General features: G+C 52.0%; 43 protein-coding genes and 1 pseudogene. 35 read left to right on the top strand and 9 right to left on the bottom strand.

Going from position 1 to position 57,671, the window contains the following annotated elements; translation table 11 throughout:
• Positions 1-25: 25 nt before the first annotated feature.
• From NST44_RS00920 to NST44_RS00860, 13 genes are all read left to right on the top strand, one after another.
• The gene (locus NST44_RS00920) at positions 26-1,258 is read left to right on the top strand and encodes a lanthionine synthetase C family protein (protein ID WP_340897383.1); all 1,233 of its coding nucleotides are present in this window, start codon (positions 26-28) and stop codon (positions 1,256-1,258) included.
• 39 nt (positions 1,259-1,297) lie between these two features.
• Entirely contained in the window at positions 1,298-1,981 is a 684-nt protein-coding gene (locus tag NST44_RS00915; protein ID WP_340897381.1) for a winged helix-turn-helix domain-containing protein, read from the top strand.
• Positions 1,956-5,183, top strand: coding sequence for a lantibiotic dehydratase (locus NST44_RS00910; RefSeq protein WP_340897379.1), 3,228 nt, complete (start codon positions 1,956-1,958; stop codon positions 5,181-5,183). Before NST44_RS00915 ends, NST44_RS00910 begins: the two co-directional genes overlap by 26 nt.
• Positions 5,170-7,068 carry an ABC transporter ATP-binding protein gene (locus NST44_RS00905; protein WP_340897377.1) on the top strand — a complete coding sequence of 633 codons (1,899 nt, stop codon included), beginning with the start codon at positions 5,170-5,172 and terminating at the stop codon, positions 7,066-7,068. The genes NST44_RS00910 and NST44_RS00905 overlap by 14 nt, the downstream gene beginning before the upstream one ends.
• 173 nt (positions 7,069-7,241) lie before the next feature.
• Positions 7,242-7,961 (top strand): response regulator transcription factor, encoded by a 720-nt coding sequence (locus NST44_RS00900; protein WP_340897375.1) that lies wholly within the window; start codon positions 7,242-7,244, stop codon positions 7,959-7,961.
• Positions 7,962-9,161 carry a sensor histidine kinase gene (locus NST44_RS00895; protein ID WP_340897373.1) on the top strand — a complete coding sequence of 400 codons (1,200 nt, stop codon included), beginning with the start codon at positions 7,962-7,964 and terminating at the stop codon, positions 9,159-9,161.
• A 91-nt stretch (positions 9,162-9,252) separates the two neighbouring features.
• On the top strand, positions 9,253-10,173 hold the full coding sequence (locus NST44_RS00890; RefSeq protein WP_340897371.1) for an ABC transporter ATP-binding protein: 921 nt from the start codon (positions 9,253-9,255) through the stop codon (positions 10,171-10,173).
• Positions 10,170-10,877 carry an ABC transporter permease gene (locus NST44_RS00885; RefSeq protein WP_340897370.1) on the top strand — a complete coding sequence of 236 codons (708 nt, stop codon included), beginning with the start codon at positions 10,170-10,172 and terminating at the stop codon, positions 10,875-10,877. Before NST44_RS00890 ends, NST44_RS00885 begins: the two co-directional genes overlap by 4 nt.
• Positions 10,878-10,891: 14 nt before the next feature.
• A complete protein-coding gene (locus NST44_RS00880) occupies positions 10,892-11,626 on the top strand; it encodes an ABC transporter permease (RefSeq protein WP_144869545.1) in 735 nt (244 codons plus the stop codon).
• Between the two features lie 628 nt (positions 11,627-12,254).
• Positions 12,255-13,565 carry a sugar ABC transporter substrate-binding protein gene (locus NST44_RS00875; protein ID WP_213617275.1) on the top strand — a complete coding sequence of 437 codons (1,311 nt, stop codon included), beginning with the start codon at positions 12,255-12,257 and terminating at the stop codon, positions 13,563-13,565.
• Positions 13,566-13,665: 100 nt separating this feature from the next.
• Positions 13,666-14,979 (top strand): sugar ABC transporter permease, encoded by a 1,314-nt coding sequence (locus NST44_RS00870; RefSeq protein WP_007132716.1) that lies wholly within the window; start codon positions 13,666-13,668, stop codon positions 14,977-14,979.
• A complete protein-coding gene (locus NST44_RS00865) occupies positions 14,979-15,821 on the top strand; it encodes a sugar ABC transporter permease (protein ID WP_007132715.1) in 843 nt (280 codons plus the stop codon). Before NST44_RS00870 ends, NST44_RS00865 begins: the two co-directional genes overlap by 1 nt.
• A 285-nt stretch (positions 15,822-16,106) precedes the next feature.
• The gene (locus NST44_RS00860; protein ID WP_340897363.1) at positions 16,107-18,143 is read left to right on the top strand and encodes a methyl-accepting chemotaxis protein; all 2,037 of its coding nucleotides are present in this window, start codon (positions 16,107-16,109) and stop codon (positions 18,141-18,143) included.
• Positions 18,144-18,865: 722 nt separating this feature from the next.
• On the opposite strand, the gene NST44_RS00855 is transcribed toward NST44_RS00860, so the two are convergent.
• Entirely contained in the window at positions 18,866-21,007 is a 2,142-nt protein-coding gene (locus tag NST44_RS00855; RefSeq protein WP_007132713.1) for an alpha-amylase family glycosyl hydrolase, read from the bottom strand.
• 436 nt (positions 21,008-21,443) lie between these two features.
• Between NST44_RS00855 and NST44_RS00850 the strand changes: the two genes are divergently transcribed.
• The 3 genes from NST44_RS00850 (at position 21,444) to NST44_RS00840 (ending at position 24,469) form a co-directional block, all read left to right on the top strand.
• Positions 21,444-22,610, top strand: coding sequence for a serine hydrolase domain-containing protein (locus tag NST44_RS00850; RefSeq protein WP_340897361.1), 1,167 nt, complete (start codon positions 21,444-21,446; stop codon positions 22,608-22,610).
• 159 nt (positions 22,611-22,769) lie between these two features.
• Positions 22,770-23,729, top strand: a complete 960-nt coding sequence (locus tag NST44_RS00845) for a GNAT family N-acetyltransferase (RefSeq protein ID WP_340897359.1) — start codon at positions 22,770-22,772, stop codon at positions 23,727-23,729.
• Positions 23,730-23,758: 29 nt separating this feature from the next.
• The gene (locus NST44_RS00840) at positions 23,759-24,469 is read left to right on the top strand and encodes a PIG-L deacetylase family protein (RefSeq protein ID WP_340897357.1); all 711 of its coding nucleotides are present in this window, start codon (positions 23,759-23,761) and stop codon (positions 24,467-24,469) included.
• 384 nt (positions 24,470-24,853) lie between these two features.
• Here NST44_RS00840 and NST44_RS00835 read toward each other — a convergent pair whose 3' ends face one another.
• Positions 24,854-25,768, bottom strand: a complete 915-nt coding sequence (locus NST44_RS00835; RefSeq protein ID WP_340897355.1) for an arginase family protein — start codon at positions 25,766-25,768, stop codon at positions 24,854-24,856.
• A 105-nt stretch (positions 25,769-25,873) separates the two neighbouring features.
• Here NST44_RS00835 and NST44_RS00830 point away from each other — a divergent pair, with 105 nt between their 5' ends.
• The 11 genes from NST44_RS00830 to ilvA all read left to right on the top strand — a co-directional run bounded on the left by NST44_RS00830 (position 25,874) and on the right by ilvA (position 41,139).
• The gene (locus NST44_RS00830; RefSeq protein ID WP_007132708.1) at positions 25,874-26,215 is read left to right on the top strand and encodes a winged helix-turn-helix transcriptional regulator; all 342 of its coding nucleotides are present in this window, start codon (positions 25,874-25,876) and stop codon (positions 26,213-26,215) included.
• A gap of 214 nt (positions 26,216-26,429) precedes the next feature.
• Positions 26,430-27,044 carry an alpha/beta hydrolase gene (locus tag NST44_RS00825; protein ID WP_340897354.1) on the top strand — a complete coding sequence of 205 codons (615 nt, stop codon included), beginning with the start codon at positions 26,430-26,432 and terminating at the stop codon, positions 27,042-27,044.
• 106 nt (positions 27,045-27,150) lie between these two features.
• Positions 27,151-28,122, top strand: coding sequence for a carbohydrate ABC transporter permease (locus NST44_RS00820; RefSeq protein WP_007132706.1), 972 nt, complete (start codon positions 27,151-27,153; stop codon positions 28,120-28,122).
• 16 nt (positions 28,123-28,138) lie between these two features.
• Complete coding sequence (locus NST44_RS00815) at positions 28,139-28,978, top strand: carbohydrate ABC transporter permease (protein WP_007132705.1); 840 nt, start codon at positions 28,139-28,141, stop codon at positions 28,976-28,978.
• Between the two features lie 86 nt (positions 28,979-29,064).
• The gene (locus NST44_RS00810) at positions 29,065-30,435 is read left to right on the top strand and encodes an ABC transporter substrate-binding protein (RefSeq protein ID WP_340897347.1); all 1,371 of its coding nucleotides are present in this window, start codon (positions 29,065-29,067) and stop codon (positions 30,433-30,435) included.
• Between the two features lie 90 nt (positions 30,436-30,525).
• Entirely contained in the window at positions 30,526-32,538 is a 2,013-nt protein-coding gene (locus NST44_RS00805) for a sensor histidine kinase (protein WP_340901398.1), read from the top strand.
• Positions 32,531-34,159 carry a response regulator transcription factor gene (locus tag NST44_RS00800; protein ID WP_340897345.1) on the top strand — a complete coding sequence of 543 codons (1,629 nt, stop codon included), beginning with the start codon at positions 32,531-32,533 and terminating at the stop codon, positions 34,157-34,159. The genes NST44_RS00805 and NST44_RS00800 overlap by 8 nt, the downstream gene beginning before the upstream one ends.
• Positions 34,160-34,222: 63 nt before the next feature.
• Entirely contained in the window at positions 34,223-36,046 is a 1,824-nt protein-coding gene (locus NST44_RS00795) for a heparinase II/III domain-containing protein (RefSeq protein ID WP_340897343.1), read from the top strand.
• Positions 36,047-36,072: 26 nt separating this feature from the next.
• Positions 36,073-37,209 (top strand): glycoside hydrolase family 88 protein, encoded by a 1,137-nt coding sequence (locus NST44_RS00790; protein WP_144869561.1) that lies wholly within the window; start codon positions 36,073-36,075, stop codon positions 37,207-37,209.
• A 145-nt stretch (positions 37,210-37,354) separates the two neighbouring features.
• The gene (locus NST44_RS00785) at positions 37,355-39,385 is read left to right on the top strand and encodes a DUF2264 domain-containing protein (protein WP_445670714.1); all 2,031 of its coding nucleotides are present in this window, start codon (positions 37,355-37,357) and stop codon (positions 39,383-39,385) included.
• A 485-nt stretch (positions 39,386-39,870) separates the two neighbouring features.
• Positions 39,871-41,139 (top strand): threonine ammonia-lyase IlvA, encoded by a 1,269-nt coding sequence (ilvA, locus tag NST44_RS00780; RefSeq protein ID WP_340897338.1) that lies wholly within the window; start codon positions 39,871-39,873, stop codon positions 41,137-41,139.
• A gap of 815 nt (positions 41,140-41,954) precedes the next feature.
• Here the strand turns inward: ilvA and NST44_RS00775 are convergent.
• The 4 genes from NST44_RS00775 to NST44_RS00760 form a co-directional block, all read right to left on the bottom strand.
• Positions 41,955-42,245 carry a YfzA family protein gene (locus NST44_RS00775; RefSeq protein ID WP_340897336.1) on the bottom strand — a complete coding sequence of 97 codons (291 nt, stop codon included), beginning with the start codon at positions 42,243-42,245 and terminating at the stop codon, positions 41,955-41,957.
• 81 nt (positions 42,246-42,326) lie between these two features.
• On the bottom strand, positions 42,327-43,259 hold the full coding sequence (locus NST44_RS00770; RefSeq protein ID WP_340897334.1) for a hypothetical protein: 933 nt from the start codon (positions 43,257-43,259) through the stop codon (positions 42,327-42,329).
• 130 nt (positions 43,260-43,389) lie between these two features.
• Positions 43,390-44,052: a DUF1129 family protein gene (locus NST44_RS00765; RefSeq protein WP_007130999.1), complete on the bottom strand. Its 663-nt coding sequence runs from the start codon at positions 44,050-44,052 to the stop codon at positions 43,390-43,392.
• Positions 44,049-44,390 (bottom strand): PadR family transcriptional regulator, encoded by a 342-nt coding sequence (locus NST44_RS00760; RefSeq protein ID WP_007131000.1) that lies wholly within the window; start codon positions 44,388-44,390, stop codon positions 44,049-44,051. The genes NST44_RS00765 and NST44_RS00760 overlap by 4 nt, the downstream gene beginning before the upstream one ends.
• Positions 44,391-45,018: 628 nt before the next feature.
• Here NST44_RS00760 and NST44_RS00755 point away from each other — a divergent pair.
• The 8 genes from NST44_RS00755 to NST44_RS00720 all read left to right on the top strand — a co-directional run bounded on the left by NST44_RS00755 (position 45,019) and on the right by NST44_RS00720 (position 54,497).
• Entirely contained in the window at positions 45,019-47,046 is a 2,028-nt protein-coding gene (locus tag NST44_RS00755) for a penicillin-binding transpeptidase domain-containing protein (protein ID WP_213615014.1), read from the top strand.
• 153 nt (positions 47,047-47,199) lie between these two features.
• Positions 47,200-47,583, top strand: coding sequence for a penicillinase repressor BlaI (blaI, locus tag NST44_RS00750; RefSeq protein WP_040739251.1), 384 nt, complete (start codon positions 47,200-47,202; stop codon positions 47,581-47,583).
• Between the two features lie 377 nt (positions 47,584-47,960).
• Positions 47,961-48,911: a class A beta-lactamase gene (gene bla, locus NST44_RS00745; protein ID WP_007131003.1), complete on the top strand. Its 951-nt coding sequence runs from the start codon at positions 47,961-47,963 to the stop codon at positions 48,909-48,911.
• A gap of 67 nt (positions 48,912-48,978) precedes the next feature.
• On the top strand, positions 48,979-50,751 hold the full coding sequence (locus NST44_RS00740) for a BlaR1 family beta-lactam sensor/signal transducer (protein WP_007131004.1): 1,773 nt from the start codon (positions 48,979-48,981) through the stop codon (positions 50,749-50,751).
• Positions 50,752-51,254: 503 nt separating this feature from the next.
• A complete protein-coding gene (locus NST44_RS00735) occupies positions 51,255-52,127 on the top strand; it encodes a DMT family transporter (RefSeq protein ID WP_007131005.1) in 873 nt (290 codons plus the stop codon).
• 250 nt (positions 52,128-52,377) lie between these two features.
• A complete protein-coding gene (locus NST44_RS00730; protein WP_007131006.1) occupies positions 52,378-52,629 on the top strand; it encodes a hypothetical protein in 252 nt (83 codons plus the stop codon).
• 192 nt (positions 52,630-52,821) lie between these two features.
• A complete protein-coding gene (locus NST44_RS00725; RefSeq protein ID WP_007131007.1) occupies positions 52,822-53,643 on the top strand; it encodes an alpha/beta hydrolase family protein in 822 nt (273 codons plus the stop codon).
• A 77-nt stretch (positions 53,644-53,720) separates the two neighbouring features.
• Positions 53,721-54,497 carry a DODA-type extradiol aromatic ring-opening family dioxygenase gene (locus NST44_RS00720; RefSeq protein WP_007131008.1) on the top strand — a complete coding sequence of 259 codons (777 nt, stop codon included), beginning with the start codon at positions 53,721-53,723 and terminating at the stop codon, positions 54,495-54,497.
• 985 nt (positions 54,498-55,482) lie between these two features.
• On the opposite strand, the gene NST44_RS00715 is transcribed toward NST44_RS00720, so the two are convergent.
• The 3 genes and pseudogenes from NST44_RS00715 to NST44_RS00705 form a co-directional block, all read right to left on the bottom strand.
• On the bottom strand, positions 55,483-56,025 hold the full coding sequence (locus NST44_RS00715; protein ID WP_144878511.1) for a DoxX family protein: 543 nt from the start codon (positions 56,023-56,025) through the stop codon (positions 55,483-55,485).
• Positions 56,026-56,266: 241 nt separating this feature from the next.
• A pseudogene (locus NST44_RS00710) lies at positions 56,267-56,790 on the bottom strand (DoxX family protein).
• A gap of 281 nt (positions 56,791-57,071) precedes the next feature.
• Positions 57,072-57,611, bottom strand: a complete 540-nt coding sequence (locus NST44_RS00705) for a DoxX family protein (protein ID WP_007131012.1) — start codon at positions 57,609-57,611, stop codon at positions 57,072-57,074.
• Between the last annotated feature and the right edge of the window lie 60 nt (positions 57,612-57,671).

Below are 57,671 nucleotides of genomic sequence, written 5' to 3'. Positions count from 1 at the left end.
AGGAAGCGATGTGAGGACAAGCTGTTTGAAGGAGCAATCTATTAGGATCAGTAAATTTATTGCCGAAAGGCTGATTGATCTTCCATATATAGAGAAGATTGCAATGAGCCCCGCAAATCATTCTCCTTCCAGGGGATCAGCCCCTTGGAATCCGATTTCCTTAGCCGACGGTATTCCGGGCATATGGGCATTATTTGCGGAATGGGATCGGCTTGAACCGGGTCAGGGCTGGAAGGGGGCTATTCATCAGCATTTATTGTCTCTATATAAAGCCACGCCGCTTCGTACTCCTGACATTTCACTTTTTTCAGGAGTAACAGGGGTCGCTTACGGACTGTTCATAGCATCCGATGATCGGACGAATTATTCACAAGCTCTCTCTCAATTAAATCAATATATAACAAGCCAATATGTCGAAAGACCGATTCTAGGCTTGGATTCACTCGATGTCATACGCGGCTTATGCGGTATTGCCAGATATGTGCTGGAGGCAAGCGGGTATGATGAGGACATGCGAGATATTGCCGTTCCTCTGATCATGAATATAGTCGGAAAATCCGGCGCCATGATGGATGATATCCGCTCTGGTATGGATCAACTGGTGCATCACGGCATGGCTCACGGGCTTGCCGGCACTCTTGCCTTATTGGTTACTGCTCTTCACAAGAGTGTTGAGGTTGAGAACCTGCAACATACGATCCATAGAATTGCTCACTATATGGTACAGCAAATACGAGAGGACCGATATGGGCGGTTCTGGCCGATGTCTTCCAGACCAGGCAGCTCATATCGAAGTGAAGGGGAAGAGATTAGGCAAATCGAAGGCTGGTGTCACGGCACTTTAGGAATCTCGTTTGCATTATTGCGGGCAGGAATCCATTGCAACAATGAGGGGTGGAAGAGGGTCGCTGCGGAAGCTGCAGGATCTGCCTTCAGGCTCGGAGAGAAGGAGCTCGGTTCCATGACGCCTTCATTTTGCCATGGACTAGCTGGTTTATTGCAGTTAGCCAACCATTGGCATGCGCTATGTGATATTCGGGAAGCTTCTTTGTTTTCAGACAAAGTGGCATCGCGATTGGTGAAAATGTTTGATGAGTCATGCCCCTTTGGTTATCGGGATCAAGAAGATGCAATAAGTACTGACAATCCGGGCTTGCTGCAAGGAGCCGTCGGAATTGCTTTGAGCTTGCTTGATTACGGAAAACGGGATGATCCGATGTATCTGGGAAAATGGAGAGAGTTATTTCTCATGTCATAGCTTGAGTTAAAGCAGGACTATTACTAACAGGGGGTTAATATGAAGAGAACAATTGTGGCTGTTTCACCTGATAGTCCCATTATGATGTTTCTAAACCGGATTACTCATTCTAGCAGCATTGAAGTATTATCCTGCGAATCCTTTAACCAAATTGAAATGATAACTGATCACCGATGTATGGGAGTACTTGTGTGTCAGAAGAATATAACCTTGAGAGACCTGTCAATTTGGCACAGGCTTCGAGAGAAGAGTGCTTTTCCTTTTGTATTTATCACACCGGGAAATAATGAACAGCTAGAATACGAGATTTTAAATCAGTTATTTTCTATTTCTGCCCAACCTGACGTGAAGAAAACAGGCCCGGAGCGAGAGGTCATTTATTTATCGCCCGATGTCATATTTGACCCGAGCTGCAAAATGATTTGGAAGCAGGGAGGAGGGCAAATGCTTACATTGATGGAATACAGGCTGCTTGAATATCTCCTGGAGTCCGGAGACTGGGTGATAAATATTGATCATATTATCAATAAGGTATGGGGAGTTGATACATTTACATCGTCGAATACAGTATATGTTCATATTCGAAAGTTGAGGGAGAAAATAGAGGAGGATCCTAGCAATCCCAAAATATTAGTGACCTGTCATGGGCTAGGATACCGATTGAATATCATGAATAATATGTTGGAGGTGGATCATAATGAAAGAACAGTCCAGCTTAAATGACAGGGGAGTCAAAGTAACACATGAAGGAAAAAAACAATCGGAACGATGGTTCAAGCCATGTGATTTTTTCATAGTAAGAACCCCGCTGCTTTCACTTGATACCTATTTACAGGTTATTTCCCAGCACCAAGTCCAATCAGAGAAGGTTGAGCTTGAGACAATCGGACGTTTGAAAGAAGAGGCCTCCAGATCCATAGTGAAGGAAGCAATCCGTGTTGCCTCTCCGTCTCTGAGGTCCTTCTTCGAGTTTCTGAACACCTCCACGGATGAAGCTGACAAAAAAACGATGCAAAAAGTTGAAAAGACGCTGATCAGCCTGTTCCGCTATTTTATTCGAATGTCGACACGCACAACGCCTTTCGGTCTGTTTTCAAGAGTCGGTCAAGGACGTTTTGGAGACCGGAGCGACCTTATGGTAGGTTCATTCCCAGACGACCAGAAAAGGGCAAGGCCCGATATGGAATGGATTTTTCATTTAATAAAGCTAATTGAATCCGATCCCGTTATATTTGATGAATTGAAGGTTCGCACGAATCGAACGCTGATGGTCAAAGGAAATCGGATCAAATTACCCTTTCGGCCTCAATACGGGGTATTGAATCTGGACGCTGTTCCCGAAGGAGTCAATTCGATTGGGTTGACAGAGGTGGTTGATTTGACGCTTCAGGCAGCAAATGAACCTGTGGTTATGAAGACGCTGAAACAAAAGATTTTAGGAGCATTCCCGGAATCTAACCTGGACATCATTCATCATTATTTACGGCAGCTGTTAGAGCAAGAGTTTATTGTGAGTGAGCTTCGGCCTCCGCTTATGGATGTACCGCCGCTAAAACATGTACTAACGGTATTGTCTCATAAATCGGAGTCTGACAAGTGGTTGGAGGTACTGAGCGAGATTCAGGACTTGTTGTTCCAATACGAAACCAGCAAGATTGGCAACGGAGAGGATATCTATTGCCAGCTTACGGAGAAGATGCTTGATGTCGTAAAGACGAGTAATTTGGTTCAGGTGGATGTGAGGTTGGAGAAGGATGTTTCTCTTCCGTGGTCCGTAGCTAACGATGTTGTCTTGGGCGCAGAGCTAATGTGCAAATTGCATGTGCCGGAAGGACAGGAATTAAATGAGTATTTAAACCGTTTTCTCGAGAAATATGGGGTCTATCAGGAAATTCCAATCAATGAGCTCTTCGATAATGATTGGGGGTTAGGTATCCCTAAAGCCTATCAACCCCAGTTCAACCCAGAAACCCAACAGGCCTCCTATACTCGCAACTCGATTCTATTCCAGTTGGTAACCGAGGCAATTTCGCAGGGCTCCGCTGAGCATGTACTGACGGATGAACAGATTCAAGAACTCACTCTGAATCATGATCCACGGAACGCTCCGGAATCTCTGGAGATTTATTATTCTCTGGTGGCTGCTTCCCAGAAGCATGTCGATCAAGGGGATTACAAGTTAGTGCTGGGTGCGAGTGCCGGATCAAGCGGGGCGGGCAAAACTTTCGGGCGTTTTTTGGATATGTTTGATCAAGCATTTCTCCAAAACTTCGAACAAATTCATTCACATGTTCAGAGATTGCATCCTGAGGCCGCCATGGCGGAGATGGTATTTATGCCCTCCAGCGGAAGGATATCGAATATTATGATAGGGAAAAATTTGCTGAAATACGAGATCGTTTCGGGTACAACGTCATCAAAGAATGAGCGGAACACGATTCATGTCGACGATCTTCTGGTTGGGGCAACCTATGATCGTTTTTATATCAAATCAAAAAAGCTTGGAAGGGAAATCATTCCGCTCCAGACCCATATGTTCAATCACAGAATCTCCCCTCCGATCTTCAGGTTCCTCAGTGATATAACGAGAAAGCTTACAAAAACATGGTCCTATTTTAACTGGGGGCCCGTGGAGCAGTCACCTTTTTTGCCAAGACTCCGATATAAGAACATCATTATCAGCTCGGCCCAGTGGAGATTGGGAAAGCATACACAGGGGTGGGGATCGTCCGAGGAGAGAGAAGAGTGGCTTGATAAATTCCATTCATGGAAGGAACGATGGAAGGTACCCCGGTATGTTTATTTGGCAATGGGGGATAACAGACTGCTGCTCGATTTAAACAATCCGTTATGTGTAGAAGAAGTGAAACGCGAGCTGGGAAAGCTTCAACACGGTCAAGAATTGATTCTGACGGAATGTACCGATCATCCAAGCTGTTCGCCTCTTCATTCTGAAGGTGAAACCTATATCGGTGAATTTGTGTTTCCTATATTAAATACCAGGAGTGTTCCTCAATCAACTCCTGTGCGCGGTGCATTAAACGATGCGAACGATCTACCGGATGCATTGAGAGGTGTTCTTCCGGGCGAAGACTGGCTCTATATCAAATTATACGGAACGTCGGAGCGGGAGACTGAATTGCTGGGCTTGCATCTGGCAGAGTTATGGAGACAACCTGAATTTGATGATTGGAGCAGAAGATTCTACTTCGTACGCTATAAAGACCAGGAGAACCACATAAGATTAAGGTTTAATGGAGATCCGAAAGTGCTCTGGTCTAAAGGGATCGTTCAAATCAGTCAGTGGATGCAGAGGCTGCGTCATGCGGGACTAGCGGTTTCCATGACGATCGATACTTATGTCCCCGAATTCGAGAGGTATGGCGGCGTAGAGTTGACCGGAATGGCAGAAGACATTTTTGCTGCAGATAGCAAGCTTGTAAGTCTTTATCTCGGGGAAGCTCGGCGTAAACGATTAAACCTTGCTCAAGAAGTTATAGCAGTAGTCAACATACTGGATATTCTGGACAGCTTTGGACTTTCGAGAGGGGGGCAGAAGCAGTGGCTGGAGGAAAGAGTCGACGGGAAGGATCATATGAAAGCATACAGAGAGTTGAAAAAGACATTGATTAATGCCGCCGATTCAGCTCCTTCACGGCTCTACCAGGTCGACGCTTCAAATATCATAATGGAAGCACTTGATGAGAGGCGAACCTTGCTCAGAACGTACTCCAAATCCATAGAGGAAGCCAAACAGAGGGGGCTGACGAATCATCCACACGATATTCTGGCGAGTTTGGTGCATATGCATTTAAACCGTTTGCTTGGTGTTGACAGGGAGCTTGAGATTAAATGTATGGCTTTAGCCAAATATACCGCAGCTCATTTTTATCATGCGAAAGGAGCTCTACATGTTATCTCCTGATACCAATATGAAGGACGAATACGTGTCGTTTTCCTCCAAAAATATATTTCGGACATTTTTATTTTGGCCCCGTATATTCAAGCTTCTGTGGGAAACTCATGCCGGTTATTTAATCGGAATCTTGATTTCAAACCTGTTTAAGGGGATTTTGCCTGCGGTTGTCCTGCTTGCAACAAGAGAATTGATAAACAGCGTAGTGGGAAGCGTGCCGCAAGGAGAGTTCAGGCCCATTCTTCTAGCCTTTGGATTTTTGATGTTGTTGAACATTCTAGCGGATTTCATTGGAATCGTAGACGGATATTTTCGGAAAATGTTTCAAAGCCTTCTATCCAATCGAGTCAATTTAAAATTAATCGAGAAGGCGCATCAGATGACGCTCCAGTCCTTTGAAGACGCCGATGTGCAGAACAAGTTGCAGCGTGCGCAAGGAGAAGCCAACTACAGACCCTTTGAAATATTTGTGCAAATGCTCGCAATTATTAGCGGTGTCGTCACATTAATTTCGGCCTCCGCCATTCTGATCGCTTGGAAGTGGTGGGTGATTTTCGTGATTATTCTGATTCCTTGTCTGTCGTTTTATTCTTTCCTGAAGATTGGTCAGAGAGAATTCCACACCTATTACCAGCGAGCAGGAAAGCAGCGTGAATCATGGTATCTGTCATTTCTGGTGACTCGGGATAACAGTTTTAAGGAAATCAAAATATTCCAGCTGGGGAATTATCTACGAGAAAGATATTTATCGATCCTAAATGGCTTTTATCTTGAGGACAAAAGACTGGCTTCGCGGAGGTCGTATACCTCGTTATTTTTTCAGGTGATCAATCAGGGAGCCAGCGGATTCATTATTTTACTGGCTGTCCGGAGTGCGTATATCGGCCAAATCATGCTGGGGAATTTAATCAGCTTCATTCAGGCCATCAATCTTACCCAGTCGACGTCGCAAAATATCGTTCAAGGAATTTTGAGTCTATGTCAAAATAACTTATATGTTAAGCAGCTCTTTGATTTTCTGGACATGCCGGAGGAAGAAGAAGTGGAAGAGATTGAGCAAAGGATATCCCATATTCACAGCATTGAATTTCGTAACGTATCCTTCAAATATCCAAATACAAATAAAAATGCAATCTCGAATATTAGTTTTACACTGAATCGAAACGAGAAATTAGCGATTGTAGGCAAAAACGGTTCCGGAAAATCTACGATTGTTAAGCTGATTACCCAATTATATTCCAATTTTGAAGGGGACATTCTAATTAATGGTCAATCGATACGTGATTTGAACAAAGAGAGCTTCCGTGAAAAAATGGGGGTGGTGTTTCAGGACTTCGTCCAATATGAAATGACCGTCAAGGATAATGTAGGTTTTGGGGATGTGACACAGAAGGACAATGATCAGCTCGTATGGAAGGCCATTGAACAATCCGGCATTACAAAATTAATCAACCGTCTGCCCAACCAATTAAATACGATGCTTGGAAAATGGTTTGACGACGGCCAGCAGCTATCAGGCGGACAATGGCAGCGTGTTGCGATCGCCAGAGCCTTTATGAGGAATGCAGATGTTTATATTTTGGACGAACCGAGCTCCTATCTAGATCCTCATTCAGAGAAAGAGGTTTTTAACAAGTTTGAGCAGCTGACACATCAAAAAATCGGAGTTTTTATTTCTCATCGATTATCTTCTGCCAAAACAGCCGATAAAATTATATTGTTGGAAGAAGGCCAAATTGTTGAGGCTGGAAACCATGAAAGCTTGATGAGATTAAATGGAACGTACGCGGAAATGTTTGAAATTCAAGCCTCCTCCTATCGTTCATCGAATGATGAAGAGACGCTGGAAGAGGAAGCGGTAATATCCTCGTTCGTTAGAATCTCAGCCGAGTAATACATGATACAGTCAAAGTACAGGTAAGCCCATTCTTGGATTCTGTTATAAGGGGTGGTTGGTTGCATCCTTTTCCTAACAAGAATCCAGAAATGGGCTTAATATATTTCCTCACTGTTATATAATACAGTTAACAGTTTGTTGAATTATGATAATGATGGAGAAAAAATACAATGGAAAACTTTTCTGTTCTGCTTGTAGACGATGAGCAAGGGTTATGCGATATGTTGACTACGGTGCTCAAGAAGGAAGGCTTCTGGCATATTCGAAGTGTGGACACGGGGCAGGATGCGGTGCGAATATTAACGGAGTTTAATCCGGATGTGATCATTCTGGATGTCAATCTCCCGGATATAGACGGCTTCGAGGTATGCCGGAAAATTCGCAAACAGACCGAAGCGCCGATCCTTTTTCTAACCGCCCGGGACGCTGACTTGGACAAGCTGATGGGGTTTGGCATTGGCGGGGATGATTATATTACGAAACCATTTAATCCATTGGAGGTTGTAGCCCGCACCAAAGCTCGTCTGAAGTATAAAATGCGGGAGAAAAGAGCGGTCCAGTCACGGTTAACCCAACTGCTGGATTTTGGTTATTTTCGGGTAGATCTTGAGGCCGGGGAGCTGACCGTAAATGGCAAGCATGTGGAGTGCCCGGCACGTGAGTGGGAGCTGCTCGTATTCCTATGCCGTCATCCCAACCGTATTTTCAGTACGCGTCAATTATACGAATCGGTGTGGAAAGAGCCCTACTTTGGAGACGAGAAGACGGTTGTCATCCATATTTTCAGACTACGGAAAAAGGTAGAGCCCGATCCTGGAAATCCCCGGTTTCTTGTTAACGTAAGAGGGCTTGGCTACAAAATGCTGACTCCGAGGAAGGAACAGGAATGAATGAATCCGATGGTGAGAATGGCTTTTCGCTTTATCAAGGTAACCCTGATGTTGGTGGTAATGTCTATCTTAAGTTTTATTTTATGCGCAGTGATATATATATATCTTCTCGATTGGATGAATCCCCGAGGCGCGATTTCTATGAAAACTTTCTTTGTTGTTACAGGATTTGTGCTGACGATTATTTTTATTATTGCTTTCGGTTGGTGCGTGGGCAAACCGCTCACGTATTTAATCCGCTGGATCAACCGATTATCTGATGGGAACTACAGCCTACCGCTAGAACACTTCCGCCAGCCGAAGAGTGATCGCGGCTTGGATGGCACAAATAGCCACGATGGCCCCGCTGACTCCGGAGGCATTGATTACACCAAGGGCTCTGACGGCTCCCGTAGCTTCAATGGCTTCAATGGCTTTAATGGCTTTAATGGCTTTAATGGCTCGCAACATAACCATTATCGTTATCCGTATGTCCTATATAAAGAATTATTTGATCGAATGCATTTATTAGCGAACCAACTGCAGCGCAGCGAGACCGAACGACTGAATTTGGAAGCCAAGAAGCAGGAATGGATCGCGGCTATTAGCCATGATCTTAAGACGCCATTGTCCTATATCGAAGGCTATGCTCATATGCTCACGGCTGACGATTATGTATGGTCTGATGAAGAAAAGCAGAATTTTAGCAGGCAGATCAGCGGCAAGACCGCGGAAATGAAGCAACTCATCCATGACTTGAACCAGGCGGGCCGGTGGTCTGTCGAACAGTTCCCTATGAATAAAAAAATAGATGATGTGGTCGATTTTCTGCGTGAGTTGATGATCGATATCGCCAACCATCCGTTAGCCGAGCAAACCTCCTTTACGTTTCATCCTGAAGAGAATGGGTGCAGCATGGAGTTTGACAGCAGACTGTTAGGCAGAGCTCTTCAAAATGTAATCATGAACGCGGTGATCCATAATCCCCCCGGCACCGAGGTTCAATGCAACATTTCCGTAAAGAAAAACCATTGTTGTATTATGATCGAGGACGATGGCATCGGAATCGAAGAAACGAAATTAAGACACAACCTAAATCAATCCGGTAAAGGAATAGCGATAGCCAAAGCTTTTGTTGAAGCTCATTTTGGTCGAATGAACATTCTACCGGCAGATGGTAAAGGCACCCGGGTTGAAATTGTATTGCCGATCCGTCCATAAATTATCTTATCGTTCATTTATTGTTTACCTGTTGTTAATTTCCCGTTGCTACACTTTAAGTGTTAGCAATGCCAAGCAGGAGGAATAAGAGATGAACGAATATGCAATCGAGACGCATGAGCTGACCCGGCGATTCGGGCAGCGGGAGACGGTTAAGCAGATTAACTTGAAGGTCCCCAAGCGGGAGATCTATGGATTTTTGGGGCCTAATGGCGCAGGCAAGACAACAACGATTCGGATGCTCCTGGGACTGATCCGTTCATCGTCCGGCGAGATTCGTATCCTTGGCAAGGATCTGAAGAAGCACCGAATGGACATTTTGAAGGATGTCGGTTCTCTGGTAGAATCCCCGTCCTACTATGCTCATCTTTCAGGATATAAAAATTTGAAGATCATCGCGCTAATCCATGGGGTACCGGAATCCCGAATTCAGGAGGTTCTGGAATGGGTGAGGCTGAGCCAGGCGGCTCATCGGCCGGTCAAAAGTTATTCTCTTGGCATGAAGCAGCGGCTCGGAATCGCCATGGCGCTCATTACGAATCCCAAATTATTAATTCTGGACGAGCCGACGAACGGACTTGATCCATCGGGAATTCAGGAAATTCGGGAGCTCGTTACGAGACTTCCGCGTGATTTTGACATAACCGTGCTGCTCTCAAGTCATTTGTTGAGCGAAATCGAACAGGTTGCAACCTGGGTGGGCATTATTAACCAGGGGGAATTGATTTTTCAAGGACCGCTTCAGGAATTAACTGATCGCAGCAAGCCTTATGTATGGGTTGAGACGGATCGGCCGCTGGAAGCGGCGGCGGATCTAAACGATCGTGGTTGGGATGCGGTTCCGGAATTAGAAACAGGCCAGATTCGGACCTCTGTGATCCACAGGCCGCAATCAGCGGAAATGCTTCGCTTTCTAATTAACCGGCAATATGATGTCTACCGGGTAACGGAGAAGAAGAAAACCCTCGAGGAAATCTTCTTGGAATTAACCGGTCAGGAGAACAGCTTATGATACTGGAGCTGATGCGTGCAGAAGGATTAAAGCTGAAGCGTTTATGCCGGTGGATGCCTGTTATCCAGGGCATCATTCTGATCAGCATGACGGCACTGGAGTGGTATCTTTATTTTCGTCAAGGTCCCGGAGGGATCTATGCCGGATTTGCAGTAATGTACATGTTTTTGTCTTTCGTATTTTTGTTGGGGATTACGCTCCTTGCCAGCATTATGGCCGGTACTGAGCATGAAACCAAGGCATGGAAGCAGCTTCTCGCGATGCCTGTTCCCAAACCCTCTGTATACGTGGCAAAATTAGCATGGATCCTCATTTTGCAGTTATGTGCCGTAATCATTACGATCGTGGGGATGTGCGTGGTCTGGGTTCTGTACTCGAATGAACCGATACCTTGGGGAATTATGATATTGCAACCACTGTTCGCCTACTTATCGACATTGCCGATGATGGCGATCCAGCTCTGGCTGTCCACGGTGTTTTCCAACCAGGCATTACCGCTGGCTGTGGGGATATTCGGCTCCATTTCCAGCCTGTTTTTGGCGCGAAGCAATTCCTTTATAATTCAAGTCCTTCCCTGGTCGTATCCGGCACTATCCAGCCCGCTGATCCCTGGCCATATGCAGTGGATCGGAATCTCACTTGGAGTAGGAATCATGTTGTCGGTGCTGGGAGCTCTCCTGTTCGCCAGGAGAGAATTTGAATAGGGGGTTGCTGGATTATGAGAATGCTGATACGTGCCGAAGGAATGAAGCTTCAATGGAGTGTCATCCTTGCGCTCATCATATTGGATACGCTGATCAACTCAGCGATGGGAGCGATGCAGCTTCAGAGCCTAAGGGATTTTTTTCCCCCTAGCTGGACTACGCTCTATATCCACAGTGTCAATTTACACTCCATGTTTTTCTTTCCGCTGTATAGCGGGATTGTAGCCTCCTTGTTATGTTTATATGAGCATCGGGATGGGGGCTGGAAAATAACCATGAGTATGCCGATTCCCCGCAGCAGAATCTTTTATGCGAAATACATTGTGTTAATCGGGATTTTGGCGCTGGTACAGCTCGTTTTTTTGCTCGGTTATGTCGCAACAGGCTTTTTGGTCGATGCACCCGGCGAGATTCCGTGGAAGACATTGCTGTATTCGGTCATTGGGGGATGGATCGGAGTTTTTCCGCTCGCTGCATTACAGCTTATCGTTTCAATAAGAGTACGCAGTTTCGGTGCCTCTCTCGCCATGTCTCTGGGTTATGTCGTGCCGAATATCGTGCTGACGGGATTTCATTCCGCGATTGGGGCCTGGCTTCCGTTTACGATTCCCTACTATGTCATGATGCCGCAAGCAGCAATTTACGCGCCAAGAGTTGAGCCTTATAGCTTGTGGTCCATTGTATTGCTAACAGGTATCGTGTATCTGCTGTTCGGGAAGCGGTTTATTGAAAAAAGAGACTGGCTATGAATTAATCCCTAACCATTAGCGGGTATATAGGATAATAGCTGTAACCCTGGTGTTTCAACACCAGGGTTTGCTGTGTGCGCACTTTCCCTGTGGGGCACGGTACGTGTTCCGGTTTGCATTCATTAGGGGCTCAACGTAGCACAGTTGTTCGCAGTCACCTTTGACCAAAATATCAGATCGTGCTGGGTCAATGACTGATCAGAAACGCCATAGCCATGGGTTTATTCGGTTGATTATATCAGTCAGAGAGAAGACAGAACTCATTGTGCAAACGTTTGTTCAAGCAGCAGATGTTTTCCGGTTATTCTTGTCTGATTCCATGGGCAAAACGACGGGATTGCACAGGATGTTGCGCACTTATTTTTGCGATAACTTACGAAATCGGGTGAAAGGCAAAGATAATATATGATTATTACGGGAAATTGGGCGAAAACGATCTGTGCAAACGTTTTTGCAATCAATCCGAAATGTTGTATGATGTCTACAGTGGATGAAGCGCTTTCTCACCGGAATTTTTCCTTGGTTTCTCGCCAAACGTTACATAGAAAAAGAGAGGCTGAAAATTTTCTGAAATCGTTTGCGCAGATTTCCAACATTTCTGATCATTATTGAGAGGGGTAATCATGGAATGAAGATGAAGAAAATTCTGACGCTGGCTGCAACCTTCACGCTGGCATTCTCCATTACGGCATGCGGAGGAAACTCGGGTACTCCGGCTGCGGAAGCGCCTGCAGAGAACCCGCCTGCGACAGAGACGCCGGCTGAAAATACAGAAACCGTAGAACTGAAGCCTGAAGAAGGCGCGAAGCTGATCGTATGGGAGAGCCGTGACGAAAGAGCCTATACGGATGAGATTGCCAAGGAATTTACCGAGAAGTACGGCGTAGAAGTTACGATCGAAGAATTGTCCCCAACCGACCAAGTAACCAAGCTTGCGCAGGACGGACCATCCGGACTGGCTGCGGACATCGTATTGTTCCCGCACGACAACCTGGGTAAAGCCGTTACGACGAACCTGGTTCTGCCAAACGACGTATTCGAGGAAAAAACAAAGAGCAGCAACACGGAAGCAGCGATCCAAGGTGTCAGCTACGACGGCGTGCTGTACGGATACCCGCGTGCGGCTGAAACTTACCTGATGTACTATAACAAGGATCTGGTGAAGGAAGTTCCTACAACGATGGAAGAAGTCATCGAGTTCAGCAAAACCTTCACAGACAAGAACAAGAATAAATACGGCTTCATGTTTGAAACCGGTAACTTGTACTTTGCTTATCCATTCCTGGCATCCAACGGCGGTTACATCTTTGGAAGCGGTGGCACGGACGTCAATGACATCGGTCTGAACAACGAGGGTGCCGTAAAGAGTATGGAAGTATACGCTAGCCTGAAAGAAATCCTTCCGGTTAAATCCGGCGACATCACGCCTGATATCAAGCGCGGATTGTTCACTTCCGGCGATCTGGCAATGGATATCAACGGACCATGGGAGCTTGGCGGATATAAAGAAGCGCTCGGCGACAAGCTCGGCGTAGCTCCAATCCCGGCCATCGGCGGACAGCCTGCCGTATCGTTCTCCGGTATCAAAGCTTGGTATGTAAGCTCGTTCACGAAATATCCGCAAGCTGCAAGATTGTTCGCTGACTTTGCAACGACCAAAGAAGCTCAGCTGAAACTGAGCGCCCTGGTAGGCTCGGTTCCAACGAACATCGAAGCGCAAGAAGATGACCAAATCAAGAATGACGAGTACGTATCGGCATTCACGGAGCAGTTCAAGTCTTCCCAGCCAATGCCTTCCGTACCGGAAATGGCTAACGTATGGTCTCCTGTAGGCGCTGCCCTGTCTGAAATTTGGGATAACGATAAAGACATTAAAGAAACGCTTGATAAAGCCGTAAACCAAGTTAAAGACCTGAACAGCGGCGGAGGCGGCGAGTAAGGGACATACAGCTTCATAACACGAAAAAGATGAAGAAGTTCACCCGCCGATGGTCGGCGGGTGATTCCTCGATTATACGGTAGAGGAGATTGGAGGGAGCATGCGTCAACATCGTACGATAGCGGCTGTACTGTCAGCTATATGCATGGGTCTGGGTCAGCTTTACAATCGTCAATGGATTAAAGGCATTCTTTTGCTTATCGTAGGCGTATTCAGCTTGTATTACTTTATCAATAACCTCGGAGACGCAATCTGGGGCATGGCAACGCTGGGGGACCAGGGAAGCCATTTAGCGAAGGTTAACGGATTAACCCAAATGGTAGCAGGCGACCACTCCATCAATCTGTTGATTGAAGGTCTAATTACAGTCATGATGCTGGCCGTATTCCTTGTTGGATACTATGCCAATATCAAGAACGCATATAACGCTGGAAAACAAAGGGACATGGGGATCGCACCCAATAACTTTAAACAAACCCTTAACTATATTTTTGAAATCAAATTTGCGCAGTCGTTTCTGACCTTGCCGGCTATCGGTATCATGTTCTTTACGATCATGCCGATCATATTCATGATTTTGCTGGCATTCACGAACTATTCCGCACCGAACAATCTGCCGCCTGCCAATCTGGTAGACTGGGTAGGCTTTAAAACCTTTACGAATCTCGTTGCCTTAAAAACGTGGAGCCACACCTTCTTCGGAGTACTGACCTGGACGATCATTTGGGCGGTGCTTGCCACGGTGACCACGTATTTCGGCGGGGTGCTGGTAGCGCTGCTTATTCAGCAAAAAGGCATTCGCTTCAAAGGCCTGTGGCGCGTCATCCTGATCATTCCGTATGCGATTCCGCAGCTGATCTCCTTGCTCGTGATGCGCAACATGTTCAACGGCCAATTCGGACCGATTAACCAGTATTTAAGATATTTCGGTATGGACGGCCTTCCATGGCTGACCGATCCGTTCTGGGCGAAGGTAACCGTCATCATCGTTAACATGTGGGTCGGCATTCCGGTATCCATGCTGCTGGTTATGAGCGTGCTGACAACGATTCCGAAGGACCTGTACGAGGCGGCTGACGTTGACGGGGCATCCGGCTTCCAGAAATTCAAAATTATCACGCTGCCGATGATTCTGTTCTCGACGGCACCGGTGCTCATTACGCAGTTCGCCGGTAATATCAACAACTTCAACCTGATTTTCCTCCTCACCAACGGGAACCCGGTGGTGGGCGACTATCAATATGCGGGAGCAACGGACCTCTTGGTAACCTGGCTCTACAAGCTGACACTGGATCAGCAGCGATATAATATGGCGTCGGCGATCGGGATCATTATCTTCCTGATTATCGCGACCTTCTCGATTTACAACTATCGCCGAACCAGATCATTTAAAGAGGAGGATATGATCCAATAATGGGAATTAAAATGAGAAACGCGATCCGGTTAACGGCTAGCTACATTTTGCTGGTTATTATCGCGATCTGCTGTATTTACCCGGCGCTCTGGATTGTTCTGTCCTCTTTCCGTCCCGGAAAGTCGCTCTACAGCAAGTCCCTGATTCCTGAAAGATTTACGCTGGATCACTACAAAGAGCTGTTCACGTCCCAGAGCTTCCTGTTCGAAACCTGGTACATGAATACGCTCAAAATCGCACTCTTCTCGATGGTGATCGGTACGATCCTCGTACTGCTTACGAGTTATGCGGTTTCCCGTTTCCGGTTCAAAGGCCGTAAGAACGCGCTGTCCACGATTCTCGTGCTGGGCATGTTCCCGGGCTTCATGAGTATGATTGCAATCTACATCCTGCTCAACTCCTTGAACCTGCTGAATACGCATGCGGCGATGATTATCGTGTATGCGGCCGGGGCGCCGCTGGGAGGAACGCTTATCATGAAAGGCTTCCTCGATACGATTCCGCGTAGCTTGGATGAGGCGGCCAAAATCGACGGTGCGACCAACTTCCAGATTTTCCGCAAAATCATTCTGCCGCTGTCGAAGCCGATGATTACGTACATGAGCTTGACGCTATTCGTCGGACCATGGGTAGACTTCATCTTTGCTCGTCTCGTACTGCGGACGAAAGAGAACTGGACGCTGGCTGTCGGTCTATGGGACCTGGTCAACTCCACCCAGGACAGTAACTTTACGCTGTTCGCGGCGGCTTCGGTTCTGATTGCATTGCCGATTACGATCCTGTTTATCTTCCTGCAGCGATTGCTGGTTGACGGCATGACGGCAGGCGCGAGCAAAGGTTAAGCTGGATCCAAAGCTAAAGAGCCAGATGATAAGCGTTACATCCATTCACGCTTTAGATAGAGAGAAGCAAACTTTAGAGGGATCACAGCGAAGAGACACAGCCGGTTAACGCTTGCTGTGTCTCTTTTTTATTTCTGGGATGCTGCAAAAATCGATTCCGTCGCTTCCGGCTGTATTCGATGGGCGAGCAAAATCGACGCTCCATATATTACAGAATGGGAGTTGCTCTTTGGATTTTTGCAAAATTCTCATTTGCATGAATTTGGGTGCAGGGGGTACATAACGATGAATGTTAAAACGCGCTTTCAATTTAAAGCGGTTGGCATGAAGCTGTTCGTCATTTTTTTTACAACCGTCGTTGCGCTGTCCGCAGGGCTTGGTCTGCTGTCGTATTCCATAGCAAAGGATACGGTCATGGATCAGGTGTCCGAGGCGACGTCGGGACAAATGGTGCAGGCGGCGGACAAGCTTGATTTCCTGTTGGCCCAATATGAAGGGGTATCCCGGCAATGGGCGCTGGATACGGTGCTTCGCCAAGATCTGGTTACGGTCAGCACGCCGGACGTCGGCATCCGGGCCAAAACCGAGGCGGAGAATCGGATTCGGGAGAAGCTGAACGGCTTCGCTTCGTCGGACAGCCGGCTTGTCGGCATGCGATTGATTTCGCCGGCTATGACCGTGCAGAGCTCTTATAATTCCACGGGGATTTCCGGCTTATCGTCGGCCGATACGGTAAAAACCAAGATTGACCGCATCCTTCAAGCGGACGGCGAACCCGTCTGGTTCCCGGCGGAGGCGAAAGGGTTCATGGGAAATGAGAAGCTGGCCTCCATGACGATGGGGCGGCTTCTCAAAAATCTCCAACAGCCTCATGCCCAGTACGTGCTGCTGATAGATATTAAGGAGCAGGCGATCGGCGAGGTCCTGTCCAACCTGAGGATCGGGGAACATGGGCGGATGCGAATGGTCGCGGCGGATAACCGAATCGTGTATGACGCGGATCTAACGCAGCTCATGCAGCATTCAACCATAACGGTTCCCCAAGAGGCGCAAGCAAGCGGGACTTATTATACCGACGATGCGCAGATGGTCGTGTACACGCCGTTAAAAACGGCTCCTTGGTATATGGTGGGATTCGCGCCGGTCAGCGATTTCGTAAAGGCTACGGACAAGCTGCTCAGCATCACGCTTGGGGTCATCGCAGCAGCGATCGTCATTGCGGTGCTGATTGGCTATTATATGATGCGTACGGTCGGACGTCCTCTAAATCAGCTGTGCAGTCTAATGGAGGAAGGAGAGAAGGGGAACCTAATGGTTCGCACCGACTTTCAGCGGGCCGATGAGATCGGCCGCCTGGGCGACGGCTTCAACCGCATGATGGGGCAAATCTCGGCTCTCGTCGAACAGACCCATGTCTCCGCGCGTGAAGTGCTGGCGACAGCCGGGGAGCTGGCCGAGGCGTCCAGAGGAACCTCGATCACCGCCGGCGAAATTGCCGCAGCGATGGAGCAAATTGCTCAGGGCAGCGGACACCTCGCTGCGGAGGCGGAGCGTGAAAATCAGCTGGCCGAGCATATTGGCATGCAGATGAACAAGGTGTCGGAATCGAATCGGATCATCAAGTCGGCGGCTGACCGCGTCCTTGATGTAACGGGGGACGGTGCTCTCCATATGGATAGCCTCGTGGGACAGTCGGAGAGAATCCACCAGGTAAATCGGAGCATTGTGCACAATGCGGAGAAACTCCAGACCAATACCGCATCCATTCATAAAATATTGGAGCTGATGTCGGACATCACGCATCAGACCAATATCCTGTCCATCAATGCAACGATCGAGGCGGCCCGGGCCGGCGCCGCGGGCAGCGGATTCATGGTCGTTGCCAATGAAGTTCGAAGCTTGGCGGACCGGTCGAAGGAATCCATTCAGACGGTCGGCAAGATGATCCTGGAAATCCAGGCAGAGGTCCAGCGCTCAGTGGATGCGCTAAGGTCCGCATCGCCTCTGTTTGACGAGCAGCTGCACTCCGTGCAGCAAGCGCAAGAGGTATTCGCTAATGTGCGCCGGGAGATGGATGTGCTGCTTGCGGAGATTGCTGGCTCCGCCTCGGCCGTGGAGCAGCTGATGGATTCTCAGCATACGCTGACCGGTTCCATTACAGAGGCGAGTGCTATCGTGCAAGAGACGAGCGCGGCTACCGAAGAGGTCGCCTCGATGTCATCGGAGCAGTTTAAGGTGAGCGAGAAGCTGGTCGCCCTGTCCGGAAGGCTGGAGGAGCTGTCCGAGCGGCTGCGTCAGTCGTTGGTGCAATTCAAAACGTGAGTCTTGCACACGGTTGAAGTTTCGCTCTGCGAGCAGACGACTCTGGGTGTGTAAAGTGCTTCCTTTGGGGGATCTTGCGCACGAAAAGGCGTTCCGAGTACATATCGTTCCTCCCATCGCTGTTGTCCCCGATATTCTTGAAATATAACTCGCAAGGGTGGAATATCGGAGACAAAGGCGACCGCTCCGCTTTTCCGGAATCGATTTGTCCTCTCCACTACATCGTGCGCTTGGCCAGGTACAGGGAAGCACTTATGTCTGCAGCAAGGTTCCGTCTGCTTCTGTTGAAGCTGGACTTCACCGGCTCAAGCTGGGGAGGGATAATAGACAAGCTCCGCGATATCATCCTGCGGAGCTTGTTTTCGTGTGCAGTTCCCTAAGAAGTCCAGCGGAGCTTGTTTTGGTGTACGTTCCGAGTACACATCGTTCCTCCCATCGCTGTTGTCCCCGATATTCTTGAAATATAACTCGCAAGGGTGGAATATCGGAGACAAAGGCGACCGCTCCGCTTTTCCGGAATCGATTTGACCTCTCCACTACATCGTGCGCTTGGCCAGGTACAGGGAAGCACTTATGTCTGCAGCAGGGTTCCGTCTGCTTCTGTCGAAGCTGGACTTCACCGGCTCAAGGCTGCTCAAAGTAGAAACAAGCTAAAAGCAAAGCGGCTCCGGAAAATCTCCAGAGCCGCTTGCTGTTGCTTTATTTTGTATAAATTCAATCCCTTACGGCTGCCAATTCACATTAATGGTTGCCGTGCCGCTGGTTGGTGCGGTAAAGGTATGGTTGCTTCCGCCTTCCCAAGTGACGGTGGAGCCTGATTTTTTCAGGAACTTGAATTCAATGGTCTTTCCTGCCGGTACGCTAACATCGTAGTACCAGTTCGGGTACTGGTAAACGACCTGATTGTACATCGGGCCGATCGCTTTGGCCGGATCCCAGTTGCCCAGCTCGCTGACATTGCCTGTCAGGAACACATTTTGCCCCAGGGAGGTTGTCGCATTGTTAACGACAAAGCGGACGCTAACCTGATCGCCGGACAGCACTTCGAAATTGTCGTAGACATTGCTCGACACTCCGGCGGCGTTCGCGATTTTAATATTGTAGATGCCGCCTGCAACCGCAGGGATTTTTACTTGAATCTGCGTATCTTCCCAGGACGTGATGTTCGCGCCGGTTACCGGCGTCGTCCCGAAGTAGACGGTGCCTTTGCTGGTACCGAAGCCGCGTCCGTCGATGGTGATCAATGCGCCCGGCTTGGCCATCATCGGACCGACATGCCCGATGGTTGGGGTCGTCGTGGCCGTTGTATATTGCCATACGGCTGTGCCGCCGGCGGCGAGCGTGAAGTTCGAAGCGGCTCCGCCGGAGCCCACGGTTAAGGTGTTGCCGTTCAGAAGGCCGCCCAGCACATCGGTGTAGCTGCCCTGCGGCAGAGAAGTGACCAGGCCGGAGATGGAAGCCGGCGTGCTCAGATTGCGGTTGATGGCAATGACCGCAACATTATTACCGAATTTGCGCTCATAAATCAGCACGTCATTGTTAATCCAGCGCTCCTGCGTCGATCCGTAGGCGATCGCCGGATTGGATTTGCGCAGCGGAGCAAGCTTTTGGATCACCTGATAGGCGGTGGTTGTCGTAGAGAAGGAAGGGATCCGTGCCCGGTTGTCCGGGTCGTTCCCGCCTGACATATACTGCTCGGTGCCGTAATAGATGGCAGGAACGCCGCGGGAGGTCAGGGTAAATGCCAGCGCCTGCTCCAGCTTCCGGCGGTTTGCATTGCTGCTGTGGAACCGCTCCATGTCATGGTTATCGATGAACGTCACTTGATCATCCACCTGGGCATAATCGGCTGCGGAGCCCTCCAGCATCGATTTCAAGCCGTACATATTGTCGGTGTTATCCCGGAACACCTGGCGAACCTTTTGAGCAAACCGGAAATCGAGCAGGCTCATGCCGGATTCGTTGGCGAACTTGTGATTTTCCGGGCTGACTTCGTTGACGCCGAGGAACCACTCGCCGAAGGTGAAGACCGGCTTGTAGTTGTTGACGGTGGCCATAAAGCTCTTCTGCCAGCCGAACGGCATATGCTTGACTGCATCCATGCGGATGCCGTCGATGCCGAGATCCAGCCACATTTTGATGGCATCCTTCAAATAGACGTCTACGGTGCTGTTGTTATGGTTCAGGTCGGCGAGATCGTAAAGATTTTTGTAAATCCCGTTCTCGGTCGTGGAAAAATCGGTGCCGCCGTTATGGTGGAACAGATTTTGGGTATCGTTCGTGTATCCCCCAAGCAGCGTGCCGTTATTGTACAGCTTCCCGTTCTCCGCGAAGGATGGCTGATCGGAAGAGGCCGGAGACGTATGGTTCGGGGCGAAGTCGATAATCACTTTAATGTTCTTGGCATGTGCAGCGGCAATCAGGTTTTTGAAATCAGCTATCGTGCCGTATGCCGGATTCGTCTTCTTGAAGTCCCGCGCCCAGTAGCCATGATAGGCCGTATTGTTGACGCCGGAATAATTGATGACGCTGTAAATATTCTCAACCGGTTGGGAAATCCAGATGGCCGTAACGCCCATTCCGGTCAGGTAACCGTCATTGATTTTGTTGATGATCCCCTGCCAGTCGCCTCCGCAGTACAATCGGAGATTCGTGCAGGTCCCGTCAAACGCCGCGCCGGTCGGATTGTTCGCTGGATTGCCGTCCGAGAACCGGTCCGTAAAAATTTGATAGATGACGTCGGTGCTAAAGTTCTGCTTATTGGATACCGAGGTATCCGGCGCTGCATGGGCAGGGGTAAACATTCCCAGCGTCAGGGATAACGCGAGGGACAGCGCGGCTGTCATTTTCATCAATTTCTTCATACTCTACCTCCTATGTAATCGTTAGAAGTGGTAAGGCTTGTCCGCAGTTAATTGCATCACCTCCTTATGAAATCCGGCGACAAAAAACCCCGGCTTCTCGAATTGAGATACCGGGGTTGTTCCATACCGGGTGTACGGTTAAGGAATGCATGGCCCTTATTTTGTGCGAGCGTTATATTCACCCATATTTTAATGAAAGCGAATTCAACTGTCAATATATAACAAACCCTTCTGATGAAAAAAATATCATTTTTATGAAAATCGATGATTGCCACGAAATAAAATTTTATATTGTATATATTTTCTTGATACAAAATTTCACAAGTCATATAATGGATTTGTAAAGCGTTTACAATGGTGAGAGTGCGGGCTGAATTTACAAAGGTCGGGAGCATTGGTCAAAAAAGAGCATATGACGGAAAGGAGTGGTTGCGTTGTGAATCGAAACGAGGGCGCGGAGCGTTTGGGGCTGGACATGAACGGTCTTCAGGCCGCTTGCGCGGCCGTGAACCGGGCCATTGATGCAGGGATTATGCCCGGCGCTGTACTGGGCGTGCTGCATCGCGGAGAGACGTGGTTTTATGCGGCTGGCTTTGCCGATCCGGATCCGAAGCAAGGCGAGCCAGTAACTGTCCACAAGGACACGCTATATGACTGCGCCTCCATCACGAAGGTTGCGGTCACGCTTCCGCTGATTCTCCAGCTGGTGGATGAGGGAAGGATTACGCTTAGCACGAAAGCGGCTGATATTGTTCCGGCATTCGGAGCCTCCGGTAAGATGGCGATTACGGTAGGCGAGCTGCTGACGCATACCTCGGGCCTTGCGGCGGATATGAATCTTCATTCCCACGGCTGGAGCCGGGAGCAGATGTGGGACGCGGTGCTGACTTCCCCGCTCTCAAGCGAACCAGGCAAGAGCGTTGTATACAGTGATTTGGGATACCTGACGCTCGGACGCATCGCCGAGGAGCTGCTGCAGATGCCGCTGGACCAGGCGGTAAGACAGCGGGTATTTGAACCGCTCGGCATGCTTGATTCCACCTTAACGCCATCCCTGGAGCAGCTCGGCCGGTACGCGGCGACCGAGTATGACGAGGAATTCCAGGGCCATTTATGCGGTGTGGTGCATGATGAGAAGGCGAGAGCGCTGGGCGGCGTATGCGGTCATGCCGGACTATTCGCGACGGCGGGGGATTTGCTGCGATATGTCCATATGTGGCTGCTTGAGGGGGCGGTTCCTGCACCAAGTGGCCAGACTGATGAAGGTGCAGCTGTCGCAGGAGCAGCACCAGCGACGCGCATCCTGTCCCCTGCTGCGGCGCGAACGGCAATCAAGCCGCATACGGCAGCGATTCCGGGTGCGAACCGCGGACTTGGCTGGGTCCTCAAGGGCGACCGCATGGATGCCTCCGGTGATTGGATGAGCGAACGCGCCTATGGCCATACCGGCTTCACCGGTACAAGCCTGTGGATCGACCCCGCGTATGATCTTGCCGTCGTGCTGCTGACCAACCGGGTGTACGGCGGACGGAGCAGCAGCGTCAAAGAGCTGCGGGTCCAAGTGCATAACGCCATCACCGGCGCAGTTCGCGATCCGAATTAGCCTCGTATGCTGGCTCAACGAATACACCAAGCGGCATTGTGCTTAGGTCGGCATTCGTCAGGGGCAGTCAGTTACTGAATCATTATGCTGTGCTGCAAATACTTGCTTATTGGGCAATGAAGTGTTCATAAGATGATACCTAAGGGATGGAGGCGGTGCATGGTGAGCGGCATCATTTATCGGTCATACCGGCCTGGAGACGAGGAAGGGATTATAGCGCTGTGGAATGCCTGCTTAACGGGAGATCCGGTTACCCGGCTGCGGTTCCGCAATTTGGTCCTGCTCGATCCGAATTTTGATCCGGAGGGGCTGCGGGTCGCTGAGGAGGAGGGAACCATTACCGGTGCGCTGTATGCCGTGCGGAGAAGGCTGCCGATGATCGGCACGGAGCTAGAACCCGCACACGGATGGATCACGTTCTTCGGAACCGCGCCTTCGTCGCGCAGGCAGGGCATTGCGAAGCGGCTGCTGGAGGAGGCGGAAGCGTTTCTTCGCAGTCATGGGCGCAGCAAGGTGTTCTTCTCCTCGTACGCGCCGAATTATATCGTTCCGGGGATCGACGGTGAAAGCTACCCCGAGGGACTCGCCTTCCTGCAGGCGGCGGGGTTCACAAGAAACTACACGGCGGCTGCAATGAACCGCACGCTCATCGATTTCCGCGTACCGCCGGACGTAGCGGAGCTGAAGCGGCAGCGCGAGAGCGAGGGCTTTACGTTTGGAGCGGCTTCCGACAGCGATCTGGTGGAGCTCATTTCTTTTGCCACGGATGTATTTAATCCCGATTGGGGCCGGGCGATCCGCGAGGGACTGCTTCAGTGCTTGAAGATGGATCAGATTCTGATTGTGAGGGACCGGGGGAAGCTGGTCGGTTTTTGCCTCCATGGCGGGTACGAAGGGGTTGCCGAGCGGTTCGGCCCGTTTGGCGTCGATCCTTCCATGCAAGGCAAGGGGCTTGGAAAAATTCTGCTGTACGACTGCCTCGCCCTGATGCGAGCGCAGGGACTCCACGGCGCCTGGTTTCTGTGGACCGGCGAGCAAAGCCCGGCAGGGCATCTGTACCGGAGAGCGGGCTTTCAGATCACACGCCGGTTTGACATTATGAGCAAGTCATTGCATTAGATCGTACGCTAACGATAAGGGGAGGACTTATGATGACGGACGCGAAGCAGCACCACATTCTGGCGATCGGCGGTCATGCGGGGGATATGGATCTGACGGCAGGCGCAGTAATCGCTAAATATACGCAGGCGGGGCATAAAGCAACATTTTTGCATCTGACACCGGGAGAAAAGGGGCACCCCCGCATGACGCCCGAAGATTACGCGAAGCAGAAGATTGAAGAGGCGCACCAATTCGCCGATATCGTCGGGGCCGACGTCCGGTTTCTTGCCTACAAGGACGCAGAGCTTCCGCTTAATGAAGAGGTCAAGTACCAGGTTGCCGATGTCATCCGGGAAGTGAAGCCGGATATCATCATTACCCATTGGAAAGGGAGCATTCATAAAGATCACTCCAATACGCATTACATTGTGGAGGACGCCCGCTTTTACGCCGGTCTGAAGACGATCGAGCGCGAGCTGCCGTCCCATTATGCGCAGCATTTGTACTACGCCGACAACTGGGAGGACCCGTATGATTTTCATCCCGAGGTGTTTATCGATATTCCGGATGAAGCCTACGAGACATGGGTCAAGGCCATGAATGTATATGCCTATGCGCGCGGAGAAACATACGGCTTCCCGTTCATTGAATATTACAAGGCGCTGACCATCGTCCGCGGGGCCCCGATGAACTTTAAGCGGGCGCAGGCATTTGCCGTTCCGCAGGGAGCTTTAACAAAACGATTGCAATTTTTCTAAATGAGGATGATGCAAAAATCCAAAGAGCAACTTCGATCAGCGATATATTGAGCGAAACGGTTTAATTCGTCTATATATCGTACCCGGGAGCGGCTGGAATCAAATTTTGCATAATCCTGAAAAAATATGCTATTCCATCCATCGATCTGGAAGATTAACTAATAAAATCGTAAAAAAATTGTGAGAAATGACAAATTACTCGCTGACATAGTTCTTATCTTCTGGTATAATGGTCTCTGTTACGGGGGAACACGTACGGAATCATATAGAGAATACAACAAGGGAGGCCTTCCATTTCGGAAGGCCTCTTTTCCTTTTTAAGTCGGCAGGGTGCCGTTCAGGGACTGGAAGCCCGTATGGATCCGTAATGGAGCATGTGCTTGTTCACTTGTTTAAAATAGGTAGTTCTCCAAGCAAATTTTTCAAATATATGGCGTCCCACGGCATATGCTCCGTTATACCTAGTCCTACGACATCCGTTTCCTCAGAAAGCTCTTTCAATAGTTTAAGCAGTTGAGGCAGTTGCATGGTTCCGGCAGGAGACAGATCAAAGGGATCTTCAGGATTTGCGAATAATAGAGAACGAAATGCTTTTGGATCAAGCACGTCTAGATCAAGATGAATCGCCAGGTGCTTAATGCCGTGTTCTTTGATCCATTTTTTGATCGGTTCCGTACTGTTCGCTAACTCTTCAGAACTGGCAGTTCGAATACCTAATCTTTGGATGACCTCTGTATCTGCTTCTGCAGTAGTTATTCCCAGTCTTTGAAATGCCTCTGAAATCACTTCCGCTTCTTGCTCTGTAGGCGCCGCTAATCCGGCGATAAAGACATGATCAGGCTTTAGCGGGACTTTTACATGTTGTGCGAAATCCTTATCTCCTTCTCCCAAAAGATTTCCTAGCGGCAGCGCATGTCCGTTATCGTACCCGACGTAATTAACCAAATCAGAGTGAGCATCGATCCAAATTAAACCTAATTCGCCGCCATATCGTTCGTTTAAATAGGCAAACGGGGCTTGTTCCACTAAACAGTCGCCGCCAAACATGACAATGCGATCCGGTTTATGAGCATCAATGAGATGCTGTGCGGATTTTAATTGTTCGAGCAGCTGGGTTCTTCCATGCATGCCGTTCTCCTTCTCAAGCGGAGTTCCATCATATGCTTGAACAGGCACATGAATAAGGGGCTGGTCATTGTCGGGAGCCAGCCAGGCAAGCAGCTCTGCTCCAAAAGAGTAGTTAGGGTTATTGCCTCCTTGCCATTGCGGCATTAACAGACGAATGGTTTTTTGAGTCATGTTTTTATCTCCTTTACTTCAAAGTAAGGCAAGTATAAAATGAGCACAAATAAAAATGTAGTACGCACAAATTTGATAGGTACTACCTGAAAGGATAGTGTGAAGATGAGCATGGCTGAATATAAGGGCAAGGTGAAGCATATTCAAGACACGCCATTTGGCTACACCTTGTCGGTGATTGGCGGCAAATGGAAAATGGTTATTATTTACCTTTTGGCAGAAAACCAACCGGTCCGGTTCAATGATCTGAAAAGGCAAATAGGAGCGATTACTTATAAAACATTGAGCTCCCAGCTAAAGGAACTGGAAGCGGACGGTTTGGTGAACCGGAAGGAGTATCCTCAGGTCCCCCCTAAAGTCGAGTACAGTCTTACTGCTAAGGCGGAAACGCTATTACCGGTATTGGAAGGATTATGCGAGTGGGGAGAGAAGAATCGCAGCCATTGAATCAAGGAGGCCTGTGAAGCCTCAAGAGAACGATAATCAGCGTACGGTACCGGATGCAATAGGAGCCTGACCTTCCTCGAGTCCATTTCGCACTTGAAATTCATGAAATCCATGGTATGATGTAATTAAAGAATCTTAAATTAAAGATAATTTGTAAATGCTTTATGGGTATTCTATGAAAATAAGCTGAATGGACCGAAAGGAGATTTGTCATATGGAGCATCAACATATTTATCGGAAGGGCACGTCCGCCGAGGCGCCGACCCTGCTGCTGCTGCACGGTACCGGGGGAAACGAGGAGGATTTGCTGCCGCTGGCCGAGATGGTGTCGCCGGCGTCGAACGTGCTGGGCGTTCGCGGGAATGTGCTGGAGAACGGGATGCCGAGATTTTTCCGGCGTCTGGCCGAAGGCGTTTTTGACGTGGAGGATCTCGTAAAACGGACCCAGGAGCTGCATGCGTTTCTGGACTGGGCAGCGGAGGAGTATGGTTTCGACCGCAGCCGGATCGTGGCCATCGGTTATTCCAATGGCGCGAATATCGCGGCCAGCCTGCTCTTCCATCGGGAGGATGCGTTGCAAGGGGCGATTCTCCATCACCCGATGGTTCCTCTTCGCGATAAGACGCTGCCGGATTTGAGCGGCGTGCCGGTGTTCATTGCGGCAGGACGGCGCGATCCGATCTGTCCTCCGCAGGAGACGGAGGATCTGAATGAGCTCCTGAGCGGAGCGGGCGCCGACGTGAAGCTGCACTGGGAGAACGGCGGCCATCAGCTGAGCCGGTCCGAGGTCGGCATGGCGTCCTCATGGTTTAAAGAGAAGTTCCTGTAAGGGGAGCAAAGGTAAAAATTAAAGGGAATCTGATCAAAATACCGTCAATGCGTTGACGGTATTTTTTTTATACTGAAACCATCCGAAACAATCGAGGTGGTCAGACATGGCACGCACAATGAAAAGCTCGCCTCCTCCCGGCCTGCACGAGGCCGGCAACAACAGGGCCGGCACCAACAGGCGCAGGGGCTTCGGAAGGAGTCTCCGGCGGGGAGAGCAGCTATGGGGAATGGTTTTTATCAGTCCGATGCTGATCGGCGTCATGATTCTGGTCCTGTTCCCGATTATCGCAACGCTGGTGCTCGGCTTTGCCGATTGGAATTTCGTGCAGGGCTGGGACGGCATCCGGTGGGTCGGACTGCAGAATTTCCGCAGTCTGCTCGAGGATGATATCTTCTTAAAGTCCATCCGAAACAACATGATCTTTCTGCTGACGGTCCCGATCTACATGATCATCTCCATGGCGCTTGCGATCCTGATCGACCGGCATGTGTACATGAAGGGATACTTCAAGGTCGCTTACTTCATGCCGTACATTTCGAACATCGTCGCGGTTGCGGTCGTGTGGCAGGTGCTGTTCCAGCCTTCCTACGGTCCGATTAACGAGGTGCTGCGAAGTATCGGCATCGCGAGCCCGCCCAAATGGATCGCCGATCCGAACTATGCGCTCGTCTCGATCATGATGATCTCGGTGTGGATCTCGATCGGGTTCAATCTGATTATCTACATTGCCGGCCTGCAATCCATACCGAAGGACCTGTACGAGGCCGCCGAGATTGACGGGGCGAATGGATGGACCAAATTCAGGCGGATTACGCTGCCGCTGTTGTCGCCGACATCCTTTTTCCTGCTGGTAACGGGAATCATCTCGACCTTCAAGGTGTTCGACATTATCGCTGTCATGACCCAGGGCGGGCCGATCGGATCGACGACGATGATGGTCTGGTATTTGTACGACACGGCGTTTGTGAATTTGAAGGTTGGGTATGCATCGTCCATTGCGGCCGTGCTGTTCGGCTTCGTCATGCTGATCACGCTCGGGCAGTGGGCGGCCCAGAAGAAATGGGTCAACTACTAGAGAGGAGGATGAAACCATGCACACGCTACTTCGGGCCGACTGGCGCAAGGCGTTCGTGACGGCGGTCATGTTCGCGGTCAGCATCCTGTTCCTGCTCCCTTTTGTCTGGATGCTCATCACTTCCTTCAAGGTGGAAAAGGACGTCTTCGTTTACCCGATCCAATGGATCCCGAGGGAATGGAACGCCATTGAAAATTACAAGGAGGTGTGGTTCGGCGATTACCCGTTCTACCTCTACTACTGGAATTCGATCAAGGTCAGCCTGCTGACCACCGCGATTTCGGCGCTGGTGTCGGCGCTGGCGGCCTACGGCTTCTCGAAAATCCAGTTCGCCGCAGGAAAGTGGCTGTTTCTGATCGTACTTTTCACCTATATGATTCCGGGTCAGGCGATCCTCATTCCGCAGTTTATTTTGTACCGCAATATCGGTCTGTTCGATAACCATTTCGGCCTGATCGTGCTCGGCAGCTTCAGCGTGCTGGGAACGTTTATGCTGCGGCAATTTTTCATGGGCGTGCACCAGGAGTTTATCGAATCCGCGAAAATCGACGGAGGCAGCCATCCGCGCATTTTCTGGTCGATCGCGCTGCCGCTGGTCAAGCCAGCCGTTGCAACCTACGCCATCCTCCGGTTCATCTGGACATGGAACGACTATCAGAATCCGCTGATTTTCCTGCGCACCGACGGGCTGTTCACCATTCCGCTGGCCATGCAGAAATTCACGTCATTAAGCGGCGAATTCTATTCCTTGATCATGGCCGCTGCGGTCTCGGCGATTTTTCCGCTGCTCATCGTGTTCATCATCGGGCAGAAGAGCGTCATTGAAGGAATTGCTTTAGGAGGCGTCAAGGGCTAAGGCCGAATCGGCCGGCCTGCAATAGATCAACAGCTACGACCCATCATCACGGGATCCAATCGAAAACATGGGGAGGTTGCAATCGAATGTTGAATAAGAAATGGCAAGCCGGCTTGCTGGTCGGCACGCTGCTGCTCGGGCTGCTGTCCGGGTGCGGCGGCGCGAAGGAGCAAACGGCGCAGGGAGAGAGCGGGCAAGAGGGCAACAAGATCAATCTCAGACTGTATACGTACGGCACGGAGGAAGCTTACAATTGGAAGGAGACGCTGGCGGCATATGAGGCGAAGACGCCCGGCGTGACGATCGAGCTCGTCCAGCTCAGCGAGAAGGGGGACACCCAGGAGGCGTTCAAGAAGCTGGATCTCGAAGCGGCATCGTCGGCGCAGATGGACATCCTCATGTTCAGCGACCCGGCCGGTTATGCCCAGCGGGTGGCGCTTGGCATGGCGGAGCCGCTGGATGAATATATCGCCAAGGACGGCTTCAGCGTGGAGGAGGACTACAAGGTCGACACCCGGCTGGACGGAAAAGTGTATGCGCTTCCCGGCAAATTCAATCCGTGGTACGTGCTGCTGAACAAGGACCATCTTAAGGAGGCGGGGCTTGCCGTTCCGACCGACTGGACCTGGGACGACTATGCGGATTACGCGAAAAAGCTGACCCAAGGCGAGGGCTCGGCCAAGCGTTACGGAACATATTTTCACGGGCCGCAGGGCGGCGGGTGGCTGGAGTTTCTGAAGCTCAAAATGGCGAACCAGCCGCAGGACACCGACTTTTTGAAAGCCGACGGCACCTCCAATCTGGATAACCCGACCTTCCGTGAGACGCTGGAGCTTCGGGTGCGCATGGAGAAGGAGGATCAATCCTCCGTGCCGTACACGGACATGATTTCGCAGAAGCTGAATTACCGGACCCAATTCTTCAATCAATCGGCGAGCATGATCACGATCGGCAGCTGGATGAACACGGAGATCGGAGGAACCGATAAAGTGCCCCTTGAGTTCGAGGTCGCCGTCGCCCCGTTCCCGAAAAACAAGGAGGGCGATCCGACCGGACTTACGCCGGTAACGACCGACTACGTAGCTGTTGCCGCCAAGTCCAAGCATAAGGAGGAGGCTTACAAGTTCGTCCGCTGGTACACGACCGAAGGTCAGGTTGTCCAAGGCAAGAACATTCCGGCATGGCAGGGCGTCAAGAGCGAGCAGGTCGAGAAAATCATCGACACCATTCTCGCCGGAACGAAAAGTCCGGAGAAGGTCGACAAGAAATCGCTCATCGATACCCTGGTTGCTTCCAAGGCTTCCGCCATCGTTCCGCCGGCTCCGTATCAAGCCGAGGTCTATGAGGCGATTAACGAGGAGTACGAGAAGCTCATTCTCGGAAATCAGGATATCGATCAGACGATCCGCAATTCCCAAGAACGTGTGAACAAAATTATCGAATCCAACCAAAAATGATCTGATATAATGACAGAAAAAACCAAAGGGGCGAAATCTTCGTCCCTTCTTGGCATCAACAGAAAGTTTGAGGATCTCGGGGTGAAGGACATGTTGACCCGGCTGAAGAGGTGGGTGCCGAGCTCCATCCGCCATAAGCTGATCTGGGCGTCGGTCGCTTGCATCGCGGTGCCGGCACTCGTCAGCTTAATACTCTACAATGCGATGACGAAGGAGGCTTTGAAGGAGCAGGCCGTACAGAATGCGAATGACGCGCTCCAGCTGATCCGCGGCTCGGTGACGAATCTGCTCTCAAGTAAGCTCAATATCGCCAATTACATTCAGGTGAATTCCACGTTGAACTCGTATTTCAAACAGGTCGCCTCCGGCAATGAGGAGGCCGATCCATACGATCGGTTCGTGGAATCCCGCCGTGTGCTGGAGCATATCGAAAGCTTGACGGTCGTAGGCGAGCCCAGCTATGTCACGGTGCTGCTGACCAGCGGCGCCTATTACATGAACTATTCCGTAAGCGATTACAATCCGCTTGATTATATGGACCAGCCCTGGTTCGACCGGATCCACCGGCTTCAGGGGCTGGAGTCGCTCTGGGTTGGACCCGAGGAGACGGTATTTCGCTCCGACCGGATGGATCATCCGTATCAGCTGTCCGTGGTTCGAACGCTCCGGCTTCCGGATTCGGATATCTACGGGTATGTCATCGTAAGCTTTACGGAGGATCAAATCAGCCGGATCTTCGACTCCCTGTCCGAAGGGAGCGACGTGCTGATGCTGGATGGCAGCGGCATGGTGGTATCCTCCCATCATCCTGAACGTATCGGTACGAAGTTCCCGTACGTGGAGGAATGGAGCGGATCGGCTCCTTACGCGATCATGCCGATGGACGGCGAGAAGCATTTAATGGTGGAGCAGGATATCCCCTTTGCCGGGTGGCGGCTGGTGCTGATGCAGCCTTATAAGGATGCGATCGTTAATATCAATGCGATCTTTAGCCGCGCGTTTCTGCTTCAAATGGTCTCCTTTCTGGTTTTTCTCATGCTGCTGATCGGACTTGTACGTACGTTTACGAAACCGCTGGTCCGGCTCGGCAAGGCGGCGGCTGCCGTTCAGCGGGGAAACCTGGAGGTGCGCTCGCATGTTCGGGGCAACGACGAAATCGGGCGTCTGGGGCATCTGTTTGACGATATGCTGAGCCGCATCCAGACCATGATTTTCGAAATATCCGACAATCAATCGAGAAAACGAAAGGCTGAGCTGAAAATGCTGCAGGCGCAGATTCATCCGCATTTTTTGTTCAATGTTCTGAATTCGATCCGGATGAAGGTCATGAAGCGAGGGGACCCGGAAAGCGCCAGAATGATCGGCTCGCTGTCGATGCTGCTCCGGATGACGATCAGCCGGCAGGAGGATGAGATCGCCCTCCACGAAGAGCTTGAGCTGATCTCTCATTATCTGGCGCTCATGAATCTGCGACAGAAGGAGGAGGTCAGGCTGGAGCTTGACATCGCTTCGGAGGCTCTGCTGCTGAAGGTGCCCCGCTTCTTCCTGCAGCCGATCGTGGAGAATGCGCTCATCCACGGGCTGAACCGGCGGGCAGGGGTCATCTCGATCACGGCTGTGGTGGAGCCGGGGGGCATCATCCTGCGCGTGAAGGATGACGGTGCCGGCATGGACCCTTCGGTGCGGGAGCGGATCGCCCGCAGCTTGCGCCTCGGCGCGGGCGACGCCATTGCTGATGCGGAAGATGCCGCACGGGGCGGGCCGAGTCCGGTCGTCCCTGAAGGCTTCCAAGGGCAAGGGCAGACAGGGACGGGAGATCGTACGGTGACTGCGAGTTCTTCCGGCGCTGCCGGTGGCGATATGGCCGGTTCAGGTTCGGATAGGGGTTCGGATGCGGGTTCGGATTCGGATTCTCAAGCGCTTCGCACATCGTCTCCCATGGATGCGCCGGGGAGCGGCTTTTCCGGCATCGGCCTGTCCAACGTCATGGAACGAATGCGGATGGTGTTTGGTTCCGGGTTTCAATGCGCTGTTTACAGCGAAGAGGGTCAAGGGACGGTGATCGAAATGTATATACCGGAAAGAGGGAATGCCGATGTATAACGTGATGCTGGTCGATGATGATTATCCGGTGATCGAGCTGCTGTCGGAGACGATATCGTGGGAGGAAATGGGCCTCCGGCTGATGGGAAGCTACGACAACGGATTAAGCGCCTGGGAGTTTGCCAAGACGCAGCCGCCGGACATTCTGATCACGGATATCGGCATGCCAAGGATGAACGGATTGGAGCTGTCGGAACGGATTCGCGAGGTGAAGCCGGATGTGCGCATCGCCATTCTGTCCTGCCACAGCGAATTCCATTATGCGCAGCAAGCGATGCGGCTAAGCATCCAGGATTATCTGCTGAAGGAGACGCTGGACCCGAGCGAGCTCGCCCGGCTGCTTGTGCGGTTCAAGCAGGGAATGGATGAGGAAGCCGAGCAGGGCTGGGAGAAGAGCCGGATGCGGCATCTGGCTTCCGAAGCTCAGGAGCTGCGGCGGGAGCAGCGCATGAAGGATTTCGTGCAACAGCCGCTTCTGTCCCCGGAAAAATGGCGGCATGAGCTGTCGGAATTCGGCGTGCTCCGGGGGAATGATCACTGCCTTCCCGTGATCGGCTATCTGGAGGAGCTGCGGCAGATCAAGCAGCGCTTCGCTTCGGAGCAGACCCCCCACTTCGCCCTTGGCAATGTGCTGCGCGAGGTGCTGGGGAGTCTGAAGCCGGAGGCCGTGCATATCCGGTATGACGCAAGATGCTCGCTGCTGCTGTTCTCCTACCGCCCCGGTCTCCGGCATAACGTTTACGATGAGGTCGGAGCCTGTCTAAGACAAGTGCAGTCCACGCTCTTCCGGATCCTGAAGATCCGCATGTCCTTCATCATCGGGACCGGCTGCGACAGCCCTCAGTCGCTGAAGCTTGGCCTCGGGGAGCTGCTGGGCAGCGAGCATCAGCGGTTTTATATGGAGCCCGGGACGATCGAGAAAATCAAGCCGAAGCAAGGCGGCGCCAAAGTGGGCAGCGCCTCCGGCCTGTACGACTGCTATGAACAGGCCAGCCGGGAACTGCTGGAGATGCTGCTTGGCAAAGCCGGGCCGAGCGATGAGGACCCGGCGGACCGGTGGATCTCGCGCATCCGCGAAGCCGAGTACGCTCCCGAAGCCGTCAAGGACTGGCTCCTTAAGCTCATGCTTGATCTCAAGCTGAAGCTGAGGCTCCATCTGCTGCCATCCATGCCGCAGACCTATGCGGCCGATACGCTGCATAAAGAGATGATGGACATGGATGCTTTGAGCGAGCTGCATGTCTGGCTGAAGGCGTATCTCGCATCGACGGCCCGCGAGGCCGGCAGAGGAGGAAGCCGAAGAACCGAGGTCGCCGAGGCATGCAGGTACGTGTCCCTTCGGCTGGACCAGCGGATCTCGCTTGATGAGGTTGCGGGCTTCCTGCACCTGAATCCAAGCTATTTCAGCCGGATGTTCCGGAAGGAGACGGGAATCACATTTATTGAGTATGTCACCCGAATGAAGATGGAGCGCGCGAAGGAGCAGCTGCTGCGCACCGACCATACCGTCGGGGAAATATGCGAGAGCCTCGGCTATGATAATGTAAGCCATTTCGCGAAGACGTTTAAGTCCCATGCCGGGGTAACCCCGGTGGAGTATCGGAGCCGCTTGAGCGTTTGATTGTTTTGAGCATTTTGAGCGTTTGATGAAGGCTGGACGAAAATTGGAGGGGGAACGGTACACATGGAGAAGAATCGGGAGCTTGGCTCTATCGTTCGCGGGATGGCCCCGGCGGATCTGCGGCTCTATTACCCGGGCGGAGATCAGCGACGCTTCTGGCAAGGCGTCCTGAGCCATCCGGCATACCGGAGCGCGCTCCGGGAGATCGAAGAGGAAGGCGTGCGCTTGTTGCAGGATTCGATCCCCCAGCTGACCTATGGGCTGTTCGCGTTGTATGAACGGCAGGGGACGAGGCTCGAGTATGAGCGGGTTTACTTCGAACGCAGACGGAGAATGAACACGTTCGCGCTTCTGTCGCTTCTTCACCCGGAGCGGGAGGATTATTTGACGTCTCTGCACGACATCCTGTGGGCAATATGCGACGAATATACGTGGTGCCTGCCCGCGCATGTGGATGCCTCGTCTGCGGAGAAAATCCGGGGGACCATCGATTTGTTCAGCGCCGAGACCGGGTTCGCCTTGAGTGAAATCCGTCTGCTGCTCGGAGATATGCTGCCGCCGCTGCTTCATTCAAGGATAGCTGACGAAGTGAACGAGCGGCTGTTCAAGCCCTTTCTGGATCACATGCACGGCTGGGAGACGGCGACCCACAATTGGTCCGCCGTGTGTGCGGGCTCTGTCGGCTCGGCCGCGCTATTGCTCGTGCAGGATTCGGAGCGGCTAACCCAAATCCTGAAGCGTACAGAAGCGAGCATGGCTTGCTATCTTCAGGGCTTCGGTGCGGATGGCGCTTGTCTGGAGGGTCTCGGCTACTGGAATTACGGCTTCGGTTATTTCGTTTATTATGCCGATCTGCTGCGCAAACGCAGCCGGGGAGCGATCGACTGGCTCCGGGAGGAAAAGGTTTCGAAAATCGCTTTGTTTCAGCAAAAATGCTTCCTTGGCGGCGGGGCGGTCGCAAACTTCTCCGATTCCCAGCCGCGTGCTGCCGTCCAGACCGGCTTGTCCCACTACTTAGCGGGAATCTATGAGGCGTTCGAATCTCCGCCCCTCTCCCTTTCGGCGGGGTATCGGGAGGATCATTGCAGCCGCTGGGCACCTGCCCTGCGGAACCTCATCTGGCTGGATCCCGGGAGAACGGGAAAGGAGTGGGGGGCGGCCGACTATTATTTGGAAGACGCCCAGTGGCTCATTTCCCGGGTCGCGTCCGGTCATGAGCGATACGGGTTCGCGGCCAAGGGAGGACGAAATGACGAGCCTCACAATCATAACGACCTCGGGCACTTTATCCTGTACGGTGCGGGGGAAGTATGGTGCTCGGATCTGGGATGCGGGGAATATACGGCCGACTACTTCGGCGAAGGGCGGTACGGCTATGATTGCAACGGTTCCCAGGGGCATTCCGTGCCGGTGATCAACGGCCGGGGGCAGAGCGAGGGGCCGGACAGCGAGGCGATCGTGCTCGAAGCGTCACTGGAAACGGAAGAGGATCGGCTGCGGCTCGATTTGACGAAGGCATATCGCGAACCCGAGCTGCTTGGACTTATACGGACGATGGTATGGAACAAAAGGAGGCTACAGCCCGAGCTGACCGTCATCGACGAGTATCGCTTCAACCGGCCGCCGGACAGCCTGCTTGAGCGGATCGTTACCCGGGTGAAGCCGGACATCCGGCTCGTGGACGGGGAACATGCGGTCGTTCTGGGGGGCAGTAAAGGGAAAAGCGGATTGGTCATCCGATATGACGATGGTCGGCTGACGGCCGCCGTTCAGGCACGTACGTACCGTGATCATTACGGCAAGGAAGCGTTGTGGTATGCGGTTGATTTTGAGGTGAAGCAGCCCGAAACGGTCATGGCGCTGGCGTTCGAGTTTCGATTCATTTAAGTCAAAATAGGCGAAGGAGAATGAAGATGAAGACGGAGGCGGCATTGGATTGGAAGACGGAAGCATGGATGAAGGCGCTGGCGAAGACGCAGCGGAACGTCAAGCGCATTGGAGACGGCTTCCCGCATGCAAGCCAGAACGGAAGGTATGAGCTGGAGGCGCCGCACTGGTGGACGGCCGGCTTCTGGCCGGGCATGCTGTGGCTGCTGTACACCGGCAGCCGGGACGAGGAGCTGCGCGCTGCTGCGGAAGCCTGCGAACGGCGGCTGGATGACGTACTGAACGATTACGTGCGGCTGGATCATGATCTCGGTTTCATGTGGACGCTGACCAGCATGGCGTCCTATAAGCTGACCGGAAACGAGACGTCGAAGATTCGGGCGCTGAAGGCGGCGAATTATTTGGCCGCACGCTTTAATATTAAGGGCCGGTACATCCGGGCGTGGAACCCATGGAGAGAAGGGGAGGACAATGCCGGGCTGGCGATTATCGACTGCTCGATGAACACGCCGCTGCTGTTCCTGGCTTCGGAGATCAGTGGAGATCCGCGGTACCGGCATGTGGCGGAGGCGCATATGGATACGGTCGTTCGTGACTTTGTCCGTCCGGACGGGTCGGTCTATCATATTATCCGGTACGATCCGGCAACCGGCGAACGCCTGGAAGGCCTCGGCGGGCAGGGCTATGCGCCGGAATCGGCCTGGTCCCGGGGAACCGCCTGGGCACTGTACGGCTTGACGCTCGCCTATCATCATACCGGAAAGCAAATTTATCTGGATACAGCGAAGACGGTCGCGCATTTCTTCCTGGCGAATCTGCCGGAGGATCATGTGCCGTATTGGGATTTCCGCGCACCGGATGAAGCGAGGATTTATCGCGATTCTTCCGCCGGCGCGTGCGCGGCAAGCGGTCTGCTGCTGCTCGCGGAGAAGGCTGGGGCCGTGGAGGCATCCATTTACCGAACACCGGCTCAGCGAATTCTTGAATCGCTGTACCGAAACTACGGTGCTTGGGACGATGACAACGAGGAGGGCTTGATCCTCCATGGAACAAGCCATGTGCCGGAGGGGCGCAATATCGACGTGCCGCTCATCTATGGGGACTACTTCTTTGTGGAAGGCTTGGCTCGGCTTCAGGGACAGGGGCCGTTTTACTGGGAGTAGCTTTATTAGGTAGCCGCGCCGTGCGTACGGCTTCCTATGAGTACGGTGTGTGGACGGTATGGTGTATGGTCTGAAGTAAAGCCGCTGCCCGGCCATATGTCCCGGGCCCGGAAAGATGAAGCTTGGCGAAGGAGCGTGAAGCGAAATGAGTTTTCAAGGAAATAGGAGTATAGATAGGGCGGCCCGGACTGGAACCGGCGCGGGCGTGCACCCTGTTGCGGGGAATCCGCTAAAGACCCGGCAGGATATGTACCGTGCTCTCGGCGAGCTCCTTGCACCCCTGCAGCCGTATTACAGCAAAGGGTACGCGAGACTGTCCATCGGGAGCACAGGCACGGGGTATTCGGCGAATGTCGCCGAGATGGAGGGCTTCTCCAGGGTGCTCTGGGGACTTGTACCTGCCATTGCCGGCGGAGGTCATGAGGAGCTGTGGGAGCGGTGCCTGGACGGCATCCGCACAGGCACGGACCCGGAACATGAGGAGTACTGGGGAGAGGTCACCGATTATGATCAGCGGCTTGTCGAGATGGCGGTATTCGGTTTGGCGCTGGCACTTGTGCCGGACCGGATCTGGCATCCGCTGAACGAGCGGGAGCAAGCTAATCTGTACCAATGGTTGAATCAGATCAATAGGCACCCTTGTTATGACTGCAACTGGCTGTTCTTCAACGTGCTGGTTAACGTCGGCTTCCGGAAGGCGGGCCTTCCTTACGATGAGGAGCAGGTGGAACGAAACCTGAACCGGATCGACGAATTCTATCTGTCAGGCGGGTGGTACAGTGACGGTATCGGTGGACACTGCGATTACTACGGGCCTTTTGCGATCCATTATTATGGTCTGGTCTATGCCCGGCTCATGGCAAATGAGGACCCGAAGCGCGCCGAGCGGTATCTGGAGCGGGCCGCTGCCTTTGCTTCGGACTTTGTCTATTGGCATGCGCCGGACGGTGCCGCCATCCCCTACGGCCGGAGCCTGACCTACCGGTTCGCGCAATCCGCCTTCTGGTCGGCGGCGGCATTCGCAGGTATGGACGGATTCAAGCCGGGCGAGCTCAAAGGCCTTGTGCTGCGAAACCTCCGATGGTGGTTCCGACAGCCGATCTTCGACCGCGGCGGCATCCTAACGATCGGGTATGCCTACCCGAACCAGATCATGTCCGAAAATTATAATTCGCCAGGCTCCTCCTACTGGTCGCTAAAAACCTTTCTCGTACTGGCGCTGGCCGAAAATGACCCGTTCTGGACAGCGGAGGAAGAGGAGCTTCCAACGCTGGAGCGTATCTCCGTGCAGGAGCCCGCGCACCTGGTCGTCTGCCGGGAGCCGGAGACCGGTCATGCGGCGGCTTTTAATACGGGGCATTTGTCCTCCAATGAGCATACGCACACGTCGGCCAAGTACGAGAAGTTCGCCTACTCAACTGCCTTCGCGTTCAGCGTTCCGCGTGCGGAATGGGGGCTCTCCCAAGGTGCCTTCGATTCCATGCTCGCCCTCAGCGAAGGGGATCAACTGTTCAGGGTGAAGCGAAAGTGCGAGGAAGCGTGGATTCAGGATCAGGTGCTGTATGCCAGATGGAAGCCTTGGGCGAACGTTGAAGTCCGTACCTGGCTGGTGGCGGGACTGCCTTGGCATATTCGGATTCACCGGATTCATACGGAAAGGCCGCTGGAGGCGGCTGAGGGAGGTTTTGCCTTAGGGCTTGGCGAGCGTGGTGTGGGCTTGACGGAAGGCGGGGGGGCTATCGTTGAGGGTCGAAGGGCTGCGGCCTCTACCCTCTGGGGCGGAAGCTCCGTGCACGGCCTGCTCGGATTTGACGCGGCTGAGCTGATCTATCCGCATGCAAACACGAATCTGCTGCATCCCCGCACCGTTATCCCAACGTTAAGAGCAAGGCTTGATCGAGGCACCCATTGGCTGGTTTCGGCCGTATACGGAAAACCGCGGGATCTTGGATCGACATCCGAGCAAGCGTGCCCTGGACCACGCTCCCATGGTGTCCATTCGGAGGTTATTGCTGGCAATGATCCTGCTGCGAAGCAGCAACGTTTCTCGTTGGTTGCAGGTGCTGATCAAGGTGCGGGTCAGGCTGCCGCGGAGAAGCTTGGAGTACGCATCGGGCAGGGGAACATTATTATCACTTCTCTGTCGGGAATCCCGATTACGATCGCGATGGATTAGGCGGAGTGTCACTGTCCAAACCAGATTACGACTACGATGGATTAGCGCAACGTCTCTAGCGGGTTGCAGGCATTTCACCTCTTGGCCGTTTATTTACAGTACGGGTGAGGTTACCCTTCCTGCAAAAAAATATGTATATATCGGGCCGGGGAACTCTCCGGCCTTATCTTTTTTTTGGAAGCTATCTGTTCTTTGAGAAATGGGAGATTGGAAATGTTTTTAGCATCTGCTGCACCTTGTTTTTCGCCTAGGTCAGAATCGTGCGTATGCGGGCGATCAAAATTGCTGCTTAGTCAACGAGTCAAGGAGTCTCTTGTATTCCCCGATGGATATTATTAGAGGGACCAGCGTATTCCGGGCTGAAATTCGTGTAAAATGACCCGAGAAATTACGATGAAAAGTGTTACAATAGGAGAAATAAAAAAAGTTCAAGGGTAGAGATAAAGGCGATTTTGCCGCCCGGACGGTGAAGTGGAGTGAGAGAAGTGAAGGAATTGCAAGCTGAGCGCAAGGCCGTCAGCATGGAAGATATCGTACGCGCGCACCATGTGCTTCGCGAAGTGATCGTCCGCACCCCGTTGCAGCGGGATGCCGTATTATCAGCCAAATATAATTGCGATGTGTATTTGAAGCGAGAGGATCTGCAGGTGGTCCGGTCATTCAAGATCCGGGGCGCTTACAATATGATTCGCAGCTTGTCCGATGAGGAACGTCGTGCTGGCATCGTATGCGCCAGTGCCGGCAATCACGCGCAGGGCGTGGCATTCTCGTGCAATGCGCTCAACATCAAGGGCAAGATTTATATGCCAAGCACCACCCCGAACCAGAAGGTGAAGCAGGTGAAGCGTTTCGGCGGGGACAGTGTCGAGGTGATTTTGACGGGGGATACGTTTGATGATGCCTATCATGAAGCGATTAAGGCTTGCGAGGAGCAAGGAATGGCCTTTATCCATCCGTTTGACGAAGCGAAGATTATCGCCGGGAACGGAACGATCGGCATGGAGGTCATGGAGGACCTTGATGCTCCAGCTGATTATGTATTTGTGACCATCGGCGGCGGCGGACTTGCGGCCGGGGTGGCGACCTATGTGAAAACGGTGAGCCCATCGACACAAGTCATCGGTGTTGAGCCGCTCGGCGCGGCCTCCATGCTGGAGTCGAAGAAGCAAGGCGAGGTTGTCACGATGGACGAAATCGACAAGTTTGTGGATGGAGCTGCGGTCAAGCGCGTCGGGCAGCTGACCTATGATATTTGCAATGAGCTGGTGGACGACATCGTGATGGTACCGGAGGGGAAAGCCTGCACAACCATCCTGGAGCTGTACAACGAGAATGCAATCGTTGTTGAGCCTGCCGGTTCGCTGGCGGTGGCTGCACTGGACATGAACCGGGATAAGATTCGCGGCAAAACCGTTGTGTGCATCATCAGCGGCGGAAACAATGACATCGACCGGATGCAGGAGATCAAGGAGCGATCCCTGATCTATGAAGGGCTGAAGCATTACTTCATGATTAATTTCCCGCAGCGTGCCGGGGCTTTGCGCGAGTTCCTCGAAGAGGTGCTCGGCCCTGACGACGACATCGCCCGGTTTGAATATACGAAGAAGCACAACAAGGAGAACGGGCCTGCGCTTGTAGGAATAGAGCTGCTTCGTCCGGAGGATTACGGCCCTCTCATCGAGCGGATGCAGCGCAAGGGTCTTGACTACACCGAGCTGAACAAGAACGTGAATTTGTTCAACCTGCTGATCTGATGCGGGTTAGGTAAAAAAGGAAGCCTCGCGTTGAAAACGTGAGCTTGATGGAGCGGGGAAGGGGCAACCGCTGGTGAGCCAGAGGCGGAAAGTCCCGCTAACAAGTCCTTTTTAGGGACTTGTTGGTGCGTAACGGCGCGAAGTCCCGTGAACAAGTCCCTTTTGGGGACTTGTAAGTGCGTCGCGGCGGGAAATCCCGTAAACAAGTCCCTTTTGGGGACTTGTTGGTGCGTCGCGGCGGGAAATCCCGTAAACAAGTCCCTTTTGGGGACTTGTTGGTGCGTCGCGGCGGGAGATTCCGTGAACAAGTCCCTTTTGGGGACTTGCAAGTGCTTCGCGGCGGGAATTTCCGTGAACAAGTCCCTTCTGGGGACTTGTTGGTGCATCGCGGCGTGAAATCCCGTGAACAAGTCCCTTTTGGGGACTTGTAAGTGCTTAGCGGCGAGAAATTCCGCAAACAAGTCCCTTTTAGGGACTTGTAGGTGCGTCGCGGCGGGAGATTCCGCAAACAAGTCCCTTTTGGGGACTTGTAATTGCGTAACGGCCGGAAATCCCGTGAACAAGTCCCTTTTGGGGACTTGTTGGTGCGTCGCGGCGTGAAATCCCGTGAACAAGTCCATTTTTGGAACTTGTAAGTGCGAAGCGTTGACTTGCGCTCACATTGAAAAGCCGGATTCCCCTTCCAGGAATCCGGCTTTTTGGTTGTGCTCAAAGTGCTTAGCATAATGCTGTTAAACCAATTGGACACATAACAATTAGAACTTAAATCAGCAATTGGTATTCGTTTTCCTAAAGTGTAGGTAAGGTTCTTAAACTCAGCGAGAAAAAGCCTTTCTTAACGCACTGATTATTCCAGGAACAAGAAAAAAGATGCCAAAAAAGACAGTAAGTAAATTATATTGGGGCGTTTCGTAGAAATTAAACCATTCAGTGAAAATAGTAGAGTCAAGAATCCTTCCAAATAACGTTCCATCCGTATCTCTGTAGTTAAGTATCCAACCTGTTGCTTCAGATGTGAAAAAGAATATTTGTGATAATAAAAATACGCCAATAGTAGATACCCAATAGCTTTTTAAAAATGGTACAGTCGTTTGTTTCCTAACCAAAGTAATCGCATCCTAATCAAGTTACTATTCTCTATATAGTACAAAATAAATATGGCTATTTAAGAATTAAGTTCCAATCGCTTATTCCAGCGGGAACTCCTTTTGGCGGTAGTCCTCGACTTCCTTTGTCAGCTTGTCATTGTTGCTTTTAAGGACGTCGGACCAGGCTTTTAGCTTTTTCAGGAACGGGCTGTTCTCGATGTCATTGCTCTTCAAGGCTTGATCCAGCGCTTGGCGCACCTCGGGATCAAGGAGATTATCTTCATAAGCGAAGAGCGGCGTGTTGTTGTAGCCGTAGAACAGGCTGAACTCCATGAACCACAGCATGCGCTCCACTTCAGCGGCCCGGTTTGATTTAGGATGAGCTTTTAGGAAAGCTTCCTGGACCAGCCCCCGATCAATGACGTCCGACCAAGGAATAATGAGTGCACCATCGCTGACGGATACCTTCTCGGATTCAACCACCATGATGTCGATATAGGCTTGAATATCTTTGTTAATATACGGCTTGTAAGACACCAGCGACTTATAGTCGACGATCGGGAATACAACGCCTTCGGTCGTGAACAACCGGTAGCCGCTGTCGCGTAAATTGATCAGGACTTGTCTGAGATTGTCGTCCTTCGTGCGGCTGAGCGTAGCGCTGATGGGCTCATTGTATTTGTAAATGTTCATTAGTTTGTCTTGGATGCCGGTTTTATAGACGATGTCGGTCTTGGCTGACAGCTGCTTTTTCATCGCATTCTCCAGCTTCAATACAAGCATGGTCGCCTGATAACGGGTTACGCTGCGGATATGCTTGGTGATATACGTCTTGGCGTATGCGACGTCTTTCTCCTTCAGCAATTTGCTGGCCTTGTTGTATACGGCATTGCCGAAGGCAGTGGCTTTATTTGAGGCGGCTGTTGAAGCTGATTTGGTTTCCGAAGCAGGGGCTGCTCCCGCAATGATTCCCGTCTGAAGGGATAGAGCAAGGGCAAGGATCGCAGCCACGGCGGACTTTTTGGATTTCATAAAGAGATTTCCTCCTTTTACCACGCATTACCCTTATCCTACCACCTTCTACCGGACATTGGTTTACAATATTTTTGGAAAATATTAAAAAAATCTTCATGAACTATAACGAAATTGCGGCGATTTTGCATTATTTGCTCGAAAAAAACAGCTTCGTTCCCAAGAGTCCGATGACAAAAATGACAAGGCTGACCCAAGGCTGAATATGAAGCACCGGGAGCAGCCGCCCCAGCCACACGCCGCCGACAAGAATGACTACAGCGATAACGACGTAAATGCCCATATGGCGGATATTGATTTTGCGCCGCTCTTCTTCCGGCTGGAACGTTCCGTTCTTCATCCATTTCATTATTAATTGAATCAAGATGTAGGAGCCTCCGGCCAGGAGAATCAGCGTTGAAACCCGTACCTGCGTCATCCGTTCCACCGGACCTCCCGTCCAAGTGACAATAAAACCAACGATCGCCTGCACGAAAAAGAACCATGTCAACGAGATCCAAGGAATCATAACGTGAAGCTGCAGTTTGTTGAGGCCCTTCATAGGCGGCAGCTGCTCAACCAGGTCTTTGCAATAGGCTTCCGGATCGCTGCCGAAGACTTCTTCCGCAGTCTTTCCTTTAGCCTGAGCATCCAGCAGATGCTGGCCGATTTCCAGCAGCAGCTCCTCGCCCTTCGCTTCATTGACGGAACTGCTTCGTATATAGACAACCATGTCCTGATAATATGACAAATTGCCGGGTGTCATCGCATCCTGAAGCCGGTTGTTTTCCTTGATCATTTGTTTAATCTTCATGCTTTTTGTCCTCCGGAAGTTAAAATAAAGTCCACGCTCTCTTTAAGCGTTCCCCAATGCTGCTTGAATTGTTGGAGCGTCTCCTGTCCTTTGCCGGTCAGCCTGTAGTATTTGCGGGGTGGTCCGCCTGCACCCGGCTCGGAACGAAGGGTGCCTTCGATTAACGCTTCTTTCTGCATTCGAAGCAGGAGCGGATAGATGCTGCCCTCGCTTACAAACGTCAGTCCGCTGTTCTCCAGCAAGGTGCTGAGCTCGTAGCCGTACACTTCCCGGTGCTCCATAAGCGCCAGAATGCAGCCTTCGAGAATGCCCTTGAGCATCTGGCTTTGTGTTGTCATAGATGGTGGTGGTCTCCTTTTCCGACTAGGTTGTTATGCAAGGTAGGTGGGTACGGCAGAGAATCCGGATTTCAGTAATCCTCCGGCTGATTTGCTACCTTATGTTAACCGCTACCTTGTTATGCAACCCATCTTAGCATGACTTGACTTGCAATGCAAGATAGTTGCTCAAATGGCTAACTGCTATGTGCTAGCTGGAAGGACAGGAATAATACGCGGCTTCGTTAAAAAGGTTGATGGGCTCATCCTCCGTTATCGAGCCTCTCGTGGTCGAGCCACTGTCGTCGAGCCACTGTCATGGAGTTGGATGGTCGAGCCATGTCGTCGAGCCACTGTCATGGAGCTGGGTGGTCGAGCCACGTTGTCGAGCCTCTCCGATGTCGAGCGTCCATCGTCGAGTCTCCGAACTGACGATCACAAGAAGCAAGGCGTGATGGGATCCGCATCAGCTTCGATAGATTCGAGTTATTGACACACCTTGATTACAAATGTAGTATTCAATTTAGATTACATTAGTAATCTGTTTTTGGGAAGGCGTTTGAAAAGGGCTACGGCAAGAGAGCCGAAACTCCGGCAAGCTCAAATCTAAGGGCAACATTCTATCAAGAATCGGAAAAGAGGGGATTTCATGCGTTGTGTTCGATATGTGGGCTGTATCGTCATCATCCTGATCATGTTTACGGGCTGCAAAGAGAAAGAGACCCTCCCGGAAGAGGTGTTCGATCGCTACATCGGGCTCTGGCAGCAGGGACAATATGAAGCCATGTACGAGCTGGTCTCCAAAGCGGCGAAAGAGGCGATTCCTGCAGAGGCGTTCGCGGCTCGCTACCGTTCCATTTACGAGGGCATCGGCATGAGCAATCTGAGCGTGACCGCGCTGCCTCAAGCCGGCGAGCCGGCGACTGACGACGGATTAAGCGAAAAGACGTTTGCATATCAGCTTAAGATGAATACGAGCGCAGGCCCGATTGACGTTGAAGGGGCCATGCGCGTGGCGAGGGACCAGGAGACGGGTGAATGGAAGGTGGATTGGAAGCCATCCCTGCTCTTCCCATCGATGGAAGAAGGGGATAAGGTGACGGTTCGCACGCTGCAGTCGAGGCGGGGGGAAATCTATGACCGGTCGGGCAACGGGCTTGCCGTCAACGGAAGCATTGAAGTGATCGGGATCGTGCCGGGTGAACTTGGAGAGGCCAGGGAGAAGACGATTGCCCAGCTTGCGAAGCGGCTTGAAATCCCGGAATCGTTCATTCGGGAAAAACTCGCGGCTTCGTGGGTCAAGGATAATGTGTTCGTGCCGATCGTCAATGCGACGGGGGATCGGGCCCGCCTTGATTTTAGCGATTTGCAGGGTGTAACGAAACGGGACAAGAGCGCCAGGGTCTACCCCTACGGGGAAGCGGCCGTTCATTTAACCGGATATATCAGGCAAGTCACGGCGGAGGATATGGAGAAGCATAAGGACAAAAACCTGGAATCCGACGACGTGATCGGAAAATCCGGACTCGAACAAATTTACGATGATCGGCTTAGAGGAAAGGACGGCGTCCACATCTCGATCATCGCGGCGGACGGAACGGTGCGTGAGACGCTGGCGAAGGTCGAGCCGGCAAACGGCGAGGATATCCGCCTGACCATCGATGCCGGCCTGCAAGAATCGATGTATCGCTCACTGGATGGAGACGCGGGAACGGGGGCGGCCATTCATCCGCAGACGGGGGAGATTTTGGCGCTTGTCAGCAGTCCGGCATACGATCCGAACCTGTTCATCCAAGGATTATCGGAGGAGCAGTGGAAATCGTGGAACGAGGACCCCAAGAAGCCGTTATTGAACCGATTCACGAAGCTGTACGCTCCCGGTTCGGTGTTTAAGCCGATTACCGCTTCCATCGGATTGCAGCTTGGCGTGAGCTCCGTCGATGAGGTCAAAACGATCGAGGGACTGCGGTGGGCCAAGGACGGCAGCTGGGGGAGCTATTACGTGAAACGGGTGAGGGACGTACCCGTCGAGGATCTTACCGACGCGATCGTCAATTCCGACAATATCTATTTGGCCCAGGAAGCGCTCGAGATGGGGGCCGAAGATTTCAGCAGGGAGGCGGAGAAATTCGGGTTTGGCGCATCGTTGCCGATTGACTATCCGTTCCCGAAGGCAAGCCTGTCGAACGATGGCATCACGAACGAAATACTGCTGGCCGATTCCTCCTATGGACAAGGGGAAGTCCAGATGAGCCCGCTGCATCTGGCCTTGTCCTACACCCCATTCATCAATGAAGGGAAGCTGGTTGCGCCCGTATTGGAGCTTAAGAAAGACAAGGAGCTTCAGGGGGAAGCGCAGGGAGAACGGGTTCTGACCCCGGACACGGCCGAAGCCATCCATCGTATGCTGCTTAGGGTCGTCGACGATCCCAAAGGGACAGGGCACGGGGCATATATCCCGGGCCGCAAAATTGCGGGGAAGACCGGCACCGCAGAGCTGAAGCGAACGAAAGCGGAAAGCGGGCAGGAGAACGGGTGGTTCGTCGTTTATGATGCAGACGGATTCGATTTTCTGATGGCCGTTATGATCGAGGACGTGCGCGATCGCGGCGGCAGCGGCTACGTCGTTCGCAAAACCGCGCCGGTGGTAAAGGGTTACGTGGAGAACCGGCACTAACGTCCGGTTTGAAAAATTGGAAGAGACATGCGATATTAAGATCAGCAGCCGGATCGGACCGTTTGTATCCATCCGGGATTGGACCGCGGAAGGTATGCGGCATGGCCGCCTTCAATCTGCGGTGGAGTCAAAATGAATCGGGAAGTGATGAAAGTGCCTGAGCAAGTGCCAAAAATTTCGGAAGCGGAATGGGAAGTCATGAACGTGCTGTGGGAGAGATCTCCGCTTACCGCCAGCGAAGTCATTCAAGCATTACAGGAAAAAACCGATTGGAAGCCGAAAACAATTCGTACCTTGCTCGACCGTCTGGTCAAAAAAGAGGTGGTCGGCGTCAACCAGAATCAAAAAGTGTACACGTTCACGCCGCTGTATTCCCAGAGCGAGTGTCAGCGGGCTGAGGCGAAGTCGTTTCTTAATCGCATCTATGGCGGGACGATGAAATCGATGCTTGTTCATTTTTTCGAAGAGGAGTCGCTAACGGAAGAGGAGATCAAGGAGCTGCGTAACATGCTGAACGAGAAATCCGACAAGCGGTAACCGATGACTTTGCGCAAATAGCGGTCTAGCCGCTGCCTATCCCGGCGCGCGGTGTAATGATGACTGCCGCACGATGCTAAAGCGTCGACGCTTGGACGACAAGCCAGCGGTCGAGGATCGGAAATAGGGGATAAACGATTCATGTAAAGCCAAGGAGAGTTCGTTCTGAAGGTTGGAACGAGCTCTTTTTTATTGGAAAAATAGGGTTCAACTTGCACGACTGAGCGTTTCAAAAAGAGATCATGCGGAGCATTTGACAACAACAGATTACAAATGTAGTATAATGAAATAGATTACATTAGTAATCCAACTGATTGGAAAGGGGGACTAAGATAACATTCGCACCATCCTAGATCAAGCTGAAATGAGGATTGCATATGTTAAAAGCAAAACATTCATATCATTTTCGGACCAAGCCGAAATGGACCATAGTACCGATTGTGCTAACCGCTATACTTATGCTTGCCGGTTGTATGAAGAATGAAGCTCCAGCCGCCGAGACCGGGAAGGAGGTTCCGCCTCCGCCGTCTACCGTGGAAGCAGCAGCAACCGATCCGTTGTTTGAAAACCTGGAGAACGAATATGACGCGAGGCTCGGCGTTTACGCCATCGACACGGGATCGGGGGAGACGATCGCTTATCGGGCGGATGAGCGTTTTGCGTATACGTCGACCTTTAAGGCGCTGGCTTCGGGCGCGGTGCTTATGCAGAATTCCGTCGAGGATATCGACGAGATGATCTCCTACTCCGCTGAGGACCTTGTGACCTATTCGCCTATTACGGAGAAACATGTTTCGACGGGGATGACCCTTAGAGACATTATGGATGCAGCCATTCGCTATAGCGACAACACGGCCGGCAATCTGCTGCTTAAGCAGTTGGGCGGACCGGACGGCTTTGAGGCGGCTTTGCGGCAAATCGGCGATACGGTTATCCAGGCCGATCGTTACGAAACCGAACTGAATGAGGCTGTGCCTGGGGATGACCGTGATACAAGCACGGCACGAGCTTTAGCCACCTCGCTCAACGCTTTTGCCCTTGGCGATGTGCTTCCAGAGGATAAACAAACGATACTCACGGACATGCTGCGGGGCAACACGACGGGCGACGAGCTGATTCGCGCGGCCGTGCCCGAAGGCTGGGTCGTCGGTGATAAGACGGGGGCAGGGAGTTATGGAACGCGGAACGACATCGCCATTGTCTGGCCTCCGGAGGGCGATCCGATCGTGCTCGCGATTTTATCAAGCCGGGATGCGCAGGATGCAGACTACGACAATGCGCTGATCGCTAAGGCAGCGGAAGCTGCGCTTTCGGCCCTGAGGGATTGATTTGATATATCGCCCGGGTCATGCGATAGTGGTAGTATCTCGTTAAGGAAGAAGGGAGAGCGGCGACATGTTGTTTTCGATGCTGGTCGCAGGCTGTATCATATCTAGTATTTCCGCAGCGGGAATGATGGGCGTCAAAGCCGTGTTTCGAAAACAACTTACCGCAAGGTGGCACTACCGGATTTGGATGCTGTTATTGGTCGCGTTAACGATTCCTTTTATGCCGGGGCATTTATTTCAATTCTCATCGTGGGTTCCCGGTTTGGGCGGGCCGCAGCACCGTGACTTAGGCGCTGCCGGGGACGGGGCCGGATTGCAAGAGGCTGCTAATGCGAATATGCTGCAGGACTTCACCATCTCCGTGAACCGGGGGACGCCGGAGTTTCTGCAAACCATGACGGTAGGTATATGGTTCGCAGGCATGCTTGTTTTTGCCCTGATCATCACGCGCGCTTGGCTGAGCATCAGACGGATGAAAAAAACGGCCCGCCCCGTATCGAATGCGGATGTGCTGGCCGTATTGGAGGAGTGCAAGCGGAAGCTTCGTATCACCCGGGAAGTGATGGTGTTGGAGTCGCCGCTTGTTCAATCGCCCATGCTGGCCGGCGTGCTGAAACCTTCCCTGATGCTGCCGTCCCGGTGCATGGATTGGCTTTCCATGGATGAAATCCGATATATCTTGCTGCATGAATTAAACCATTGGAAAACGAAGGATAACGTTACGAATTACGGGATCGTGGCGTTTCAAGCGGTCTACTGGTTCAACCCGCTCATCTGGATGGCTCTGAAGCAGATGAGGCTGGATCGTGAAATCGCCTGCGATCATGCCGTGCTGCAATCCTTGGACGAACGCTTCCATAGCGATTACGGGCAAACGATTCTCCGTTTTGCGGGCCGAGCATCGCACTCCGTGCCTTTTTCGCTGGCGAGCCCCTTTGTGGGCCCGAAGAGCCCGATCCGACATCGCATCGAAACGATTGTCCGGTTTCGGGCGGACTCCAGGCGGCAAAACATCAAGAGTCTTGCGGTCGTTGCGCTTGCAGCTCTCATGGTGGCAAGCCAGCTTCCCGTCGCAGAGGCCATGAACCGGGACGATTCGCGATATGATTTTACGGGTGAACGTACCGAATACGAGGATCTGAGCGCCTATTTTTCGGATTATGAAGGAACGTTCGTGCTGTACGACCTGAATGCTGACCAATACCGCATCTATAACGAATCGCAAAGCACGCGGAGAGTGTCTCCGGACTCTACTTATAAAATCTACAGCGCTTTGTTCGGACTAGAATCAGGGGCCATTTCGGCCGAACGCTCGACCATCGAATGGAACGGCCAAAAATACCCGTACGATGCCTGGAATAGGGACCATAACCTGTTTACGGCGATGGATAGCTCGGTCAATTGGTACTTCCAAGCGATGGAGAACCGGATGGACCGGGGCGAGCTGCAGGGGTATCTCGAGCGAATCGGGTACGGGAATGCCGATCTATCCGGCAGGTCCGGGCCGTTTTGGCTGGAATCGTCATTAGCGATATCGCCGGTTGAGCAGGTTCAATTGCTGAAGGCGCTCTATACGAATCAATTTGGATTCGACGATAAGCATATCGAGACGGTGAAGCAAGCGATCCAACTGCAGGAAAGGGGCGGTGCCCGTCTGTTCGGCAAAACCGGCACAGGCACGGTCAATCATAAAAACACGAACGGTTGGTTTGTCGGTTACGTCGAGAACGAGGGCAACACTTACTTTTTTGCAACGAATATTGCGCATAAAGATCAGGCGAGCGGGAGTAGGGCGGCCGAAATTTCATTGCGGATTTTGAAGGATAAAGGCATCTACTGAAGCAGGGAATAGAAGGGGTGTTTTTTCAGTCAAGACGTTGCTCATGAGGGGAAATTCTTGCTAAGAGGTTGCGAGGGTAGGGCGCCGTGCACGACGGCCGTCTCTAGAATGGCGAGAGCATTCAATTGAAAACGTGGGGTGATCGCATTCGCTTAAGATATGGATCTTGGGCGGATGCTTTTTTCTGTGTGTAAACTCGGATGAAGGAACTTTATTATGACGTACTGGAGTCGCCTTGCTATAAACTGATGTTCTTAAATTTGACAGCATTTTATGACGATTTGTATATGTTCAAAAGTTAATTCTTTTGTTACGATAGGACAAATATTAGGACTAGCATTTCCGCAGTTACTCGCGGGATGAGAGGTGATTCATTTATGTTTTTTTCTCCTTTGTTTGAAAACGATGTGCCTGTAGCACTTTTACGCCCTTAGTGGAGTGAAGGTGGCTCCATCTCTCCGTTAAGGGCTTGCTAAACCCTATCTAAAAACGGAGGGAACAAAATGAAAAACGCATTATTAGGTTCTTTATATTTGATTTTATCTTCCAGTATTTGGGGAGGTATGTACGTCGTTGTAAAAGTTGTCGTGTCGGTCATACCTTCACTGGAATTGGTATGGATTCGGTATTTAGTAGCTGTTCCAGCACTGCTCATGGTCGGTTTGGCAACGCGTCAAAACTGGCAAATTCGTAAACCTGATTTCTTAATCATCATAGCCATTGGGATCATCGGAAATGCAGTTTCGATCGTTGCACAGGAAACCGGTACCATGTTGTCTTCCGCGCAAATGGGAGCAATTATCACGTCCACAACTCCCGCATTCATGGTGGTGTTTGCTCGCTTACTTCTTAAAGAGCGGTTAACTTTGAAAAAGGGGATATCCATTTGTTTGGCAATCCTTGGGGTTTTGCTCATTGTAGGTGTAGGACAGATTAGTTTTACAAGCAAACTCGGAGGTGTCTGGCTTCTTGCAGCTGCGCTGACATGGGCATTCATGTCTGTGCTTGTAAAGCGTGTGCCGAGGGATTATTCACTAATTGCGGTAACGACTTATTCTATTTTGGTGGCCATTACTATACTGAGCCCTTTTGTCTTGCCGCGGTTACACGTCTTGAACATCGCTCAACTGGCTGACCCGAAAATTTGGGGCGGAATCTTGTATTTAGGCATTGTGTCGACGGCAGGTGCATTTCTACTTTGGAATCGTGGATTGCAAATGCTAAATGCTTCAAATGGGGGGATGTTTTTCTTTTTTCAACCCGTAGTGGGAACTTTGCTTGGATGGCTTGTTCTTGAAGAAAGCATCAGAGCAACATTTTGGATCGGTTCCATTCTCATATTCATGGGCGTGTTACTGGTTATTAAAGAAAAATAATGGGTAGTTCAAAACCCCCTTCAATTCCTCAATTGAAGGGGGTTACTTTCTATATAGAAAGGTCTCAGCAGCGTCATGGGCGTTAAGTCCACGAAATCCTTAATTATCATAGACCACTTTCTCGCAGCACCGTCGGGTTTTAGCATATTTGGGAGCGGGAGTATAATTCCGCCTCTCGTACTTCAAAATAATAAGCATTCAGAAATGACCATACAGGCCTCGCCGAACGGGGCGGAAGGAGGATTTTTAGATGAGTGCTTACTTTGACGAACAGTATAACAGGAATGAAACCGTATCCTCCGGATACGCCTTGGAGTTGGACCCGGACTATGCCTCCGGGGGACAAGAAGGCGCAGAACCCGCACAGGATGCAGTGCACCCGAATCGGACAGGGATGGCGGATCCGTCCCTATGGAACGACGGGGCGGATGGAGAGAGCTGGCTGAACGGCTGGGATGGCCGCGAGGAGACCCATGCGATGTTCCGCCAAAGCTATGAGTAGGACGAAGGATATAAGCCAGCATTCAGGGTGATTACCTTACACAAGCGGTAGCCGCATACCTGGGGTTCGATTTTTGTAAATTGTTGACAACCCGCGCATCACGATGCTAAGATAAGTTTAATTAATTCATATTAAACTTATCGGAATTATTATAGTATCTAAAAGCGTCTGATTTCGCGGGGAGGAATTAGGATGGAGCGTCAAATTACGATCCGGCATCGTCAAGAGGAGCTGACAGCAACGATACATTATCCGCAGAAGGAGGCGGATGCTGGAAGCAGCCGGGTGCCGCTGATTATTATTTGCCACGGGTTTGTGGGGAGCCGCATCGGGGTTGACCGCCTGTTCGTCAAAACCGCGCGTGAACTCGCCCAAGATGGGCATATGGTCATTCGGTTCGATTATATCGGCTGCGGCGAGAGCTCGGGCAGCTACGGCAGCGAGGGGCTGGAGTCGATGATCGCCCAGACGCGGACCGTTCTGGATTATGCGCTCAGCTGCACGGATGTCGACCCCCAGCGAATTACGCTGATCGGCCACAGCCTGGGCGGCGCGGTAGCGCTCCAGACCGCCGTGCGGGACCGCCGGGTGAAAAATCTCGTGCTATGGTCAGCGGTAGGCTATCCTTTCAACGATATTGTGAAAATCACGGGCCGCGACGTATATGACACCGCCGTCAAATCGGGTGCTGCCGATTATTTGGGGTACTCGTTCACTCCGGTATTTTTCGAGTCATTGGCGCAGGGCCAGCCGTTCCAAGAGGCTCTGAAATTTACGGGCAATGTGCTGGTCATTCACGGCACCTCGGATGACATTATCCCGGTGGACTATGCTTTTCTGTATCAAAAGGTGTTCTGGATGCGCTCGGAAGGCCGGTGCGATAAGGAGATTATTTTTCAGGCGGATCACACCTATTCTGCCGGCCCGCAGCGCGAGCTGCTGCTGAAGCGAACCCGGGATTGGCTGGACGAGCAAGAGCATATTCAGCAGGAATGGCAGCATTGGAGTATTTGAGGAAGTTATTTGGCATATTGGGCAGAATAACGGTACAATAGAGTTGTCCCTTGATTTTGAAGCTGGAGGTGGCATCCATGACGTTACCTGCTCTATTTATTGCACACGGTTCGCCGATGATGGCGCTGGAGGACAACGAGTATACCCGTTTCCTCGCACGTTTGGGACGGGAACTGCCGAAGCCCCGAGGCATTGCGGTATTCTCAGCTCACTGGGATGATCCGGATCAGCGCCTGACTGACGATGCCGAGCATGGCACGATGCATGATTTTTATGGATTTCCCGAGGAGATGTACCAGATCACCTATCCGGCCAAAGGCAGCGCGGAGCTGACGAATCAGATCATGCAGCGCTTCGAGGCAGGCAATCTGCATGCCAAACCGGTTACCGGCAGGGGATTGGATCATGGGGCCTGGGTCATTTTGCGCCAAATGTATCCGGATGCGGATATCCCTGTTGTTGCCCTTTCCATCGATTCCAAGCGCTCGCCCAGCGAGCAGTACTCGATCGGCGCAATGTTGTCCGATCTCCGTGAGGACGGCATTCTTATCATCGGCAGCGGCGGCCTCGTGCACAATCTGCGGATGGTGCATCCGAGCGACGAGCCTGATGATTGGGCGGTACAGTTTGATGAATGGATAGCGGAGCAGCTGGAGACGTGGAATCTCCATCAGTTATTCGCGTATGACAAGAAAGCGCCTCATGCCCGCGAAGCCGTACCTTCTTATGGGACGGAGCATCTGGTTCCCCTGTTCTATGCGATGGGGGCTGCGGATAACGGCCGCAAGGCGGAACGGTTGTTTCAATCTTACCAATATGGCAGTTTAAGCTTGAACTGCTGGTCATTTCAATAAAAGGAGAAGCCGGGCTTGGCGATCAAGCCCGGCTTTATTGTGCTTTGGGGGCTCAAGGGGAGCGGGAGCATGAGCCGGTGCACTTGGGGGTGTCGTCCGGTCCCCCGTCTCTTCGCTCGCTTGTTGTCCGCCCTTTGCCTGAATGTATATTGTGTAAAGGTAGCAAAGGGCTCCCAAAGAGCGACCGCTGTCGCTGCTCCGAGACGGGGGCCCTCCCTGAGGGGGCACCGGCGCAGCTCCGTGGTGTGTAAGCATCCCGGGAAGCACAAAAGCAGCCCGGCTTGAGAAGCCAAGCCGGGCTTTGGGTGTGGGCGGGGGAGAGGGGGGAGCTGAGCCGGTGCACATAGTTGTATCGTCCGGTCCCCCGTCTCTTCGCTCGCTTGTTGTCCGCCCTTTGCATGAATGTATATTGTGTAAAGGTAGCAAAGGGCTCCCAAAGAGCGACCGCTGTCGCTGCTCCGAGACGGGGCCCTCCCTGGGGGGCACCGGCCCAGCTCCGTAGGGTGTAAGCCGCCCGGGAAGCACAAAGGAGCCCGGCTTTAGAAGCCAAGCCGGGCTTTGGGTGTGGGCGGGGAAGAGGGGTGTTGGGAGCTCAGCCGGCGGATCTAGTTGTGTCGTCCGGTCCCCCGTCTCTTCGCTCGCTTGTTGTCCGCCCTTTGCATGAATGTATATTGTGTAAAGGTGGCAAAGGGCTCCCAAAGAGCGACCGCTGTCGCTGCTCCGAGACGGAGGCCCTCCCTGTGGGTGCACCGGCGCAGCTCCGTAGGGTGTAAGCCGCCCGGGAAGCACAAAGGAGCCCGGCTTGAGAAGCCAAGCCGGGCTTTGGGTGTGGGCGGGTGGTTATGCCATTGCTGGTGGTGGGCTCGATGTCCAGGGGAGCTTCTTGCCATCTGGCGTTGTGTCGTTATGCTCCCCGGGCATTGTGCTCGCATATTGTCGGTACGAATTTTTCTAACTCGCCCCGTCCCTGTATCAGCGGTGCCGGTTAAGCGGTTTGCTTTGTCAGAGGTGTTGGGGTTGTGCCGCCGTCATGGCGGGTCGTTTTGTGTGTCCATTTGTTCCACAGGCCGCGGAGGTAAGGGATTACCCAGCGGTCAAGACCGATTTTACCAGCGTTCGCTGCAGCAACCAGGATGAACATCTGCAGCAAGAGCATTTGCGCATTCGTGCTCACGGTGCCCGAGAAGAGGAACGCGGCGTTCATCACGATGCCCATGAGGGCGGCGAAGGTGGTGAAGGTGCCCAGGATCAGCCCGAGGCCGACGAGAAATTCACCGAGCGGGACCATGACGTTAAAGATCTTTACACCCGGCAGCGCCGCGTGCTCGAGGAAGGCCGCCCACCAGCCTTGTACGGCGGGATGGTCACCGGTCGCCTTGGCGATCGCGCCTTGCAGGAAGCCTGCAGCCTCGAAGCCGCCGGTCAATTTGCCCCAGCCGGCCACCATCCATTCATAACCAATGTAGACCCGGATGAAGGTCAGCAGCCACATTGCAACTTTGTTTGTTCTCAGCCAATTGTTAAACATATCAACCACTCCTTGGGAAGATGATTTTTTATTGAGTTCATTGTTGTTGCTTGCCCTCGACCGGCTTATTGGTGTTCATCTGGTTGAGGGAGGAAGATGATCATCTCTTTCTGATTTCATTATAAGTGAAACAAATCACAATATATGTGATTAAAATCACATTCGTGATAAAAATCATAATTATATTAAAAAAAAGAAATAACCCTGCGCTCTTTGAGAGGAGCACGCAGGGTTACGTTGGCTACGCCGTTTGATTATTCATAAGAGGTTCATGATAACTGACATTCATTTTACGGGCAAACTTCCGTTTAAGGAAGGGCATAAGCCAGCGGTCCAGCCCGATCCTCCCGGCATTGGCCGCAGACAGGATGAGAAGAAATTCAAGCAGCAACAGCTGGCCGTTCGTACTGATCGAGCCGGAGAAGAGATAGGCGAAATTCATCACCAGTCCCATCAGCGCGGCAAAGGTGGTAAACGTCCCGAGGATTAAACCCAGCCCGACAAGAAACTCCCCAAGCGGGACGATGATGTTGAAGAACTTTACGCCCGGCAGCGCCGCATGCTCCAGAAAGGCCGCCCACCACCCCTGCACCGGCGGATGCTCACCGGCTGATTTGGCGATCGCTCCTTTCATAAATCCGCTGGCATCGAAGCCCCCGTCAGCTTGGTCCAGCCTGCGGTCAGCCACTTATACCCGACCCATACCCGGATCATCGTCAATACCCACATTGCGATTTTGCTTGTCTGAAGCCAGCTCATCCACATCCAACACCACTCCTCCATGAATAATCATTCTATATTTTGTTTTCGGATTTTTGAGAAAATGAAAATAATTACCGCAGAAAGCGTGAACGCATCAAGCATTTTCGTTCACGCTGGGAAAGTGATTAGCAATGTATATTTTCAAAAATCCGTATTAAAATACATTATTCACTTCCACCTGGCTTATGCCTGTGCGTTTTGGAATGCGATCCGGACATACCAAAAAGTGATGAAGAACCGAGGTTCTCCATCACTTGGATGCTGCCTAATTGAGTTGCAGCCGATTAAGCCGTTTGCTTCTTCAGCGGCGTTGGCGTCGTGTCGCCATGGCGGGTCGTTTTGTGTGTCCATTTGTTCCACAGGCCGCGGAGGTAAGGGATTACCCAGCGGTCAAGACCGATTTTACCGGCGTTCGCTGCAGCAACCAGGATGAACATTTGCAGCAAGAGCATTTGCGCATTCGTGCTCACGGTGCCCGAGAAGAGGAACGCGGCGTTCATCACGATGCCCATGAGGGCTGCGAAGGTGGTGAAGGTACCCAGGATCAGCCCGAGGCCGACGAGGAATTCACCGAGCGGGACCATGACGTTGAAGACCTTAACGCCCGGCAGCGCCGCGTGCTCGAGGAAGGCCGCCCACCAGCCTTGTACAGCGGGATGGTCGCCGGTCGCCTTGGCGATCGCGCCTTGCAGGAAGCCTGCAGCCTCGAAGCCGCCGGTCAATTTGCCCCAGCCGGCCACCATCCATTCGTAACCGATGTAGACCCGGATGAAGGTCAGCAACCACATTGCAACTTTGTTTGTTCTCAGCCAATTGTTAAACATATGAACCACTCCTTAATTGAGTTATTTTTCGTTTGCATTGTTGTCTGTTCATGGATGTCG

Origin of the sequence: Paenibacillus sp. FSL W8-0919 (assembly GCF_038003785.1) — a bacterium.
Lineage (GTDB): Bacteria > Bacillota > Bacilli > Paenibacillales > Paenibacillaceae > Paenibacillus_AQ > Paenibacillus_AQ lactis.
This window is presented reverse-complemented; position numbering and strand designations above follow the sequence as displayed.

Excerpts from the sequence above, each read along its gene's own strand:
- NST44_RS00730 (WP_007131006.1), top strand. The coding sequence starts at position 52,378 with ATGAGTGCTTACTTTGACGAACAGTATAACAGGAATGAAACCGTATCC.
- NST44_RS00785 (WP_445670714.1), top strand. The coding sequence starts at position 37,355 with ATGAGTTTTCAAGGAAATAGGAGTATAGATAGGGCGGCCCGGACTGGA.
- NST44_RS00840 (WP_340897357.1), top strand. The coding sequence starts at position 23,759 with ATGATGACGGACGCGAAGCAGCACCACATTCTGGCGATCGGCGGTCAT.
- NST44_RS00870 (WP_007132716.1), top strand. The coding sequence starts at position 13,666 with ATGCGTCAACATCGTACGATAGCGGCTGTACTGTCAGCTATATGCATG.
- NST44_RS00725 (WP_007131007.1), top strand. The coding sequence starts at position 52,822 with ATGGAGCGTCAAATTACGATCCGGCATCGTCAAGAGGAGCTGACAGCA.
- NST44_RS00895 (WP_340897373.1), top strand. The coding sequence starts at position 7,962 with ATGAATCCGATGGTGAGAATGGCTTTTCGCTTTATCAAGGTAACCCTG.
- NST44_RS00790 (WP_144869561.1), top strand. The coding sequence starts at position 36,073 with ATGAAGACGGAGGCGGCATTGGATTGGAAGACGGAAGCATGGATGAAG.
- NST44_RS00890 (WP_340897371.1), top strand. The coding sequence starts at position 9,253 with ATGAACGAATATGCAATCGAGACGCATGAGCTGACCCGGCGATTCGGG.
- NST44_RS00720 (WP_007131008.1), top strand. The coding sequence starts at position 53,721 with ATGACGTTACCTGCTCTATTTATTGCACACGGTTCGCCGATGATGGCG.
- NST44_RS00910 (WP_340897379.1), top strand. The coding sequence starts at position 1,956 with ATGAAAGAACAGTCCAGCTTAAATGACAGGGGAGTCAAAGTAACACAT.
- NST44_RS00770 (WP_340897334.1), bottom strand. The coding sequence starts at position 43,259 with ATGAAATCCAAAAAGTCCGCCGTGGCTGCGATCCTTGCCCTTGCTCTA.
- NST44_RS00815 (WP_007132705.1), top strand. The coding sequence starts at position 28,139 with ATGCACACGCTACTTCGGGCCGACTGGCGCAAGGCGTTCGTGACGGCG.
- NST44_RS00800 (WP_340897345.1), top strand. The coding sequence starts at position 32,531 with ATGTATAACGTGATGCTGGTCGATGATGATTATCCGGTGATCGAGCTG.
- bla (WP_007131003.1), top strand. The coding sequence starts at position 47,961 with ATGTTAAAAGCAAAACATTCATATCATTTTCGGACCAAGCCGAAATGG.
- NST44_RS00740 (WP_007131004.1), top strand. The coding sequence starts at position 48,979 with ATGTTGTTTTCGATGCTGGTCGCAGGCTGTATCATATCTAGTATTTCC.
- NST44_RS00760 (WP_007131000.1), bottom strand. The coding sequence starts at position 44,390 with ATGACAACACAAAGCCAGATGCTCAAGGGCATTCTCGAAGGCTGCATT.
- NST44_RS00805 (WP_340901398.1), top strand. The coding sequence starts at position 30,526 with ATGTTGACCCGGCTGAAGAGGTGGGTGCCGAGCTCCATCCGCCATAAG.
- NST44_RS00905 (WP_340897377.1), top strand. The coding sequence starts at position 5,170 with ATGTTATCTCCTGATACCAATATGAAGGACGAATACGTGTCGTTTTCC.
- NST44_RS00860 (WP_340897363.1), top strand. The coding sequence starts at position 16,107 with ATGAATGTTAAAACGCGCTTTCAATTTAAAGCGGTTGGCATGAAGCTG.
- NST44_RS00855 (WP_007132713.1), bottom strand. The coding sequence starts at position 21,007 with ATGAAGAAATTGATGAAAATGACAGCCGCGCTGTCCCTCGCGTTATCC.
- NST44_RS00735 (WP_007131005.1), top strand. The coding sequence starts at position 51,255 with ATGAAAAACGCATTATTAGGTTCTTTATATTTGATTTTATCTTCCAGT.
- NST44_RS00885 (WP_340897370.1), top strand. The coding sequence starts at position 10,170 with ATGATACTGGAGCTGATGCGTGCAGAAGGATTAAAGCTGAAGCGTTTA.
- NST44_RS00875 (WP_213617275.1), top strand. The coding sequence starts at position 12,255 with ATGAAGATGAAGAAAATTCTGACGCTGGCTGCAACCTTCACGCTGGCA.
- NST44_RS00845 (WP_340897359.1), top strand. The coding sequence starts at position 22,770 with ATGGTGAGCGGCATCATTTATCGGTCATACCGGCCTGGAGACGAGGAA.
- NST44_RS00705 (WP_007131012.1), bottom strand. The coding sequence starts at position 57,611 with ATGTTTAACAATTGGCTGAGAACAAACAAAGTTGCAATGTGGTTGCTG.
- NST44_RS00830 (WP_007132708.1), top strand. The coding sequence starts at position 25,874 with ATGAGCATGGCTGAATATAAGGGCAAGGTGAAGCATATTCAAGACACG.
- NST44_RS00795 (WP_340897343.1), top strand. The coding sequence starts at position 34,223 with ATGGAGAAGAATCGGGAGCTTGGCTCTATCGTTCGCGGGATGGCCCCG.
- NST44_RS00865 (WP_007132715.1), top strand. The coding sequence starts at position 14,979 with ATGGGAATTAAAATGAGAAACGCGATCCGGTTAACGGCTAGCTACATT.
- NST44_RS00810 (WP_340897347.1), top strand. The coding sequence starts at position 29,065 with ATGTTGAATAAGAAATGGCAAGCCGGCTTGCTGGTCGGCACGCTGCTG.
- NST44_RS00755 (WP_213615014.1), top strand. The coding sequence starts at position 45,019 with ATGCGTTGTGTTCGATATGTGGGCTGTATCGTCATCATCCTGATCATG.
- NST44_RS00915 (WP_340897381.1), top strand. The coding sequence starts at position 1,298 with ATGAAGAGAACAATTGTGGCTGTTTCACCTGATAGTCCCATTATGATG.
- NST44_RS00820 (WP_007132706.1), top strand. The coding sequence starts at position 27,151 with ATGGCACGCACAATGAAAAGCTCGCCTCCTCCCGGCCTGCACGAGGCC.
- NST44_RS00765 (WP_007130999.1), bottom strand. The coding sequence starts at position 44,052 with ATGAAGATTAAACAAATGATCAAGGAAAACAACCGGCTTCAGGATGCG.
- NST44_RS00835 (WP_340897355.1), bottom strand. The coding sequence starts at position 25,768 with ATGACTCAAAAAACCATTCGTCTGTTAATGCCGCAATGGCAAGGAGGC.
- NST44_RS00900 (WP_340897375.1), top strand. The coding sequence starts at position 7,242 with ATGGAAAACTTTTCTGTTCTGCTTGTAGACGATGAGCAAGGGTTATGC.
- NST44_RS00715 (WP_144878511.1), bottom strand. The coding sequence starts at position 56,025 with ATGTTTAACAATTGGCTGAGAACAAACAAAGTTGCAATGTGGCTGCTG.
- NST44_RS00880 (WP_144869545.1), top strand. The coding sequence starts at position 10,892 with ATGAGAATGCTGATACGTGCCGAAGGAATGAAGCTTCAATGGAGTGTC.
- NST44_RS00825 (WP_340897354.1), top strand. The coding sequence starts at position 26,430 with ATGGAGCATCAACATATTTATCGGAAGGGCACGTCCGCCGAGGCGCCG.